This is a genomic window from Williamsia sp. SKLECPSW1, assembly GCF_054332755.1.
Genome location: NZ_JBTGLI010000001.1, coordinates 2,939,546 through 2,997,216, shown reverse-complemented (window position 1 = coordinate 2,997,216; position 57,671 = coordinate 2,939,546). Strand labels below are relative to the sequence as shown.

The window sequence follows — 57,671 nt, the reverse complement described above, 5'->3', positions numbered from 1 at the left end:
ATGATCCGCTTGGCGAGCGGGGCGACCGTCGCCATGCCGTCACGCACCGCGGCGCGCGAGCTGGCGAGGTTGACGACGAGCGTCTGACCGGACATCCCGGCGACCCCGCGCGAGAGACCGGCGTCGGACGCGCCGGCGGCGAGCCCCGAACTGCGCACGGCCTCTTCGATTCCCGGCAGCGACCGGTCGAGCAGACCGCTCGTCGCCTCCGGGGTGACGTCACGAGGGCGGACACCCACACCGCCGACGGAGATGACGAGGTCGACACCACCGATCACCGCCGTGTTCAACGCGTTCCGGATCTCGACCTCGTCGGCGGCGACCGCGATGGTCGCGTCGACGTGGAACCCGGCCTCGGTGAGCAACTCACCGACGAGCGGCCCGATGAGGGTCTGGTCCTCCCCGTGCGCGGCACGATCGTCGACGACGACCACGAGGGCCCGGCCGAGGTCGCTGGACTCCAGGCTCACCGATGTCATGGGGTCATCCTCCCGTGAGCCCGACGAGAGCTGCTCGGCGGCCCGGTCGGCGGCCGCCACGTCCTGCGCGGAGACGCCGAGACCGAGCGTGGCGAGGTCGTCGAGCGTGTCGGCGGCGGGCGGCTCGGGCAGGATCCGCAGGATCGATCGGTTGTCGACGGTCATCAGCGTCCTCCGGTGTCGAGGGTGTCCAGGGTGACCTGCACGGTTCGGGATGAACCGTTGGCCGTGTACGTGATGGAGACGGTGTCCCCGGGTGCGTGCGATCGGATCGCGGCGACCAGGGCGTCGCCGGACGAGATGACGCGGTCGTTGACCTTCGTGATCAGCGCGCCGGACGGGATACCCGCCTTCGACGCCGCGCCGCCGGCCTGGACCGCGGAGACGAGGGCGCCCGGGGTCGCGGCGTTCTCCCCCGACGACTGCACCGACACCCCGAGGCCCGCCTGGGTCGCCCGGCCGGTGCGCTGCAGTTCCTGCGCCACGCGCATCGCCTGGTCGATCGGGATGGCGAAGCCGAGGCCGATGCTGCCGCCCTGCTGGCTGGAGCTGTCGGACAGACTCGCGATCGCCGTGTTGATGCCGATGAGCGCGCCGTTGCCGTTGACCAGCGCGCCACCGGAGTTGCCGGGGTTGATCGCGGCGTCGGTCTGGATGGCGTCGATCACCGAGGCGGTGCTGTTGTCCTCGCCCTGCGTCGACACCGGGCGGTTCAGCGAGCTGATGATGCCGGTGGTGACCGTACCGGCCAACCCGAGGGGGGAGCCGACCGCGATGACGTTCTGGCCGACGGCCAGGTTCGCCGAGGTGCCGACGGTGATCGGGGTCAGGCCCGTCTTGTCGGCCTTGATGACGGCGATGTCGGAGATGGGGTCGGCCCCGACGACCGACGCGCCGGACGTCGAACCGTCGTTGTAGCTGACGGTCAGTTGACCCGCCCGACCGGACTCCGCGGTGACGACGTGGTTGTTGGTGAGGATGTATCCGTCCTGGCTCAGCACGACGCCCGAACCCTCGCCCTCACGGTTGCCGACCCGCACGTCGATCGAGACCACGGACGGCAGGACCTTGGCCGCGACGGCCTGCACCGAACCGGCCTCACCCTGGACCGGCTGCGAGGTGTCCCGGTCGCCGCCGAGCGGCGCGGACAGCGATCGCGACGAGGTGTCGTCCAGACCTGCGCCGACCACGCCGCCGATGCCACCGGCGAGGACGGCCAGCACGATCGCCCCGACGACGAGACCCGCACGACCCCCACCGCCACGCTTGGGCGCGGTGGCCGTCGCGGGGTAGTAGGACGGTGACGCCTGCCCGCCGTGCTCCGACGAGCTGTAGCCGTAGGGCGACGCCCCGAACGGCTGGGTCTGGCCGTACTGGCCGCTGCCGTACTGCGTCCCCCCGTACTGGCCCGACCCGTACTGGCCCGACCCGTACTGAGCCGAGCCGTACTGACCCGATCCATACTGACCGGGATCGTTCTGTCCGGTGCCGTACTGCCCGCCGCCGTAGTACGGCGTAGACCCGTGCTGTCCCCCGCCGTACTGGCCCGACCCGTACTGACCCGGCCCGTACTGGCCGGTCCCGTGGGAGCCGGAGTCCTGCCCCGACGAACCCGGCTGCTCCGTCGGGTCCTGACCGGACGGACCCTGCGAGCCGTCTTCATGTCGTCCCTGGCCGGACCAGCTGGTGGTGCGCTCGTCGTCGCCGTCGGATCCGGGGTGGGACCCGTGCTGGTTGTCGGTCATGCGTGGCAGTCCTCCATCGCTGCTCCGGCGCGGTCGGGCCGGCCTGCGTCGGGCGACGCGGGGCCCATCCGCGGGCAGTGACGCACTCGGCGTCGTCGTACCCGTCGACCCTAATCCTGTACGGGTGCCCTGAGAGGGGTCTGAGACCCACCGGTGAGTACCGATAGGAACTCGGTCGGACGGGCCATGGTCACGGTCCGGTCACCGCGGGGGGGTCGCCCGCCGGTCACCCACCGCCGGGTGGCGATTCGAACCCCGGCGTCGGTCGTCCCGGGAGTTCGATGCGGATCTGCGCTCCCCCGGCCGCCGATTCGAGGGCCGTGACGGACCCGCCGTGGCGCACCACCACCTGACGGACGATCGCCAGACCCAGCCCCGAGCCCGGCATCGCCCGCGCCGCGTCGGACCGGTAGAAGCGTTCGAACACCAGAGCGCGGTCCTCTTCGGGGATGCCGGGTCCCGCGTCGGACACGGTGAGCTCCGCGCGGTCGGGACCGATCTGGCGGAGCACGATCCGTACCGGTCGGTCCGGTGGACTCCACTTGGCCGCGTTGTCGAGCACGTTGAGCACCGCGCGCGACAGCCCGTTCGGTTCGCCGAACACGAACCACGGTGCCGTCGACACCGTGAAGTCGACGTCGCTGCGGCGTCTGCGGACACGTTCGAGCGAGCGGTCGACGACCTCGGTCAGGTCGATCTCCTCGGCGACCGCCTGCGGCGCGTCGTCGCGGGCGAGGTCGACGAGATCGCCGACGAGCGTGGACAACTCCTCGATCTGGGCCATCACGTCCTGCTGCAACTCGGCCATGTCGGCGGCGGGGATGGCCCGCGCACCCGGTGCGTTGCTGGCGATGAGCAACTCCAGGTTCGTGCGCAGTGACGTCAGTGGGGTCCGCAGCTCGTGTCCGGCGTCGGCGACGAGCCGCGACTGTCTCTCCCGCGACTCGGCGAGGGCGCGCAACATCGCGTTGAAACTGTCCGTCAGTCGCGCGAGCTCGTCGTTGCCGGTGACCGGGATCGGTTCGAGATCGTCTGTGCGCGCGACGCGTTCCGCCGCCTGGGTCAGGCGGGCCACGGGTCTCAGCCCGGCGCGGGCGACCGTCGTGCCCGCCACCGCCGCGAGTATCACGCCGCACCCGCCGACGATCGCCAACACCCAGGCGAGTCGTCCTAGCACATGATCGGTGGCTTCCAGGCTCTTCGCCATGATGAGGGTGTTGCCGTCGACGAGTTTGCGTGCGATCACCCGCTTGTCGCCGACGGTGCGCAGGCTGGAGGCATCCGGCGCGGACGGGTCGGCCGAGGCGACGACCGATCGTTCGACCGACCCGATCGGCACCTCGCCGATCTGGAACACCTGGCCCGTCGACCGCACGAGCGCCACCGAGATGTCGGAGGAGAAGATGGTGCCCGCGACGAGACCCTCGGGTGAGGAGTCGAGCAGACCGAGCCGTGCGAGCTGCGTCATCCCGTCGGCGCGGTTCACCAGCTGCGCGTCGACGTCGGCGTACATGGCGCGATAGACGACGGCGTAGGCGCTGGCCGCCATCACGGCGACGGCGATCCCGACGACGGTCGCGGCGAGCAGCGTCACCCGCATCCGCAGCGAGATCGACCGCGTCAGTGCCGTCGGCTCGCGCATCGCCGTCGGCGGCGGGTGGTGGACGGGGGCTGGCTGCCATCCCGGCGGTGGGCCCTGCGACCCCGGCGGGATCTGGCTCGTCGGGTGGTGGACCGGCGGGGCGGCGACGTCGTGTCCGCCGCCGTCGCGCCCGGCGCCCGACGGCATCACGGCGGCGTCTCGCGCAGCACGTACCCGATGCCCCGGACGGTGTGGATCAGACGCGGTTCGCCGTCGGCCTCGGTCTTGCGCCGCAGGTAGCCGATGTAGACCTCGAGGGCGTTGCCCGACGTCGGGAAGTCGTACCCCCACACCTCCTCGAGGATCCGCCCCCGCGTCAGCACCCGGCGCGGGTTGGCCATCAGCATCTCGAGCAGTGCGAACTCGGTGCGGGTGAGGCTGATCGATCGCTCCCCGCGGGAGACGTCGCGGGTCACCGGGTCCAGGGTGAGGTCGGAGAAGGTCATCGACTCCGAGTCGGCCTCCACGTCCGCCCCCGCCCGGCGCAGCAGCGCACGCAGCCGTGCCAGGAGTTCCTCCAGCGCGAACGGCTTGGGCAGGTAGTCGTCGGCGCCGGCATCGAGGCCGGAGACACGCTCGGACACGCTGTCGCGGGCGGTGAGCACCAGGATCGGCAGGTCGTCACCGGTGCTGCGGAGCCGGCGACAGACCTCGAGGCCGTCGAGCCGCGGCATCATCACGTCGAGGACGACGGCGTCGGGCCGCTCGGACTTGATGGCGTCGAGTGCCTCCATGCCGTCGCTCGCGGTCTCCACGGTGTAGCCGTTGAACGACAGCGACCGTCGCAACGACTCCCGGACCGCGCGATCGTCGTCGACCACCAGGATGCGCATACGCACCAGTGTGGACGGAACGACTGAGATCGTGCTGAGACGACACACGTACACCCCGGTCACACCCACCGCCCGCCGGACCAACAGGTGTTGGGTTCAACGCCTGTATCTCCTCACAAAATCGTGCGACGGAGGTCACAGTTGGACATAGCCGTCGTTACGGTCACCTTCGCTCGACAGGTGGATCGACGAAAGGGTCAGGGGAATATGAGTTCAGGGGTCGGACCGACAGGTGAATCGCTGCGACCGGTGTGGCCGCACGCCGACGCCCTCATCACCCGGGACTGCCGGAGCCTGCGCTTCGGCGGGAAGTACGCCGACGTCGTCGCGCTGAGCACCGGCGACCCGACGGCTCTGCGCCCCACGATCGACGTCGCCACCCGCCGGCGGGTCGCGACCATGCCCGAACCGCGTCGGGACACCGCGCTGGTGCTCGGCGGCAACGGGTTCCTCGGCGCCCATCTCATCGGCCGCCTCTCCCACGACCCGCAGATCACCGAGGTGGTCGCGATGATCCGACCCACCGAGACCGAGACCGCGCGTCGTCGGCTGCAGGCCACCGTCGACCAGTACGAGATCGACGTCGACATGTCCAAGGTGCGGATCGTCGAGGGCAACCCCACCGCCCGCTTCTTCGGTCTCGACCGCGAGGGGTACACCGCACTCGCCGACACGATCGGCCTGATCTACAACTGCGCGAGCTCCACCGACTACATGTCGAGCTACGTGGAGTTGCGCGACGACTGGTTCATCAGCCTGCTGCGGGTGCTGGAGTTCTCGGTCACCCGCACCCGCAAGCACGTGACCTACGTCGGCAGCATCGGTGCGCACCTCTACCAACGTGCCGAGGACTTCCGCCGTCCCGACTCGTGGTGGTACTCGGGATACGCCCAGATGAAGTGGGTCAATGCGGTCCTGCTCGGCTGGCTCGCCGACGACGACACCTTCTCGGTGACGCTGTGCGAGGCGCCCTACATCCTCGGCAGCACCCGGCGGGGTCTCGATCCCGGTCGCGCCTACAGCTTCTGGCGGATCATCGAGGTCGCGATCGCGGTCGGCGCGATCTGGGACGGCCCCGGGATGAACTACGTCCCCGTCGACGTCATCTGCGAGGTGATGGTCGCCAACGCGCTGACCGACGTGCCGATGGCGCGGATGCTGCCGTCGAACCCCACCGGCTACGACCACAGCCTGTACGCGGACCTGCTCGGTCTGGACCTCGTCAGCTGGGACGACTTCTACCGCCGCGTGGCCGATCTCGCGGGGGAGGAGTTCGCCGCGACGATGCTCGGCGACAACATCGACATCCTCATGCGCAAGGTCCACAAGCCCGAGGCCATCTTCCCGGCCGATCACGACGCGTCGTGGTGCGACCACCGTCGACTGTTCGAGCTCTACTTCGGCACGGTCACGCTGAAGGATCTGCTCTCGGGACGTCGCGCCCCCGCCATCGCCGGCGCGTGATCGACGGATCGTCCCCCCGCGGGGCGGTCGGACGACGGGCCGAACCCTCCCGGGTGTCCCGCGCCGACACACCCCTCGGGCGAGAGTTGGGCAACGCCGTCCTGAGCCTCGGCTTCTACGCGGCCTGCACCGGTATCGGTCTGTTGCCCGGCGGGTTGGCACGGCCGGCACTCGAGCGCTATGTGGGCTGGGCGTCGGCGATGGACGAGAGGCGTGGGCAGTGACCCGGGTGCATCCCGGCGTGTGGTGGTCGGCGGCGGGCGCACTCGCCACGTCGGCCGGCGCGGGTGTCATCGCGTGGTGGCGGTTGCGCTTCTTCTTCCGTGACCCCGTCCGGACGCCACCGGGCGACCCGCACGCCGTGGTGGCCCCCGCCGACGGCGTCGTCACCTACGTCAAACGGGTCGAACGCGGCCAGGTGCCGTTCGCGGTGAAGAAGGGCCGCACCATCCCGCTCGAGGAGTTCACCGACATCGCCACCGACGCGAGCGGTCACCTCGTCGGTGTGTACATGACCGAGTACTCGGTGCACCGCAACCGATCTCCGGTGGCGGGCACCGTCGTCGCCCGTCGGCACCGGGCCGCCGCACCGTTCAACCGGTCCATGGCGCGCATCGGTGCGAACCTCCTCGCCCGGCAGACCCCCTACGACGAGGGGTGCGACTACCTCATGACCAACGAGCGCCTCACCATCGGAGTCCGGCATGCGAGCGGTGCCGTCGCCACGGTCACCCAGATCGCGGATCTGTGGGTGAACCGCATCGTCGCCCACGTCGACGTCGGCGAGACCGTCGGCCGCGGTGAGCAATACGGCATGATCCGCTTCGGCTCCCAATGCGACGTGTTTCTGCCCGACGAGCTCGTCGCACGCATCACCGTGCGGCCCGGGCAGTACGTCTTCGCGGGCACCACCGTCATCGCCGAGTCACCGCTCGACGTCGCCGCCGACCTCGACTCCCCCGCCGTGCTCGAGGAGGCAGCCCTGTGATCACCGTCGTGCCGGTGCGATCCGCCGCCGACTGGAAGGACTTCGCCGCCGTCTACTCGACGGTCTACGCCGACGACCCGAACGGCCTGCCCGACGAGCCGATCGACATCGGTGCGACGCTGCGGTCACCGGCGAAGGAACTGCGCGCCATCCGGATCACGCAGGCGTTCGTCGCTCTCGACGACCTCCGGCCGGTCGGTCGCATCGCCGCCATCCACGACACCGCCTTCACCGCGTACACCGGTGAGTCCCTCGGGTTCTTCGGCTTCTACGAGTGCGTCGAGGACTACGCCGTCGCCGAGGCACTCCTGTCCACCGCGTCGCAGTGGTTGGCCGAACGCGGGCTCGCGACGATGGCCGGCCCGTTCAGCCCGTCGATGTTCTACAGCGCCGGCGTCCTCGTCGACGAGGACGCGAAGCTGCCACTGATCGGGATGCCCCACAACCCGACGTACTACGCCACGCAGCTCGAGAAGTGGGGCATGGCAGCGATCAAGGACTTCTACAGCTACCGGTTCGACAATCCGTACGAGATGTTCTGCGGCCCGGACTTCGCCCGCCACAAGCAGCTCTACGAGAGGGTCAGCGCCCGCTCGGAGATCACCTTCCGCACGATGAGCTACCGGACGCTGCGGCGTGACGCCGAGATCGTCCGCGAGCTCTACAACCTGACGTTCCGGGACTTCTGGGGATTCTCGCCGCTGTCGAAGGCGGAGAACTGGGACCTGCTCAAGATGATGCTGCCCGTCCTCGACCCCGAACTCACCCTGCTCGCCGAGTACCGGGGCAAGCCCGTCGCGTTCTTCATGGGCATCCCCGACGCGAACCAGGCGCTCGCGCGCGCGGCGAGGCACCGCAACCGCCTGATGCGTGACCTATCGACGCTGAGATCGGTCAAGGGCCGCAGACGCACCGAGGTGATGGACGGCGTACGCGTCGACATGATGTTGGTGGACAAGACCTGCCCCGACAGGTCGGTCGCGTCGCAGATCGTGGTCGAGATGTGGCGGCGCGTCGCCGAACGCGGCTACACGCGCATGGAGGGGGCGCCCGTCCTCGACGACAGCGAATGGATGAAGGGATCGGTGCTGTCGCGGGTACCGATGAGCCCCTACCGGACCTATCGGATCTACTCACGCGCCATCCCCCGGAGCTGAACCATGGTCGACACCGCTCCGCGTCCCGCGCCACCGACGGCGCGCCGATCACCGGGTGTGGTGTGGGGTGAGTTCATCGCCCGCCATCGGCGGGTCGTCCTGGGCATCGGGTTGCTGGTGGTGGTCATCTCCGCCGCGATGTACCCGATGTTGCAGTCACGGCTCGTCGGCGTCGACTTCTCCGTACCGGGCAACGACTCGGCGACGTCGGACTCCCTGATCGCCCGGCACTTCACCGATTTCGGGTCCGAGCAACTCGCGGTCACCTTCTCCTCCGACGACCACACCGTGGCCGACCCCGCGTTCCGCGACCGCGTGACCGCGGTCGTCGACGAGTTGCGTGGCGAGCGCGACGTGGTGGCCGTCGTCGATCCCTATCAGGCACAGGGCTTCTCGCCGCAGATCTCCACCGACAGACGCGCGGCGGTGGCGGTGGTGGGCATCTCCGGCGACGCGAGCGAGCGGGTCGGGATCGCCGAGCGTCTGCAGTCCGCACTCTCCGACGCCACTCGCGACGGCATCAGGGTGGCGATGACGGGCTACTCCCCGATGACCGTCGACCTGACCCGCGTCGAGTCCGCCGACGCAACCCGCGCCGAGAGTGTCGGCATCCCGATCGCACTCATCGTGCTGGTGCTCGCACTCGGCGGGATCGTCGCGGGAGCGATCCCGTTGATCTCCACCGGCGTCGGACTGCTCCTGAGCTTCGGCGTGCTGTCGGGCCTCGCCCACGTCATGACCTTCGACATCCTGGTGACCACCGTCGCGTCGATGATCGGGCTCGGGATCGGCATCGACTACTCGCTGTTCGTCGTCAGTCGCTTCCGCGAGGAGTTGGCGCGATCCGGGGTGACGTCACGACGCGACACCGACGGGGTTATCCGGGCGACCGGTGTCGCCGTGGGGACGGCGGGCCACACGATCGCCATCTCCGGCCTGGTGGTGATGATCGCGCTCGCCTCGCTGACGATCGTCGAGGTGCCCGCCATCCGCACCATCTCACTGGTGGTGGCGGTGACGATCGTGTGCGTGGTGATCGCGGCCTGGACGATCCTGCCGGCGGGCCTGGCCGAACTCGGCCCCGCGGTCGACAAGCTGGGCCTGCCGCCGCGGTTCCGACCGCCCGACGCCCGGGCCGACGGCGCGGGACGGAGCCGGTGGGCGCTCTGGGCCCGTCACGTCATGCGCCACCCGTGGGTCTACGCCGCGCTCGGGGTGGTGCTGCTCGTGGTGTGCATGCTGCCCATCGGGTCCATCCGATACGGCGTCGACATCGGAGCCGCGGCCCTGCGGGACCAGCCGAGCGGGCCGGCGAACACGGTGCTGGCCGAGAAGTTCGCCTCCGGAACCATCTCGCCGATCACGACGGTGTTCACCGGCCCGCGGCAGGGCCCGATGAGTGATGCGCAGGCCGAGAAGGCGATCGAACTCGAGTACTCCCTGCGCAAGGACCCGCGGGTGTCGTTCACGTACTCGCAGTCGGCCGACGGCCGATCGCTGATGGTGGTGATCCCGTCGGTCCCCATCGACTCCACCGAGGCGATCGACCTGGTGCGGTCGATCCGCGACCGCGCGGACGCGGTGACCGACGAGGGCGGGCCGCGGGCCTACGTCGGTGGGACGACGGCACTCGTCGTCGACGCCTCCACGGAGATCTCCGCGAAGCTGCCGTGGGTGATCGCGGCGATCCTCGGCTTCTCGTTCCTGTACCTCGCGGTGGTGTTCCGCAGCATCGTCATCCCGGTGAAGGCCGTCGTGATGAACCTGTTGGTGACGGGCGCGGCGCTGGGTCTGACCGTCGCGGTCTTCCAATGGGGTTGGCTGCAGTCGGTTCTGGGCTTCACGAGCGTCGGCTACATCCAGGTCTATCTGCCGATCACGGTGTTCGCCGTCGTGTTCGGGCTGTCGATGGACTACGAGGTGTTCCTCATCGGCCGGATGCGCGAGGTGTTCACCCGCACCGGGGACAACCTCGAATCGGTGGTCGACGGCATCGAACACACCGCCCGACCCATCACCGCCGCCGCGGCGATCATGATCGCGGTGTTCGCCAGCTTCCTCACCGCGAACGTGTTGGAGCTCAAACAGTTCGGATTCGCGTTGTCGGTGGCGGTGCTCTTCGACGCCGTCCTCGTCCGGATGATCCTGGTCCCGGCGATGATGCGACTCTTCGGAACCCGCAACTGGTGGCCGGGGAGTCGGGTGATGTCACCGCCCCGCCCCGCGGCCTGACCCCGCGATCCGCTCCGCTTCCAGGGTTGCCGCTCCGTCTTTTCGAGGACGCTCCGCCTGCAGGCGGAGCGTCCTCGAACAAGCGGAGCGTTTGCAGAGAGGCTGACTTTCCACAGCACCCAGAGTGCCCACAGGTCCGGCCCCCGACGCGTCACCGGCCCCGGTAGTTGTCCGCTCGCTCGGATTCCGTCGAGACATGACAGAGAATCCGCGAGCCGTCACCCCACAAACCGACCCGCCGGCCATCATCCGCGCCGCCGCTCTCGACGCAGGCATGACCGACTGGATGCTGAGAACCGGTGTTCGCACCGGCAACCTCGATCGCCTCTACCGCGGCACATATGTGCCCAGGCGGGAGTCGTTCATCACCGACGACGGTCGACTGCTCGGCGCCGACTCGATGGAAGCTCGGCGAGACCACTACCGCCGCCGGGTGACCGCAGCGGCGCGGGTCGGTGAGGAACGCAAGACCGCCAGCCACCACTCGGCCGCCGCGCTGCATCGCATTCCCGTTCTCGGACTACCCGACGACATCCATTTCACGACAGACCGGCATTCCGGCGGACGCCGCAAGGGTCGGGCGTTCTTCCTCCACGCCTCGCCACTCCCACCGGACGAGGTGACCGTCGTCGACGGCGTGCCGGTCACCACCCTCGCCCGAACCGCGATGGATGTGGCGCGAACGGGCTCGTTCGCCGAGGCGCTCGTCGTACTCGACGGGGCACTGCGCGCGGGGGCGACGGGTGTGGAACTCACAATGGTGACCAGCCGGGGCCGACGCCGTCGTGGCATCGCGCTCGTCCGTCAGGCGATGACATGGGCCGACGGCCGATCGGAGAGCGCGGACGAATCGCTCAGCCGGGCATTGATGATCCGCGCCGGGATCCCGATGCCGGACTTGCAGGTCGAGTATCGCGAGGACGATGGAGAGGTCTTCGCGAGGGTCGACTTCGATTGGGGCGGTCGCGTCGTCGGCGAGTTCGACGGCCTCGTCAAGTATGGCGACGCGGCCGACGTCATCGCCGAGAAGCGACGGGAGGACAAGCTCCGCGCACTGGGGATCATCGTCGTCCGATGGACCTGGGATGACCTCCGGAACCCAGAACGGTTCATCGCGCAGCTCCGGCGGGCATTCGCCACTGCGGATCTGTACGCGGCGTGAGGCTGTCGCGGGTGGCGCCAAGCATCGCCTCCCGCAAGACGCTCCACTTGTCGAAGGACGCTCCGCCTGCAGGCGGAGCGTCCTCGCATATGTGGAGCGGGAACCCTGGAAGCGGAGCGGCAACCCTGCAACCGGAGCGCGAAACCTGGAAGCGGAGCGTCCTCGCATATGTGGAGCGGGAACCCTGGAACCGGAGCGGCAACCGGGAACCGACGCGGGCGTGCGCTCCTAGAGTGGTCGGGGTGCGGGCGCAGGCGCGTCACCCACCGACTGACCACCGAGAGGCTGAGATGAGTGTCACCACCATCTGCGACGACACCGCAGAGGCGGTCGCCGGGATCTCCGACGGCGCGACCGTCCTCGTCGGAGGGTTCGGCATGGCCGGGATGCCCGTCGCCCTGATCGACGCGCTGATCGACCAGGGCGCAACCGATCTCACCGTCGTCTCCAACAACGCGGGCAACGGGGACACCGGGCTCGCGGCGCTGCTGGCACAGCGACGGGTCCGGAAGGTCGTCTGTTCCTTTCCGCGTCAATCGGATTCATGGGTCTTCGACGGTCTGTACCGCGACGGCGCAATCGAGCTCGAGGTGGTGCCACAGGGGACGTTGGCCGAACGCATGCGGGCCGCCGGCGCCGGGATCGGCGCGTTCTACTGCCCCACCGCGGTAGGCACCCGGTTGGCGGAAGGCAAGGAGACCCGCGAGATCGACGGCCGCACCCATGTCCTCGAGTACCCCATCCGCGGCGACGTCGCGCTCATCCGCGCCCACGTCGCCGATCGGATGGGCAACCTGGTGTACCGCAAGACCGCCCGCAACTTCGGACCGGTGATGGCCACCGCGGCGACCCAAACCGTCGTCGAGGTCACCGACGTCGTCGAGACAGGCTGCCTCGACCCCGAATCCGTCGTCACACCGTCGATCTACGTCGACCGCATCGTGGAGGTGCCCCGATGACCGACCGCCCCCGCACGAAGGACGAGATCGCGGCGGCGATCGCAGCGGACATCCCCCGCGGCTCGTTCGTCAATCTCGGCATCGGGCAGCCGACCCTCGTCGCGGATCACCTCGCCGCCGACTCGGGTGTCGTGCTGCACACCGAGAACGGGATGCTGAACATGGGCCCGGCCGCCGTCGGCGACGCGGTCGACCCGGACCTCACCAACGCAGGCAAGATCCCCGTGACCGAGCTCCCGGGGGCGTCGTACTTCCACCACGCCGACTCGTTCGCCATGATGCGCGGCGGCCACCTCGACGTCTGCGTCCTCGGGGCCTTCCAGGTGTCCACGCGCGGGGATCTCGCGAACTGGCACACCGGCGCGCCCGGTGCCATCCCCGCGGTGGGCGGTGCCATGGATCTCGCGATCGGGGCCAAGCAGGTGTTCGTCATGATGACGCTGCTCGCCAAGGACGGCACCGCCAAGCTGGTCCGCGAGTGCACCTGTCCGCTCACCGGCGTCGGCTGCGTGACCCGCGTGTACACCGACCTGGCGACCTTCGACGTCGGCCCGGACGGCGCGTTCGTCCGCGACCTGCACGGCACGACCCTGGCCGACCTGCGCACGGCCGTAGGACTCGACCTCGAAGGCTGATCACACCCTGCTGACAGCAGAAGATCGGGGCCCCGAGGAGATGTCCTCGGGGCCCCGATCTGGAGAGACTGTGGTGCGACCGCGCCGTCAGCGACGGTCGAGGTCAATGATGCCCATCTGCACGGCCTTCACCAGGCGGCGCGGGACACGCTGGCTGACGCCACCGGCCTTGACCTCCTGCAGCGCCGGGTTCTCGGCCTTCCACTGCGCGCGACGACTCCGCGAGTTCGCCCGAGACATCCGCCGCTTCGGTACCGCCATGATCAAGCCCTTCCGTTCAGTTCACGATTCGTCCGTGTCGACATCGTCCTGCGACCTCGCGCCGGACGACGGTCGTTCACGGCGCCCGTATCGGCGCTCGAACTTCTGCACTCGTCCTGCGGTGTCCATCACGCGGTGCGCACCAGTCCAGAACGGATGCGAGTCGGACGTGACATCGACAACCACAAGAGGGTACCGGTTCCCGTCCTCCCATTCCAAAGTGACGTCCGACGTCACCGTCGACCGGGTCAGGAACTGCTTCCCGGTGGACGAGTCGCGGAACACGACGGGGTGGTAGTCGGGGTGGATTCCGGGCTTCATGACTTCTCCTCGTTCTCGTGGATCGGATGCGGGACGGAGGTCTCGCACGGGTCGGCGTGGAACGCGCCGAACGGGTCGTCCCACGTCGACCACACGTCCTGACCTGCGGACATCTCCGCGTCGGTGAGGCACGCGTCGTGCAGGGCCGCACGGATGACGTCGGGGTCGGCGCGGTGCACCAGCACGACGAGGCTGGTGTTCCGATCCCCGAAGTCGGGGTCCCACCGTGCCGCGGCCAGGGCGACCCGCTCGTCGTCGACCTGCATCACCTCGTCGTCGGCCATGGCAGCCAGCCACGGCCCGCCGGTCGCGACGCGCAGGCCACCACCGGCGCTCTCCATCCACAGTGCCTCGTCGGGTTGCGTGGCCAGCCACAGTCGGCCGCGGGAGCAGACGACGCCCTCCAGCAGGTGATCGAGGGCATCGTGGAGGCGTCCGGGGTGGAACGGGCGGGCGACGGTGAACTCGACGAGGTGGACCCCGCAGTCGGGTTCGAGGGGCGGCGCACCGGCGAGCAACGGGTCGAACGCCCCGACCGAGCGGTCCCGTCGCGCACCCAGCGGCATCGCCGCGACGAGCAGCGCGACGAGTCGGTCGTCGAGTGGACGGCCCGGCGCCTCCATCACGATCGGAACGTCGGGTGCGAGGCGACGGATCACCGCACCGAACACCGCGGCGTCCCAGTTCGCGACCGCGGCACCGTGCACGACGAGCGCGTCGGCGAACGCCGCGTGACCCACCGCGACCTGCGCGAGGGTGCGCTCGTCGAACGGGTCACCGGAGTCGAATCCGGCCTCCGGCAGGGTCAGGTCGCCGGTCGCCTCGTCGAGCCAGGTCCCCGCGGCGATGCAGCCGATGACCGCCTCCACCCGGACGTCCCGCGACGCCGGCCCGTCGACCTGGCCGGGGATGCCGACGACGTCGACGGTGTCGATCGCGAAGCAGAGCGGTTCGGGTTCGATGAGCGGGTCGAGGGCGACCACGATGCGGTCGACGCAGGACCGTCTGTGCAGGGCGCGCAGCGTCGGCAGCAGGTCATGACGCAGCGCGCACGACACGCAGCCGTGGTCGAGATCGATGCGTGTGACCCACGTCTGCGTCACCCCCTCGGCATCGACCTGCCGCACCGTGCGGGTGATGACGCCCAGCGAGACCTCGACGAGGTCGTGGTGGACCACCGCCGTCCCCGGTACCGCCAGTCCGGTCGCGACCGTGTCGACGGCGACGGGGTCCAGCCCTGCCACCACGAACACCGGCGTCCTGTCCACGAGACCTCCTTTGTTGGCAATCGTTGTCGATAGAGTGCTAGCGTAGCCACTAACGAGAACGATTTCCATTTGCAAGGAGGGCACGTGTCCGCACGGTGCCAGGTGACCGGGCGTGTGCCCGGCTTCGGCAAGCAGGTCTCGCACTCCCATGTCCGCACGTCGCGGCGCTGGGACCCGAACCTGCAGCGCAAGCGCTATTTCCTGCCCAGCGAGGGCCGCACGGTGACGCTGCGGGTCTCGGCGAAGGGCATCAAGACGATCGATCGTGACGGGATCGAGGCGGTCGTCGCCCGCATCCGCGCGCGAGGGGAGAAGGTCTGATGGCCGGCAAGAGCACCGACATCCGTCCGGTGGTGAAGCTCAAGTCCACGGCGGGCACGGGATACACGTACGTGACGCGCAAGAACCGACGCAACGACCCCGACCGCATGGTCATCAAGAAGTACGACCCCGTCGTACGACGGCACGTCGACTTCCGCGAGGAGCGCTGAGATGGCGAAGAAGTCGAAGATCAACCGCAACCTGCACCGTCGCGAGGTGGTCGCCCGCTACGCCGAGCGTCGGGCCGCCCTCAAGGCGATCATCCGCGACCCGAAGGCCGACGACGACGCCCGCGCCGACGCGCAGCTCGCCCTGCAGCGACTCCCCCGCGACGCCAGCCCGACGCGGTTGCGCAACCGCGACGTCGTCGACGGACGTCCGCGCGGCTACATCGGCAAGGCCGGCGTCTCCCGCGTCCGGTTCCGCGCGATGGCGCACAACGGCGAACTGCCCGGCATCACGAAATCGAGTTGGTGACACCCATGGCGAAGAAGCCCCCACGACGCAGGCCCGAGTCGGGCAAGCCGGTCGCAGCGAAGCGGAACCTGTTGCACGACCGCGGGATCACCGAGGTCGACTACAAGGACGTCGCCACGTTGCGACTGTTCCTGTCCGACCGCGGCAAGATCCGCGGACGTCGTGTCACCGGTCTGACGCCCCAGCAGCAACGACAGGTCGCGACGGCGATCCGCAACGCCCGTGAGATGGCGCTGCTGCCGTTCGTCTCGAGTCGCTGACAGCTCAGGTCGAGGCCAGCGCCACCCGCGCGACGTCGTCGTAGGCGGTCGCCTCGTCGCCGAGGAGGAAACGGTCGACCTTCGCCCGGCGCCAGTAGAGGTGGGCGTCGTGGTCCCACGTGAAGCCGATGCCGCCGTGCACCTGGATCAGGGTCTCGGTGGCCTGTTGCGCGGCCGTCGCGGCGAACGCCTTGGCCGCGGCCGAGGCGAGCGGCAGCTCGTCGGGTGAGGCGTCGGCGGCCCAGGCCGCCCACCACACCAGCGAACGCAGTTGCTCGACAGCGACGTAGGCGTCGACCAGCGCGTGCTTGACCGCCTGATACGAGCCGATCGCCCGACCGAACGCGACCCGCTCCTTGGCGTATTCGACACCCATCTCGACTGCGCGCGAGGCGGTTCCGAGGCCCTCTGCGGCCAGGATCACCCGTCCGACGGCGGCCGCCCGATCCCACCGGTCGCGCGCGCCGGCGGCGATCACCTCGGTGTCACCGAGGGTCACGCGGCCGAGCCCGCGGGTCGGATCGATCGGCTCGGGGGTATCCACGGACCCTGACGCCACGACGATGTCGTCGCCGTCGAGGGCGAGGAACGCGGTGGACCCCACGGCATCGAGCGTCAGCTCCCCCGCGTCCACGACGGCGAACGCGGTGGATCCGTCGCAGAGTGCGGACAACCGCGCCTCGTCGCCCTCGAGGAGGATCGCCGCGCGGGCGACCGTCACCAGCGACGGCGCGGCGAGCACGCGGCCGGCCTGTTCGGCGACGACGGCGAGGTCGAGCACCGATCCGCCACCGCCACCGGCACTCTCGGGCGCCGTGATCGACGCGAATCCGCTCTGGGCCCATCGTTGCCGTCCGGGCGCGAGTCCGGTCGGGTCCCCGTCGAGTGCGGCACGGATCTGCTCGGTCGAGGTCACCGACCGCACGAAGTCGCCCGCTGCGGACGCGAGGTCACGCTGCTGGTCGTCGAGATCGAAGTTCATGCGCTCCGTGCCCCCGTCGTGGTCGCGGTCGCCTCGGAGCCACCCGCCGTGACGGCGATGCTCTCGCGGAAGGTGACGTTCTTGTCGGCGCGCGGTTCGGGCGGCAGGCCGAGCACCCGCTCACCGATCACGTTGCGCAGCACCTCGTTCGTGCCGCCCGCGATGGCCAGTCCGGGCAGGCTCGCCTGGATCGCCTGCCACTGGCCGTCGCCGTCGGCGTCACCGGCGACAGCGCCGTCACCGCCGAGCAGGCCGACCGCGATGTCGGCGAGTTCGCGTGCGGTCGCAGTACCCGACAGCTTGCCCGCCGAGGACTCCGGTCCCGGCATGTCGCCCCGACTGATGGCCGACAACTGGCGATAACCGGTGTACCGGGTGGCCAGGGCCTCCGCGAACGCACGGCCGAACCGCTGACGCACCACGCCCTGTCGGGCCTCCGACAGCTCCGGCAGGCGCCGGGCGACGTGGGCGGCGACCGCGTCGGCGGAGATGCCGAGGTCACCACCACCGCCGCCGAGGGAGAACCGTTCGGCCATCAGGGTCGTGATGGCGACCGACCAGCCGGCGCCGACGTCGCCGAGGCGTTCGGAGTCGGGGATGACGACGTCGTCGAAGAAGACCTCGTTGAACTCGGCGCCTCCGCTCATCTGACGCAGCGGACGCGCGGTCACGCCGGGTGCCTTCATGTCGACGACGAACATCGTCAGCCCCTTGTGCTTGGCGACGTCGGGATCGGTGCGGGTGAGGAGGATGCCGTGATCCGCGAGATGGGCCAGCGTCGTCCACACCTTCTGCCCGTTCACCACCCAGTCACCGTCGTCGTTGCGGACGGCGCGGGTGCGCAGGGCGGCGAGGTCACTGCCCGACGCCGGTTCGCTGAACAGCTGGCACCAGATGTCGTCGGCGCGCAGCAGTCGCTTGAGGTAGCGGTCCTTCTGGTCCTGGGTGCCGTGCGCGATCACCGTCGGCCCGCACATGCCGATCCCGATGAAGTTCACCAGCCCCGGCGCCCCCGCACGGGTGAGCTCCTGGTCGACGATGGCCTGCTGCATCGGGGTGCCGCCCTGGCCACCGGCCTCCCGCGGCCAGGTCACACCGACGAGCCCGCCGTCGTACAGCAGCGCCTCACGCTCGCGGGAGCGGACGTCGTCGTGGCCGCGGTCGGTGGTCCGGTCACCGAGTTCGGCGCGGTGGTCGGTGATGAACGTCCGCACCTTCTCGCGCCAGGCCGCCTCGTCGGGGGTGTCCTCGAAATCCATCTCGCCCTTCCGCGGCCGCCGGCACGGCCTCCCCGTCACTGTACGAGGCGGGAAGTGAACGGGGTCACAGCGCGATCCTCGGGTCGGCGGACCGAGGAGCGCACGCACGTAGGATCCCCCGGTGTCCGGAGTGGTCCAGGGGTTCACCGTCATCTTCATCCTCATCGGGGTGGGATGGGTGCTCGGTCGGACCGGGACGCTCGGCCCCGACGCGCATCAGGTGCTCTCGCGGCTGGTGTTCTTCGTGTTCACCCCGGCGCTGCTGCTGAACTCGCTGTCGACGACCGACGTCACGCAGATCTTCTCCACCACACTCGTCATCGCGGGCGGCAGCGCGCTCGCGGTCGGGGCCGTCTACTTCGTGGTGGCGAGAACCGTGCTGCGACGGCAGATCCCCGAGGCGGTGATCGGGGCGTTGTCGTCGAGCTACGTCAACAGCGCGAACCTCGGCATCCCGATCGCGATCTTCGTCCTCAAGGACGCCACCTTCGTGGCGCCCCTGCTGCTGTTCCAGATCATGATCTACTCCCCGATCGCCCTGACGATGCTCGATCTGACGGCGCTGCGCTCGGGGACCGGTCGGATCACCCTGCGTGACACGGTCATCGCCCCGCTGACGAACCCGATCGTCATCGGCGGCCTCATCGGCCTGGCCATCTCGCTGGCGGGGGTGACGCTCCCCCATGCTGTCGAGGAACCGATCGGGATGCTGGGCGCCGCATCGGTTCCCGGCGCCCTGCTCGCCTTCGGGCTGTCGCTCACCGGCGTCTCGGTGCTGCGCAAGGGGCAGAGCCCGCGACGCGACGTGGCGCTGGCGTCGGTGATGAAGATGGTGGTGCAGCCGATCCTGGTGTTCGTCCTGGCCTACTACGTCTTCGACGAACGCGGGCACAGCCTGTTCGCCCAGGTCGTCATCGCAGCGCTACCGACCGCGCAGAACGTCCTCGTCTACGCCACCCGGTATCAGCGCGGGGTGGTGCTCGCCCGGGACAGTGCGCTGGTCACCACCATCGTGTCCATCCCCGTGATCGCCGTCATCGCCGCGCTTCTCGCCTGACTTCACGGCCACGACGCCCACGAGGATCAGGACACCGCCGACGAACTGGACGGGCCGCGGCACCTCTGCCAGCAGCGCCCAACTCCACACCACACCCGCGAGCACCTCGCTGAGACCGACGAACGACGCGACCCGCGGGCCGAGCCGTCGCGCGCCGGCGACACCGGTGACGTAGGCGGTCGCCGCGGTGACCACGCCTAGCACCGGGACGACGACCCACGGCGACATCGTCACCCCCGCGTACTCGACCGGGCCGTGGCCCACCCGCATCGGCATGGCGCCGACGAGACCGAGCACGGTGAGAACGATGGCGCCCACCACCAGCCCGGCGGTCGCCAGCGCGAGGGGCGGGAGGCCGGAGTCGTCGTCGGCGGAGATCAGGAAGTACGCCGCCGCGCCGATCATCGCCCCGAACGCCCACGCCACACCGACACCGGAGACGCCGGCCGACGAGGTCAGATCCAGCACGGCCACCAGCCCGACGGCGCAGACGCCGACACCCACGGCGGTCATCGCCGACGGACGCTGACCGCGACGAACCCACAGCCACAGCACGATCGCGGCGGGGGCCGTGTACTCGATCAGCAGTGCGGGTCCCACCTGCATCGTCTGCACCGCGGAGAAGTAGCAGAACTGGGCGCCGGCGACCGCCAGCAGTCCGTAGGCCGCGACCGTCGTCGCGGTGCGGCGCAGCAGATGCCATCGCCCCCGCAGTGCCCGTACACCGAAGGGCGCCGCGGCCACGGCACCGATCGCGATGCGCAGGGTGACCACCGCGCCCGGTGACCAACCGGTCTCGAGCATCGGGCGGGCGATCGCCCCGGACAGCCCGAAGGAGAACGCCGAGACGATGGCGAACGTCAGCCCCGCCCGCAATCGTCCGTCATCACCCATCGTCCTCATGGGTCATGACGCTAAAGTCCGCCGAGGTAATGTGTCAACATGGTTTTCACCGATGACACCGAGATGTCGCTGCAGTCGGCGGTGGCACTGGCGAACACCGCGGAGGACCCCGACACGCTGACCACCGTCGACGAGCTCGCCGGGTTCGTGCGGCGACACGGCTTCACCGGGCGTCTCGACGGCGACCGCGCCGAATTGGACGCGGTGCGGGCCGCCCGCCCCCGTCTGCGCACACTGTTCACCGCGACACCCGGCGACGCGGTCGATCTGGTCAACGAGTTGCTCGCGGAACACCACGCCACCCCCCGTCTCGTCCGCCACGATCAGCAGGACTGGCACATCCACGCCGTCTCCGACGATGCGCCGCTCGCCACGCGGATGCTGGTCGAGGCGGCGATGGCGATGATCGACGTGATCCGCGCCGACGAGATGTCCCGCTTCTCCATCTGCGATGACGCCGACTGCCGGGCACTGGTGATCGATTTGTCCCGCAACCGGTCTCGCCGCTACTGCTCGACGACGTGCGGCAACCGCAACGCGGTGGCGGCCTACCGGTCGCGGCGCCGCGGCCGGTAGCCGCGGCCGGACCACGCTCAGCTGAGGCGGTCGAGCAGGCCGCGCGCGTCGAACGGCGCGTGCACTTTCACGTCGTTGTCGAAGTAGGCGTGGATGTCGCCGTGACGCCGCCGCAACCGTGCCGCCCACGCATCGAGCGAGTCGTCGGAATACCCACTCTCGTAGAGCTTCTCGTCACCGTGGAGTCGGCAGTACGAGAAGTCCGCCGTCTTCTCGTCGATCACCGGGTAGCGACCGGCGGCGTCGGCCAGGACCACGGCGACGCCGGCGTCTTTGAACACCCGGATCGCAGCCGCCGCCTCGAAACTGGGGTGCCGTACCTCCACGGCATGCCGCACCGGACGATCCGCATCGGTCTCGGTCCAGTCCCGACCGTCGAGCCGTTCGTCATGGTGTCGCGCGAGTTCGGCTGCCGCGGCGGTGGTCCGGGGCAGCCCGCCGAGAAACGATGCGAGGACGTCGGCATCGAACTGCAGCGTCGGAGGCAACTGCCACAGCACCGGCCCCAGCTTCGCACCGAGCGCGAGCACCCCGGACGCGAAGAAGTTCGCCACCGGTGCGTCGACGTCGCGGATCTTCTTCATGTGGGTGATGAACCGCGGGCCCTTCACCGCGAAGGTGAAGTCGTCGGGGGTCTGCTCGGCCCAGCGCCGGAAACTGTCCGGCTTCTGCAGCGAGTAGAAGGTCCCGTTGATCTCGACCGAGTTCAGCGTCGACGACAGGTACTCGAGTTCCCGTCGCTGGACGAGGCCCTCGGGATAGAAGGTGCCCCGCCACGGCGGGTAGACCCATCCCGAGGTTCCGACGCGAACGGTCCGTGTCACCGACTATCCGCGCCGACCCCGCCGTGAGCCCAGGTAGTCGCCCACCACCGCCGCACCGAGCCCGTCGATGTCCGGCGCCACGACGCGTCCCCCGATCCGGCGGGCGATCTGATCGATGAACCGTTCCAGGCTCGGGTCGTCGCCGAGACGGAAGATCGTGACCTGGGCGCCCAGCCGTGAGATCGCGTCGAGCTCGCGCACCGTCATCGCCAACGTCGCCGGATGCGGCGGGTAGTAGAAGAACGGCTCACCGTCGGGTTCGAGATGTGCTGTCGGCTCACCGTCGGTGACGATGAGGACCACCGGCTGTGCGTTCGGGTGCCGGCGCAGGTGTCGCCCGGCCAGCATCAGCGCGTGGTGCAGGTTCGTGCCCTGCTCCATGCGCGGTTGCAGCCCGGTGAGTTCGGCGATGTCGATGGTCCGCGCATGCCGCCCGAACGCGATCAGCGACAGTTCGTCGTTGCGGAACCGCGTGCTGATGAGGTGGTTCAGCGCCACCGCGGTCCGCTTCATCGGCAGCCAGCGACCCTCCATCTCCATCGAGAAGGATGTGTCGACGAGAAGGACCACCGCCGCCTTCGACCTGGCCTCGGTCTCGGCCACCTCGACGTCACGGACGTCGATCCGCACACCCTCACGGGCGAGATCACCCCCGCCGCCCGGCTGTTCGGTGATGGTCCGGCGCACGGCGTTGCCGACGGTGGCGGTGACGTCCCAGGGCTCGGTGTCACCGAACTCCCACTCGCGGGTGGCCCCGGTCGGCTCACCGGACGCACCTGTCCGACGGGTCGCGCGATCGCCCTTGCGACCGGAGAGCTGTTCGGCGACGTCACGGAAGATCGACTGGCCCAACTGCCGCATGGCTTTCGGCGACAACTGGAGGTTGCCGTCGGCATCACGGTGGAAGATGTTCTGCTCGCGCAGCGCCTTCTCCAGCTCGGCCAGGGTCCGCGCATCCGCCGACGCCTCGGGGCCCAGCTGCCGGGCCAGGGCGTCGAGGTCGATGTCGTCCATCTGCGCACCGGCGTACTGCTGAGACAGCTGCTCGGACAGGGCTTCCAGCTCCGCGAGGTCGGACAGGGCTCCTGCACCCTGCCCCATCCCCATGCCCTGCTCTCCGCTGAACTCGGCCGAATCACCCCACCCGAGGTCGGGACGAGCCTGGCGCAGTTGGGAATCCATCTGCGAGAGCTGCGACATCAGCTCCGGCGACCCGAATGCCTGCTGCGCCAACTGGTCGAGTTCGGCACGCTGCTCGGGCGAGAGCGAGTTGTAGAACGCCTGCGCGGCCGCAGCCCGCTTGGCCAGCGCCTCGACGAGTTCCTCCGTCGACTGCGGGTTGTCGGGGAAGTACTCCCCGTGCTTCTGCATGAACTCGTCGAACTGCTCGGTGGTGTCCTCACCACGGTTGTGCGCGGCGAGCAGCTCGTTGAGATCCGACAGCATGTCCGAGATCGCCTGCCGGTCCGCGTCGGTGGCGTTCTCGAGTGCGTCCTTCATGCCCTGGAACCGCTGGTCGAGCATCTCGCGACCGAGCAGGTCGGAGATCTTGTCGTAGTCGGCCTTGGCCTCCGGGGAGCGCCACTGGTAGTCCGAGAGTTCCTGCACCGCCTGCGCCGTCGACGGCGGCAGGTTCCCGATCTGCATCTCCGCGAACCGCGCCTCGTCGTCGAGATCGCGCGCGAGCTGCTTGCGCTCGTTGAGCACCGCGGAGTCGAGCAGCTCCCGGATCTCGGCGAACGTCCCGTCGAGGTTGTTCTTCTCCAGCAGCTCCTTGCGGCGCTTGTTGATCTGCTCACGCAGCTTGTCCAGGCCACGCATGTCCTGGGTGCCGCGTCGCAGGTACTCGCGCATGGCGCGCTGCGGCGACGACCCGGCCATGATGTCCTCGCCGATCTCATCGAGGGCGGCGCGCAGGTCGACCGGAGGCGCCAGCGGATCGGGTCCGCCGCGGTATCGCTGATAGGACGAGCGGTGGAATGTCTTGCGTGCCATCAGGCGGTGCCCTCCCGGGTCTGCGGGGACGGTCGGCGGTCAGCCGTACATGGTGACGCCGTGGTCGTCCGCCTCCTTGCTGATGCGCCGGGCGAGGAACAACCCCTCCAGCGCGAGTTCCAGTGCGCTGGCACGTTCCCCGCCGTCGGCGGCGTCGAGCCGTTCGGCGACGGCGTCGATCACGGGTGTCGTCGTGTCCGGCGACGGGATGCTCTTGAGCAGCTCCGATGCGGTGACACGGTCGCCGGTGACGACAGGCTCACCGGACTCGAGGGCGGTGACCAGCGGCGCCATGTCGATCCCACCGAGGTGGGCGCGCACGGTGTCGGCGGTGGCCTTGCGCAGCAGGTGCTCGAGGATCTCGCCCTCGCGCCCCTCCTCACCCGACTCGAACTCCACCTTGCCGCGCAGCACCTCGATGATCGACGTGAGGTCGACGACGCGGGCGACGGCCGACTCCTCGCCCGTCACCGTCGCGCGGTGCAGAGCAGCGGCACCGACGGTCTCGGCGCCGGCGATCGCGAACCGCGCCGAGACGCCGGAGCGCTGGTCGATCGACGGGTGGTCTCGGACGTAGCGGGTGAACCGCGCGAGAATCTCGACGACGAACGTGGGGACCGTGGCGACGAGATCGGCCTCCTGCTCGATGACGGCGATCTCGTCGTCGAGCTCGAGCGGGTAGTGGGTCCGGATCTCTGCGCCGAAGCGGTCCTTCAGCGGGGTGATGATGCGCCCGCGGTTGGTGTAGTCCTCGGGGTTCGCGCTCGCCACCAGCAGCACGTCGAGCGGGAGCCGCAGCGAGTAGCCGCGGATCTGGATGTCGCGCTCCTCCATCACGTTGAGCATCGACACCTGGATGCGCTCGGCCAGGTCCGGGAGCTCGTTGATCGCGACGATGCCGCGGTGTGCACGCGGGATGAGACCGAAGTGGATGGTCTCGGGGTCTCCCAGGTTCCGGCCGGCCGCGACCTTCATGGGGTCGACGTCGCCGACGAGGTCGCCGACGGACGTGTCGGGCGTCGCGAGCTTCTCGGAATACCGCTCGGTGCGGTGCCGCCACTCGATGGGCAGGTCGTCGCCGAGATTCGCGGCCTTGCGGATGGCGGCGGGGGTGATCGGTTCGTACGGGTGTTCGTCGAGTTCGGAGCCCTCGATGACGGGCGTCCACTCGTCGAGCAGACCGGCGAGCGTGCGCAGCAGGCGGGTCTTGCCCTGCCCGCGTTCGCCCAGCATGACCACGTCGTGGCCGGCGAGCAGTGCGCGTTCGAGCTGCGGGACGACCGTCGACTCGAAGCCGACGATCCCGGGCCAGGGGTCGTCGCCGGCGCGGAGCTTGGTGAGGAGGTTGTTGCGGATCTCGTCCTTGACCGACCTCTGGACATGGCCGGAGGCGCGGAGTTCGCCGAGAGTACGAGCAGAAGGATGACCGGTTGAGGCTGACGTCACCTCTCCACGCTACGAGTGTTTCGCCGGTCCCGCACTGACCCCGACCGGCCCGATCCGCGTTCTCGCTCTCAGCGAACAGCCAGCCAGACGGCCAGGCCGAGGCCGGCGAGTCCGATGGTGACGCGGAGGGGGCCAGCGGGGAGTCGAGCGACGATGGGCGGGCCCGCCCAGCCGCCGGCCAGACACCCGATGCCCATCGCGACCGCGGCGACCCAATGCACCGGGCCGGTGGCGGCGAAGACGACCGCGGCGGACAGGTTCGACAGACCCAGGAGCGCCGACTTCAGCAGGGCCGCGCGCCACAGCGGCTGGGCCGAGGTGACCAGCGCCAACGCCAGGAAGATGACCCCGGCGCCCGCGCCGAAGTAGCCGCCGTAGACGGACACCGCGAACAGGCTCACCGCGAACACCGTCGGCATCTCGCGGTGACCGGCCGCACGCCGCAGCGCCGGTTGGGTGAGCACCGCTATCGACGCGAGGGCGACGAGGAAGGGCACCACCGTCTCGAACGACCCCTCGGGCGACGCGAGCAGCACGACCGAGCCCACCAGCCCACCGACGATCGAGATCGCCCCGAGCACTGCGAGCCGGCGACGTCGGTCCAGCAGCGCGGAACCCGCCTGCGCGGTGCTCCCCACCCCCACCGAGACCAGCGCGACGGTGTTGGTGACGTTCGCCGCCAGCGGTGACAGTCCGGCGAGAAGCAGCGCGGGATAACTGACGAGTGAGGCGAGGCCGGTGATGTAGCCGACGAGTCCGGCACCGAACCCGGCGACGGCCAGCAACGCCAGAGTGGTGACAGTCATCGCCGACCATCGTCGCAGCCCTCGAGCGCACCCGTCGGGTGCGGTGACCGCTCGCGGTTCCGCGGGGTGCTCACGCGGCGTCGTCGGTCCGTCTCGCCGGCGCGCGGGATCTGTGTTCGTGTCCGGTGGGTGTGCGGACGAGGGCTTCGTGTCGGCCGTGGTCGTCGAGGCCGGTGGTGACCTGCCAGCCGGGGTTCTCTTTCTGCCGGTTGTGAGTCCGACACTCACCCAGCCCGTTGTCGGCGGTGGTCGGCCCGCCGGTGTGATGGGGGTGGGCGTGGTCGATCTCGGCGATCGGGGCGTCGCAGTACGGGACCCGACACGACACGTCGCGGCGGGTCAGGAATCGGCGTAGGCCTGTCGGGAACAGGCGTGCCCGGGATTCCATCGCGACCAGCGCCCCAGTCTCCGGCGCGGCGAACAGTCTGCGCAGAGTGACTGTCGTGTCGTGGTCGAGTGCGTCGGCGATGAGATCGCGTGCGGTGGCGGCGGGGATCGGGCCGTAGCCGGGAACATCCGCCGCGGCGTCCCCGCCCCCGTCCCCGACCAGGACGTCGGCGGGTACGACCACATCGACGGCGAGGGGGATCGCCCCGGGCACGGCCACCCCGGTGAGCCGTCGGAGCAGGGTGTCGGCCATGACCTGGGCGTGGGTGCGGTCGTCGGACTGACAGATCAGATCGGCCTGCTTCTTCAATGCGGCGTAGGCGGCGATGCCCGCGGTCATCGGCAACAACGCAGACAGCTGCACCATGGCATCGGGTTTCGGGCGCAGGCTCACCCGCCGATCCTTCGGGGCGCTGGCGTTGCGATCGACCACGGCGTGCGGGTCACGGGAGTAGGCGATCCGCTTCGCCAGCGCCTCCACCGCTCGGTCCCCGACACCGTCGAGCGTCTTGGGATCCGCGCACAGGGCGTCGTCGATCGCTCGACGGTCCTCCACCTGGAGATACCCGGTTTCGCGGACGAGGATGGTGGCCCGCCACTCCGACAGGGATCCGTCTCGGAGACGCGTGAAGGTGTTGGGCATCTCGCCCATCGCGCGGGCGAACCCCAGATACCGGCCACCGGCGTTGCCCGACACCCGCCGCGCCAATGCGACCTCTGCGGACAGTCCGCGGCAGAGTCGTTCGACCGGTACCCCGCGCTCGGCTTCGGCTGCGGACCGCAATTCCTGCAGGCGCAGGGTCTGCTCGGCCTGTGTCGCCGCGCACGCAGCTTTGACCGACTCGGCCAGAGAGATCAGATCGATCGCCTCGGCCTCATCACCGGCCGTCCCCAGCGCACCGAGCGCAGCGATCATCGCGCGCAGGGTGTCCCGCGCGTCGAGGGTGCCGGCGTCGTCCATACGCACATGTGTACACGAGGGGTCCGACAATCCCGGAGGCCCAAACCAGCGTGTGCACAACCACATTCACGACCCCGCACCCCCGTCTGTTGGGCGGCAGGAACCGTCGAGTGGGCGCTTCCCGACGTCGACTGGGCAGTTCCAGACGTCGACTGGGCGGTACCCGACAACACCGAGCACCCCACCGCCCAACGAACGTCCGGAACCGCCCACTCGACGCTTCCAACCGCCCAACCAACGGCTCCGGCCGCCCAACAGACGGGAGTGGCGGGGGCGCAGACGATTCACACCGCACGCGTGCGGCTCCAATTCAGTTGGGCGGCACGTTCCCCGCCAGCGGCGCGACGCCGCCGCTGATGTCGGTGATGGTCCAGTTCTTGTTCTTGTCGACCGTGATCGGGTAGAGCGCAGTCGTTTTCACGCCACCGGGTGACTGCACGTTGGTGACCTGGACGTCGACGAACACCTGCACCACGTACACCCCGTCGTTCTGGCTCTTGATGTCGCTGCCGACCAGATCGCCCTTCGAGACCCACTGCAGCTGACCGAGCAACTGGCGCAGGACGGACTCGCTGCTCGCGAACTGCCGGCGCATCGCGTCATCGACATTCGTGCGCAACGCGGCGAACCAGGGATCGAAATCGCGATAGTTGATGAGCGCGGCCTTCACGGCGTAGTCGCTCGCCACGTCCTCAGCGCGCTGCGCGTCGGCGTTCGCGTCGCGCAGCGAGGTGTAGTCGTCGTGGTAGTCGGTGGCGTAGTACACGGCGACGCCGGTGACGACGGCGAGGATCACCACCAGCGCGGCGAGCGCCCCCACGAGCAACCGGGGACGACGTGAGGCGGGCACCGCGGAATCCGACGACGGCGTCGCCGTGTCCGAGGACGAGGCCGCCGTGTCCGTCTCGGTGCCCGACCCCGATCCCGCATCCGACTTCTCGGCAGAACCCGACTGCTCGGCAGAGTCCGATGTCTCGGTCGATCCCGACGTCTCGGTGGATGCCGCCTCCTCGGGATCGTCGGGCCGGTCGTTCACGTCGTCCTTCGCCACTGCTTCTTCTCTCATGTCGATCTCGCGCCCGCGACACCGCGGGCCTCACACCGCGCGTCGCACTATCTCGTGGACACGCGGAAGCGCACAACACCGTTCTCGTCGACGATGCGCAGACCCCGTTCGACGAGTGACCCCACGTCGACCTGTGTCGCGGGGGCGACGGTCGACAGCAACGGCAGGAGAACACCGATCGGCGGGGTGACCTTCGGGAGGATCCGTGTCAGGTAGTCGTCGAGCTTCTCCAGGAACGGGCTGACCACCTGGGTCCAGGCGACCGCGCCGTTGCTGGCGCGGGCGAGCCCCGGGAACAGCCCCCACAGTTGGGTGAAGGACGGCTGGTTCAGCAGCAGTTGCCGCGACCCCTCCGACAACGTGGGTCCGATGCCCTCCGCCGTGCGGGCGAGATCCTGTGCGGCGTCGAAGAGTCCGGAGAACTCGGTGCGGTCCGTGGTGATAGTGCGCGACAGGTATCGGGAGAACTCGCCGATCCGCGTGATGTCGTCGTCGCGGCCGATCCATCCCGCGTTGATCGTCCGGGCGATGCTCTCGAGCCGGCCCGGGGCGATCTGGCCGACGAGGCGCTGCAGGTTCGTCAGCGTCTCCCCGACCGTCGCCCGGGTGTCGATGTCCCGATCGAGCACCGCACCGTTCGCGATGTACGGCCCGGCACCGGTCGTCGACGAGAAGTTCAGGTACTGCTCGCCCACGAACGACAGGTTCTCGACGGTCACCGTCGACGACGCCGGGATCCGGTAGTCCGATTCCAGTGAGAGGGTCGCCCGCAACCCCTGCGCACCGACGTCGATGGAGGTGACCGAGCCGACCTCGATGCCGTTCCACAGCACGCGGGACCGGGGCAGGAGACCACCGGACGTGGCCATCTCGACGGTGACGGTGTTCGTCGACTGGAAGGGGCGCACCTTCAGGATGCCGACCGCGAGGTACGCGGCGAGTCCCACCGACACGACCACCAGCAGCGCGAGCGACGTCTTCACCCCGAGCTTCATGCCTGCCCCCGTGTCATCGCATCGCCCCGATCATCCGCAGCGTCGCGGCGATGGTGCGGATCTCCTCCGGCGAGGCCGACGGCGTCGACAACCCGTTCGGCGACCTCATGTCGACGATGTCCACCGACGGGGCGGCGAGGAACGGCAGGATCTGATCGTCGACCAGATCGCCGAGCGCCTGCAGGTCCCTCGGGAGGGTCGAGTCGAGTTCGACGGAGAGGTCGACCAGCGGGTCGACGGTCCGGATGAGGGAGGCGAGCGGCTGTGCGCGCGTGGCGAACAGCTCGCGCACGGGCAGCAGTTCGTCGCCGAGGTCGTTCAACACCCCGGTGAACCCCGCGAAGGAGACGAGGGCTCCGCCGATGCGTTCGGGTCCCACGTCGAGCGCGAGTCCGAGGCCGTCGGCGCGGACCTCGTCCGAGCGGGCGATGATCGCGAGGGAGTCGAGCAGAGACCCCACCGGCCCCTCGTTCTCCGCGAGCCGGGCGATTAGGGCGCGGGAGACCGCGATCGCACTGTCCCGCTCGGCGGTGTTGTCGGGGAACGCGGTGTTGGCCTTGTCGATGGTGCGCTGCAGCTTCTCCAGCGTCCCGCCGTTGGCGAGCGAGGCGATGCCGCCCAGCAGCTGCTCCACCGCCGGGGTGACGCTGGTCCGGGACACCGGGATGGTGGCGCCGTCGCCGAGCACCGCGTCGGAGGTGTCCTGCGACGGCGGTGTCAGGGAGATGTAGATGTCGCCCAGCAGGGTCGACTGCTCGAGCGCGGCCCGGGTGCCCTGCGGTACCCGCACCGACTTCTCGATGTCGACGGTCGCCACGGCCACCGGCGCACCCGGCGTGCCACCGAGACCGACGCTGCGGAGCACGCCCACCTTCGTGCCGTTGAACAGCACCTTGCTCCGCGCGGGGAGGTTGAGGACGTTCGAGAACTCCACGCGCAGCTCGCGGCTCTCGCCGGACACCCGTGTCCCCGGCAGGGGGAGGTCGGTCACCTGCATCCCACACCCGCCGAGCAGGGCGGCCATCACCATCACCAGCGCGGACACCCGCACGCGCGTTCGTCTCATCGCACACCCGCCGATCCGAGGACCAGTTGCAGCAGCTTCGTGTCGAGTCGATCCGCCGCGCCCGGGACGGCCCGACACGAGCCCGGCATCGCCCGGTTCAGCGCCGCACAGGTCGGCGCCGACGAGGCGACGGGCGCGCGCACCCGGACGGTCGGCGCACGCACCGCGACCGCCAGCCCGGGCCGGGTGTCCTGCGCCTGGGCACGCAGTGCGGACATCACCGGCGGCAGCAGCTTGAGCAGCGCGACGATCTGGTCGGTCGGGAGCTGCTGCACCAGGGGCGTGATGAGGTCGAGCAGCTTGAGCAGGACCGGTCCGTACCGCTGCAGTACCGTCGTCAGCTCCGGGATGACCCGGGTGACCCGCTCCAACGCGGGGTTGAGCTCGCGGGTGAGGGCGCCGAGCGCGATGGAGAACTTCCCGACGTTGTCGACGGCCGACTGCACGTCCGACCAGTGCTCGACGAAGAAGTCCGTCAGCTGCCGCCCGTTCACGACGAGCGATCGCAGCTGGCTGTCACGCAGCGCGGGGTCGCCGATGACCCGTGCGAGCCCCTGGACCGCCTTGTTGAAGTCCTCGGCGCTGCCCTTCAGCGCATCGTCGACCGACGCCAGGGCGTTGCCGACCGCCTGCTGCTGCGCGGGTCCGCGACCTGCCACGTCGGTCAGCTGCGCGGCCAGCTTGTCGAACGCCTCGAACGACGCGCTGATGCTCTTCGGGGTCCGGGTGCGGTCGAGCGGTATGCAGCGGGCCAGATCCCACGTGGCCCCGCCGACGTAGGGAGTCGGGATCTCCAGGCGACGGTCGGTGACGATCGAGTCCGACGTCGTCACCGCGGCGACGTCCACCGGGAACCGGACACCGGAGTCCACATCGAAATCGACACGGACGGAACCGTTGTCGGGACTGACCTTCGTGACGTGTCCGATGGTCACACCGAGCAGCGTCAGGTTGCTCCCGGGGTAGAGGCCGATCGAGTCGGACATGATCGCGCAGCCCGATCCGGCCGACGACGTGGTCGTGGTCGTCCGCACCGCCGCGACCACCATGGAGATCACCCCCACGATCGCCGCCACGACGACGAGTCGTGTCGCCACCGAACGCCATCGCGACGGGGTCGGCGGTTTCGAGACGTCCTGCGGTGTCGGCCCCTCGGTCATCTCAGCACCCCCGATCCGCGGTCGGGATGCACAGGGCCGGTGCGTCGACGGTCTTCGCAGAGAGGTCGACGTCGACGGTCGACCCGTCGGTGCCGAGGATCCCGCCGATCTGGTTCGCGATCGTCGTGAGCTGCTCGATGATCGGGTTGGTCCGGCCGATCTTGTCGCGCACCGACAGGACGATCTCCTTGAGCTTGTCGACCTCGGGGTCGATGGTCCCGCGGACGGCGGACACGGGCGGTTCGAGGAACGCGAACAGCGCGTCGATACCCCGCACGGTGTCGAGGGCGTCGAACCGGAACTGGTAGTAGCGGTATCCGATGAGTCCGACGAGACGCAACAGGTTGACCAGCTTCACGCGACCGTTGTTCAACGCCCCGAGGTACTCCTCGGTGATGGAGATCGCGCGGTCGAGGTCGTCGCCGTTGTCGCTCAGCGTCGACGTCACCCGCTGGACCTGCGCGATGATCTCGCGGGCCGCGTCGTCGCGTCCGGCGAGCGCCTGCGTGACCTGGGCGAAGGTCTGACGGGTCGTCACGGCGTCGACCTTGTCGACGACGTCCGCGGAGTCGTGGATGACGTCGGTCAGCTCGTACGGGGTCGACGTCCGCGTGCGCGGGATGTCGCCACGCAACGGACCCGACCCCTGCGGCGTGACGGCGAGGTAGTGCCCACCGATGGCCGTCGTCAACCGGATGTCGGCGCTGGTCTGGTCGCCGGGGCGGACCGAATCCCGCATCCCGAAACGGATCTCGACGTGATCGCCCACGACGGACACGTCGCGCACCTCCCCCACGCGGATGCCGGCCACGCGGACCTCGTCGCCCGGACGGATCTGGCCGCTGGAGGTGAAGTCCGCGGTGTACTCCTTCTCCCCCATCGGCATCACGTACAGCAGGCCGCAGACGAGTCCGACGACGGCGATGACCGCGACGCCGGCGAGGCCGTAGACCACCTCGCGGCGACGGCGACGATCCTGCGATCGTGGTCCTGCCCCGTCGGCACGGGACCCGAGAACCCTCATCGGCAGATCACCACCGGGGCGCCGGCGAGCAGCACCGACGTCAACGGACCCGGGACCGACTGTCCCGCACGGCACGTCAGCGACGCCGACCGGGCAGAGTTCGTCGACGCGACGAGCGAGTCCAACACCCCGGGCACCCCGGCGAGGATGTCGGAGGCGGTGTTCGTCAGCGGGATGTACTTGCGCAACAGGCGATCGACGTCGCCGTAGTTGCCGAAGTAGACCCCGTTGAGGCTGTCGAGGACGATCGTGAGCGGCTTCAGGGCCTGGGCGGACTTCCTCATCGAGGCCGCGGTGGCGTCGAGATCCGACCCGAGGGCACCCAGCGCGTCGCCGGTCCGGCTGATGAGTTCGTTGAGACGCGGTGACTTGTACTGGATCTGTTTGGCCACCGTGCCGAGCCCGGTCACGAACGCCGCGACGGTCTCCGACCGGTCGGCGACGAACCGGGTGATCTCGTTGAGCTTGTCGAGGATCGACCCCAGATCGGGTCCGCGGCCCTGGACCACGGCGAGGACGTTCTCGACGAACTCGTTGACCTGGCCCGGGTCGAGGACACGGAACACCGGCCGCAACCCGTTGAAGAGGGCCGTGATGTCGAACGACGGGATGGTCCTCGACTGCGGGATGATCGTCGCCCCCGACACACGCTGACCCGCCGGTCCGTCGGTGGAGACGTCGAGGTACCGCTCGCCGACGAGGTTGAGGTACCGGATCGCCACGGTCGTGTTGTCGAACACCGGGATCGACCGGTCGAGTGTGAACGTCACCCGGGCGATGTCGTCGTGCAGGGCGACCTTCTCGACCTTGCCGACGCGGACGCCGATCTCGCGGACGTCGTTGCCGGCCGACAGGCCGGACGCGTCGGCGAAGTCCGCGGTGACCGTGCGCTGGGGGCCGTCGACCGGCGGTGCCAGAGCACCGACCACCACCCATCCCGCCGCGACCATCGCCACCACGAACAGTGCGAGCGCCACCATCGATCTCGCGCGCAGTCTCATCGGCCGCCCCCGGATCCGGCGGGCAGGGCGAGCCCCGGCAGCAACACCGAGGTGAGCTGCGGCATGTTCTGCAGGGTGGCCCCCACCTGCAGCGTCACCGCGCCGTCGCGGGTCGGCAGTGCCTTCGACAGCCGACGGACCAGCTCGCGGGTGTCGTCGTAGGCGGGTGGTATCGACCGCAGCGTCCGACCGAGCGGCGTGCCGACGGTGAGCACGAAGTCCAGCAGGGTCCCCAGGGAGGTCTGGTTGTCGCCCACGACGCCGCCGATCGACCCGACGGTCTGCACGAGGCCGGACAGCGAGTCCTGCACCGAACGGACCACCGCGGGATCGGTGTACGGGGCGGTCGTCTTGGTGAGGTTGATGAGCACGGTGCTGAACGGGCCCTCCAGGTCGGCGATCCCGCGGATGGAGGGGGCGAGGATCTGCAGGAAGGTGGCCAGCGGCATCTGTTGACGCGCGGCGGCGAGGTTGAGCAGATCGGCTCCCGATCGAAGCAACGGTTGCACGGCGTCGACGACGCGTGACGTCACGTCGATGGCGCGGGCGAACTCGGATCCGGTGACGGTCGAGGAGATCTCACCGACCTGTCGGAGGAGGTCGGCCACGGACACGTTGGTGGAGTCGGAGCCGATCTGCAGGCGTTCGCCGTCGTGGAGGTGACCGACCGTCGACGCCGCGGAGTTCGCGGTCAGCTCGATCCCGGTGACGCCGAACAGGTTCGACGGCGCGTAGGCAGCCCCGACGCGATCGGGGATCGCCCGCGCCTGGTCGGCGTCGATGGAGAGGGTGATCTCCTGGCGCGACCCGTCGACGACGCGGACCGAGTCGACCCGGCCCACGATGAGGCCGCGGAACTTCACGTCGCCGCCCGCGGCGAGCCCGTCACCGACGGCGTCGGTCTCGGCGAGGACGCGGACGCGGCTGTCGAAACCGCCCCGCGCGTAGACGGTCAGCGGGATCGCGGCGACCACGAGCACCACCAGGGTCACGACCCCGACGGTCAGCAGCGTGCGGCGCGACGGCCCGCGCCCGGAGACGTCCTCGTACATCATCCCGAGAACCGGAATCCCACGTCGGACCCCCAGAAGACGAGGGTGAGGATCATGTCGAGGACGACGACCATCACGAAGCTGTTCTTGATCGCACGACCCGACGCGACGCCGACGCCCTCGGGCCCGCCGGAGGCGTAGAAGCCCTGATAGCAGTGGATCAGGATGACGGCGACGATGAACACGACCGCCTTGATCATCGCCAGCCCCATGTCCACGGGCGACAGGAACGCGTTGAAGTAGTGGTAGTACGTCCCCGACGACTGACCGTGCACCGTGTTGATGACGAACGCGCACGTGAGGTAGCCGAGGATCAGCGTGATCAGGAAGAGCGGGATGATCGTCACGACACCGGCGATGACGCGTGTGCTGACCACGAACGGGATGGGCTTGATGGCCTGCGCCTCGAGCGCGTCGATCTCCTCGGAGATCCGCATGGCCCCGATCTCCGCCGTCATCCGACACCCCGCCTGCGCGGCGAAGCCGATCGCGACGACGATCGGGCCGACCTCACGGGTGTTGACGTAGGCGGACAGGAAGCCGGTGAGCGGCGCGATGCCGAACAGCCGGAGCGTCGAGAACGCCTCGATGCCGATGGACCCGCCGACGGAGAGCCCCAGGACGACGAGCACCGCGACGGAACCGCCGCCGACGATGATGCCCGAGGACCCCCACATGAGGTCGGAGAGCACTGCGCCGGTCTGCGACCGGTAGACGCGCAGGGCGTGCGGGATCGAGCGCAGCACGTCGTAGGCGAAGTGCACCTGGTGTCCCACGCGCTCCACCGCGTGCACGGGGACCGCCGCCGCGCGCGACGTCCTCGTCGTCCATCGGCGCGAGCGCGCGTAGGTGGCGAAACCGGTCATCGCGTCACCCGACCTTCTGCTGGATGAACATCGACAGCACCTGGGTGATCGCGAGGTTCAGCATGAACGAGGCGACGACCCCGAGGACGACGGCCGCGTTCACGGCGTCGGCCACACCGCGCGGACCACCGCGCGCCTCGAGTCCGCGCTGGCAGGCGATGGCGACGACGACGACGCCGAACACGACGGCCTTGACCAACGCGATCACCAGGTCGGTGATGTCGGCGAACTGCCCGAATCCGCCCAGGTAGCTGCCGGGGGCCCCGCCCTGGAACGAGACGTTGATGACGTAGCCGGCCGCGACGCCGACGAAGACGATCTCCATACAGATCAGCGGGGCGACCACCATCACCGCGAGGATCCGCGGGGCGACCACCCGCCGTGCGGGGTCGATGCCCATGGTGCGCATGGCGTCGATCTCGTCGCGCACGGTGCGCGCGCCGAGATCGGCGGCGATGGCGGAGCCGACGGCTCCGCCGATGAGCAGGGCGGCACCGATCGGAGCGCCCTGCTGCAGGATCGCGAGTGCGCCCGCCGCACCCGAGAGCGACGACGCCCCGAGCTGCTGGGTGAGGCCACCGACCTGCACCGACAGGATCACACCGAATGGGATGGCGACCAGCACCGCGGGCACCCCGGCGACACCGGCGAAGAAACTCGTCTGGGAGAGCGTCTCGCGGACGGGGAGACGTCCTCGCACGATGTCGCGGCCGAGGTGCCCGAACGCGCTGAGCGTGAGCTCCACCAACCGGCCGAGGGTGGCGATGGCCGAGATGACGCCGTCGACGAACCGCGTCACCGCGAGCGCACCGCTGTGGCGGGTTCCGACGTTCGCCATCCACTCCCCCGGGTCGTCCTACCTGGCGTTCACGACGCAGGGGGCGACGACCGCACCCGGGCTCCGTGACCGGGCACACTTTAGTGGGACGGATGTGTCCTGTGTCTCGCTTGCCCGACGACGTTGGGACGACCGACAAACGGACTCCCGAATCCTTGGGGACGAGCCGCGCGTGCCGCACCGGACGAGACGACCCCGGCGCGCCGGTTGGCGCCCGGGGCGACCCGGTGGTCACCCTGGACCCATGCAGAACGACGACCGGCCCGGTGCGCTCGACGGCATCCGGGTGATCGAACTCGGATCCCTGATCGCCGGCCCGTTCGGCGCGCGCCTGCTCGGCGACATGGGCGCCGACGTGGTGAAGGTCGAGGCACCGGGTTCACCCGACCCCCTGCGCGGCTGGGGGCAGGCCGAGGTGGACGGCCACCGGTTCCTCTGGACCGTGTACGCGCGCAACAAGCGGGCCGTGACCCTCGACCTGCGATCCGACGACGGCCGCGCACTGTTCCTCGACCTGGTCGCCACCGCCGACGTCGTCGTCGAGAACTTCCGTCCCGGGACCCTCGAACGGCTCGGCATCGGGTGGGACGTCCTCCACGAGCGCAATCCCGGCCTCGTGCTGGTCCGGGTGTCCGGCTACGGCCAGACCGGTCCCTCCTCCGCCCGACCCGGGTACGCGTCCGTCGCCGAGGCGGTCAGCGGGCTGCGCCACCTCAACGGCTATCCCGATCAGCCGCCGCCGCGCCTGGCGTTGTCGTTGGGCGACACGCTCGCGGGGATGTTCGCCGCGCAGGGCGCACTCGCAGCGCTCTACCGTCGCACGGTGACCGGACAGGGGCAGGTCGTCGACGTCGCTCTCACCGAGGCATGCCTCGCGATCCAGGAATCGGTGATCCCCGACTACGCGATGGGCGGTGTCGTCCGCGGACCGTCCGGGACCCGACTCGACGGCATCGCACCGTCGAACGTCTACCCCACCGCCGACGGATCGCTGGTCGTGATCGGGGCCAACCAGGACACCGTGTTCCGACGACTGTGCGGCGCGATGGACCGCCCCGAACTGGCCACCGACGAACGGTTCGCCACCCACGGTGCGCGCGGGACCAACCAGGACGAGATCGACGCGATCATCGCCGAGTGGACCGCGACCCTCGACCGCGAGGACCTGCTCGCCCGCCTCGACGACGCCGGCGTGGTCGCCGGCCCGATCAACACCGTCGCCGACATCGTCGACGATCCGCAGCTGCGCGCTCGCGGGATGCTCGTCGAGCACCCGGACGACCGCGTGGGCCGCACGGTGCTGGGCCCCGGTGTGGTGCCGGTCCTGCACGGCACACCCGGATCGGTGCGGTCGTCGGCGCCGCCGGTCCCCGGTCATCACAACGACGAGGTGTTCGGGGCGCTGCGTGATCCCGAGACGATGGCGCGGCTGCGAGAGTCGGGTGTGGTGTGAGCGAGACGCCGATCGCGACCGAGAAGGGCCGCCGGACCGAGCAGGCCTTCGTCCGTGCGGCGCGCACGGTCTTCGCCGAGAAGGGCTATCTCGCGACGAAGATCTCCGACATCGCCGCCGCGGCGGGGCGTTCGCCGGGCTCGTTCTACAACTATCACGAGAGCAAACGTCAACTGCTGGAACATCTCCTGGAGGAGTTCCAGACCCGGGTGCTCGAGGACACCCGGGCCAACCTGACCGCGGACCCGGCGCAGAACATCGACTCGACGGTGCGCGCGTACTGGTCGTCCTACCGGGACTACCTGCCCGAGATGATCGGCGCCTTCCAGCTGTCCATGACCGATCCCACGTTTGCCGCGTGGTGGCGATCGCGCCGCGCGCAGGGCATCGAGGGCGTCCTCGACGTGTTCCGGTCGGCCGACGGCCGCCGGACCGACATCGGGCTCGACAAACACCTCTTCGCCTCGGCCATCGTCTCGATGCTCGAGTCGTTCTGCTGGACGTGGTTCGTCACCGGCGGCGACGAGACGGTCAGCGGACGGTCGGAGGAGGAGGCGATCGCCACCCTCGTCGAGATCTGGCGCCGCGGACTCGTCCCCCCGGCCGACGACACCGCCCGATCGTGAGCTGACCTCACGGATTCGGCCAGGTCAGAGGGCCTTGCCCCGTCCGGCGCGCGGTGGACAAAGCGTGTCCGTCTCCCGCACAATCGCGGGCGGGGAAGGCGACGTGCGTGGGGACGTGCGTCGCGTCATCGAGAGTGAGACACCCGCGGGCACGGTCCGCGGGGTGGCCAGGGGGGCCTCGTGTACGCAGACACGCGTGCCCGACCGCGTGTCGACGCGGCCGGGGGATCACAGCAACCGTCCGTGACGGACCACGGTCCGGGAACCGACGTCGCGACGCCCGGACCCGACACCGCGACAGCTCCGGCCACGAGCCCGTACCGGCCGCTCACCTCCTTCGACGAGACCGACGCGGCGGTCTTCGCCGGACGAACCGACCTCCGGCGCCGACTGCATCTGCGCGTCACCACCGGCGAGGGACCGGTGGTGCTCCTCGGACCCGCCGGGTCGGGCAAGACGTCGCTGCTGCGGGCCGGGTTGATCCCGGAGGTCCGCGCCACCGGTCTCCGCACCCGGGACGGCCGGGTCGACGCGAGCACCGTCGTCCTGCACCCCGGATCGGACGCGGTGGGCGCTCTCGCCGAGGCGCTCGGGGTCGGACGGACCGACCTCGACGACGTCGGCGCGACCCCCGACGTGATCGCGGCGTCGCCGACGGTGTCGGTGGGCACCGACGCCCGTCACCGCGGGTGTCTCGTGGTCGTCGACGGTCTCGAGGAGGTGTTCCGCTGGTGCGGACACGCCGATCGCAGCCATTTCCTGCAGGTGCTCGACACCCTCGGCGGCGACGACCGGTTCGCGGTGGTCCTCGGCCTCAGCGCCGAGTGGTCCGCGGAGGCGTTCGCCGAGCCCGTGCTGGTCACCGCACTCGACACGCGGTCGGTGGTGGTCGCACCCATGTCGACCGCCGAGGTGATCGAGGCGGTCGAGCTGCCGGCGCGCGTGGCCGGCGCACGGACCCAGCCCGGACTCGGCGAGGCGATCGCCGCCGACCTCGCGACCGCCGGGGCCGGGACGCCGCCGCTGATCGCGCTCGGTGTGATGCTGGATCACCTGTGGCACACCAGGATCGTCGACGCCCCCGAGCCACTCACACTCGAGGCGTACCGGGCGTCGGACCCGATCGGCGAGATCACCGCCGTCGCCGCCGACCGTGCGTGGTCGCAACTGACGCCGACCGACCGTGACACCGCGCGCGTCGTCCTGCTCGCCGCCGCCGACGGGAGCCCGACCGCGCGGGACACCACCGTCCTGCTGCGCCGCCTCGCCCGGCCGCGTCTCGAACGGGTGATCGCCCGCCTCGGCGAGGCGCACCTGATCCGCGTCGTCGACGGCCGGGTGGAACTCACCCACCGCAGCCTCACCACCGCGTGGCCACGACTCGACGCCTGGCTCGCCGACCGGGCCGTCGCCGCCCCGATCCGGGACCGCACCGCGACGGACGCGACACGGTGGGCACAGGGCCACCGGCCGTCCGACGAGCTGTACGACGACGACCGCCTGCGTCGGGCCGAGTCGGCCCTCGAGCCGTTCGACGATCTCGGCCCGGACTCCGCACCGTTCCTCGAGAGATCTCGAGAGCGGCTGCGGCTGCGGCGTTCTCGCCGCCGGATCCTCCTGACCGCGGCGGCCCTGGTGGCGATCGGCGCCCTGGTGTCGAGTGTCGTCCTCGGGGTCGGGCTGAGCCGCTCCGACGCGGCGCGCGACGACGCCCGCCTCGACGCAGCCGTGGCGCGAGCCGCGGCGACCGCACAGTCGGACCCGACCACGTCGGCCCTCACCGCCCGCACCGCCTACGCGAGTCATCCCGACGACACCCGCGCCGAGTCGGCCGTCCTCGCGACGCAGACCTCGGCGCTCGGCCGGCCCCTCGGCATCGGCGCCACCCGGGCGGTCGCCACACCGGCGTCCGGGACCGCCGCACCCTCGGTGGTGGTCGGGAGCGACGGTTCCCTCGGTGTCGTCGACCCGGCGAGCCCGAGCGCGGCGGCCGCCGACGCGGATGTCGCCGAGGGCCCGCAGACCGTCGCGGTGACCGGATCCACCGCCGTCAGCATCGACACCTCCGGGCGAGTTCGGCTGTGGCGCATCGCCTCCGGAGTCACGCCGGTCGCGGTCGGTGAACTCGGCGCGGAACGGCGTGCCGTCGCCGTCGTCGCGCTGCCGGACCAGAACAGGGTCGCGGTCGCCGACACCGGACGTCTGCGGATCGTGGCCGTCGACGACCCCGCACGGCCGGCCGTCGTCGCCACCCTTGCGCTCCCCGCGACACCGACGGCGCTCGCAGCGACGGGCCCGACCATCCTCGTCGGCGACGTGGACGGGGACGTGACCGTCGTCGACGCGCGCGGCGGTCGAATGGTGGGTGCACTGCCACGACGAGATTCCGCCGTGACCGCGCTGGCGGCGACGACCGGCTCGACCGCCGTCGCGGACGCGAGCGGCCGCGTCGGTGTGTTCCGCACGGGCCCCGACGGTCTGGCCTCCGGGCCCGCCACCGATCTCGCCGGTGACCGCGGGCGGGTCGACGCGCTGTCCTACTCCCCCGGCGGCGGTCCGGGACGTCCCGCCGCGGTGCTGGCGGTCACCGCAGGCGGGAGTACCGAGATCGTCGACCCCGGCCGTCCCGGCGCGACGCGTCCCGTCACCGACCCGCTCCGAGCCCCGGGAGGGCTCGCCGCGGCCCGCTTCACCACCGACGGTTCCGTGGTGAGCGCAGGTTCCGGTGACGCACGCTGGTGGTCGCTGCCCGCGGGGATCATCCCCGCGACGTCCGGGTTCGCGGCGACGCCGTCCTGTTCGGCCGCTCGCGCGATCTGCGCGATCCCCCACACCGACGGTCCCGTGCAGGTCGTCGACGTCCGCGATCCCCGTGCGCCCGTCGTCGCGGGCGTGGTCGACGCACCCGACCACTTCGACGGCGCGGCCGTGGCGCCGAGCGGGATGTGGATGATGACCGTCGACGCCGCACACCGCGCACAGCTCTGGGACACACGGTCGTTCGCGAGACCGATCGCCGTCGGCCCACCGGTGTCGCTCGGTCCGGGGCCCGTCGGCACGGTCTCCTTCTCACCGACCTCGTCGGCCCTGGCGATGACCCGCGACGGAGGGGCGTCGCTCGGCGTGTGGTCGGTGACCCCGGGCGGACTCGTCGACATCGCGGACCTCGACATCGGGACCCCGGTCACCGCCGCCGCGTGGTCCGGTGACGGCGGCCAGATCGCCGTCGGCGGACGATCCGGTGTCCTGCGGTGGACCGTGAGCTCCACCGTGGTCGGCGCGATCTCGGGACGCATCGCGTCGACGACGGCGGTGACCTCGCTCGCCTACGGGCAGGCGGAGGGACGCGGCGACCCCGGGTCCGGCGACGCGACGTCGCTGCGTCCGGTGCTCCTCGTCGGCGACGGCACCGGCGGGGTCAGTCGATTCGACGTCGACGGCGGTGGCGCGCTCGGTCCGCGGATCCCGGTCGGGTCCGCCGCCATCACCTCGATCACCTCGATCGGCGCGACGAGCGCCACCGGCTCCGCCGACGGGACCGTCCACCGCATCGCGGGCGACGGCACGGCGGTGCGCGTCGCCGACGTGTACCCGGACCAGGGGTCCGGCGATGTGCGGGTCGGCGCCCTCGACGACTCGGTCGTGGCCGTCGGGGACGAGATCGCCGGTCGGGTCATCGGTCTGCGGACATCGACCGTCGCCGAACGGATCTGCACACGCGTCGGCTGCTGACCACTCAGCGCGGTGTCACGCCCAACAGATACGACAGCTGGGTGGCGATGGGGTTCAGGTCCAGCTTGTCGGGGTCCTTCTTGGGCGTGTCGTCCCAGGGCTCCGGGACCTGTGGGTCGGCGTACACCGCGCTCTGCGCCCCGCGAACACTGGTCGGGCTGCCCTGCGGGAGCAGGCACCGGGCGTCGGTGTTGAAGGGGAAGTCGTCGTAGTTCACGTCGAAGTCCGGGTTCTTGCGCTTCTCCTCGGCGATGATCTGCTGTGTCTTCTCGTACCCGAAGGTGCACGCGGGCGGGTTGTTCGTCTCGAGGGTCACACCGAAGTGCGCGGTCCCGTCACCGGGTGACGGGGTGTAGCTGCCGCTCGAGACGGCCGAGATGAGGGCGAGGCTCGGTGAGACCGCGAGGAACGTCCCCTTGACCGTCCGGATGTCCTTCGCGAGGTCCCGCAGTGCCATGGTCACGTCGCCGCCGCTGCGTTCGAGCAGCGCCGACAGCTGTGAGGCCGAGGTCTGCCCCGTCGTCAGGAGCCGACGGATGTCCGGATCACTCGACGCGAGCTGCGCGGTGACCAGGGTGAGACTCCTCGACCAGTTCAGGATCTCGTCGGACTGGGCGGCCTGCGTGCTCAGCACGGTGTCGGAGTTGCGGATCAGCGAGATCGTCTGCGGCAGATTGTCGTTGCCCGACTTCGACAGATTCGCCAGCGAGTCGATCAACGACCGCAGGTTCTCCCCGTTGCCGTCGAACGCCTTGCCCAGCTCGGTGACCACCGTGTGCAGATCGTCCAGCGGCACCGACTCGCTGAGATCGACCGCAGACGACACGACGTCCTGCACCGGCACCGGGATCGAGGTGTCGGTGATGACCGAACCGTCCTTCAGGTACGGCCCACCGACCGTCGACGGACGCAGGTCCACGTACTGCTCACCGATCGCCGAGCGGCTCGCCACCACCGCCTGCGCCGACGCCGGGATGTCCGGGCCGCCGGAGTTCAGAGCGAGGTCGACGCGCACTCCGTCGGGCCGGAGACGCAATGCACCGACGCGCCCGACCGGCGACCCGAGGTAGGTGACCTCGGCGTTGGTGAAGATCCCGCCGGAATCGGTGAAGTCGGCGTGCACCGTGTACGTGCCGAGTCCGAACAGCTTGTCGAGGCGCGCGTACGTCGCCCCGACATAGGCCGTCGCGATCACACCGACCACGACGAGCACGGTCAGCTGCCAGCGCACCCGCCTCACCGCACCACCTGCCCGGTCACCGTCGCGGACCGTTCGTCTGTCCGCGTCGCATTCCTCAGCACCGTAGAACGTCACAGTCCGCAACAGGGTGAATTGGACATCTTTGCCATCGAATCGACGACCCGGTCGGGTGGATCGCCCCACCGACGGCGGGATCGTCCGGAAAGTCCGAGAGGCCCGGTGTGCTCGCAGCGACCTCACAGCAACCCCTGACGGGACCGTCAGCGACGACCATGAGAGTGGCGATCGTGACCATCGACGCCCCTGCGCCCCCGTCCCCTGCCACGGCCGCGCACTCGCCGACCGCCCAGGACGGACTTCCCCCCGCCCGACCGGTCGACCGGATCGCCCTCGCCGTGCTGCTCCTGGGCACCGCGATCCTCTACCTCTGGAACATCACGATCAACGGGTCGGCGAACACCTTCTACGCCGGCGCCGCGTGGGCGGGTTCCCGCAACTGGGAGGCCCTGTTCTTCGGCTCCATCGACCCGTCGAACTTCATCACCGTCGACAAGCCGCCGGTGTCGCAGTGGGTGATGGGGCTCTCGGGCCGCATCTTCGGCTACTCCAGTGCGTCGCTGCTGATCCCCGAGGCGCTGATGGGGATCGCGACGGTCGCCCTCGTCTACGCCGCGGTCACGCGACTCGCGGGCCGCGGCGCCGGTCTCGTCGCCGGCACCGCGATGGCACTGACACCGGTCGCGGTGATGATGTTCCGCTTCGACAACCCCGACGCGGTGATGGTCCTGTTGATGACCGCGGCCGCCTACTGCACCGTGCGTGCCACGGCAACCGCCTCGATGCGCTGGCTCGCCCTCGCCGGTGTGGCGGTCGGGTTCGCGTTCCTGGCCAAGATGCTCGAGGGCCTCATGGTCCTCCCGGCCCTCGGACTGGTGTACCTCATCGCCGCGCCGACGACCGTCCGCCGCCGTATCGGTCACCTCCTGCTCGCCGCGGTCGCGATGATCGTCGCCGCGGGGTGGTACGTCCTCGTCACCATCGCGTGGCCGGCGTCGTCGCGGCCCTACATCGCCGGCTCCACCGACAACTCGTTCATGAACCTGGTCCTCGGGTACAACGGCCTCGAGCGGATCGAGGGCAAGCAGCACATCGGCAACGCCGCCCAGCGCTCGGTGATGAACTCACCGCTCACCCACGAGCTGATGCAGCACCTCGGCCGCGCCGGAGGCCACCACGGCGGCGGGATGTTCTCCGAGAACCCCGGCATCACGCGACTGTTCCAGGGCGAGTTCGGTGTCGAGATCTCGTGGCTGCTGCCCGCGGCGCTCGTCGCGCTCGTCGTCGGACTCGTGCTGCGCGGTCGCGCACCGCGCACCGATCTCGCCCGCGCCGGGTTCGTGCTGTTCGGTGCCTGGCTCCTCGTCGACGGGATCGTGCTCTCGTACATGAAGAGCAACCCCCACCCCTACTACTCGATGGCCATCGCACCGCCCATCGCCGCCCTCGTCGGACTCGCTGCGGCGCAGTGTGTTCGGGACCGGCACCGCGTCACGGCGGTCCTCGGCGGTGCGGCGATCACCGCGGCCGCCGGCGGGTGGTCGTTCGTGCTCATGCGACGCGACCCGACATGGCAGTCGTGGTTGGCCTGGACGGTGGCCGTGCTCACGGTGGTGGCCGTCGTCGCGATCGTCGTCCTCGGGTTGAGCGGGACCGGCACGGGAACTCGTCCGGGGCGTCGCACCGGTGTCGTCGTGGCGGGGCTCGCGACGGTGATCGGTCTCGCCGGCATCGCCGCACCCGCGGCGTACTCGGCGGAGGTCGTGGCGACCGCGCACACCGGGGGCAGCCCGTCGGCCGATCCCGCCTCGGAGAACCGGGCACACGACAGCAAGCACACCAGCGGGTTCGCGTCGTTCTTCGGCGGGAGCACCACCGCCCCGGCCGAGTTGACCCGGATGCTGCAGTCGTCGCATGCGCGGTGGGCCGGGGCGATCAGCCGGTCGTCGGCGGCGGCCGGACTCGAGTTGTCCACGCGGACGCCGATCATGGCGATCGGCGGGTTCACCGGGAGCGATCCGGCGCCCACGCTGGCGCAGTTCCAGAAGTACGTCGCGGACGGTGACATCGGCTACTACATCTCGACCGGGTCCGGCGGCGGCCGATCGGGACGGGGCGGGGCCACCTCCGCGATCCCGGGACTGGACCCGACGCAGGCGGCGCAGGCGGCGCAGCTGTTGCGACGCTTCAGCTCCGGCGGCGTGACCGGGCAGATCCAGGAGTGGGTGCAGGACCACTACACCGCCCACCGGATCGGCAGCTACGAGGTGTACGACCTGCGCACGCAGTCACACTGACCGGAGCCACTCGTCGAGTGGGCGGTTGCGGACGTCGAGTGGGCGGGTAGCCGCCCACTCGAGTCCGTAACCGCCCAGTCGACGTCTGGATTCAGTGGGCGAAGTGCCGAGAACCCGTGAGGTACAGCGTGATCCCGGCGTCGACGGCGGCCTCGATCACCTCGGCGTCGCGGATCGACCCGCCCGGCTGGACGATCGCCCGCACACCGCCGGCGGTGAGGACCTGCAGCCCGTCCGGGAACGGGAAGAACGCATCCGACGCCGCCACGCTGCCCGCGGCCCGGTCGCCGGCGCGACGGACCGCGAGGTCGGCGGAGTCGACGCGGTTGACCTGGCCCATACCGACACCGACCGAGGCACCGTCGTGCGCGAGGAGGATCGCGTTCGACTTCACCGACCGGCACGCGATCCACGCGAACCGCAGGTCGGCGAGGGTGGCGTCGTCGGCGGGATCACCCGCCGCGAGCGTCCAGTTCGCGGGGTCGTCGCCGTCGGCGTCGAGGATGTCGCGCTGCTGCACCAGGATCCCGCCGGAGATCGGACGGAGCTCGTCACCTGCCCGCGTCGGCGGCTGCGCCTGCAGGATGCGGATGTTCTTCTTGCGGGTGAGCACGCCGAGCGCGCCGTCGTCGAACCCGGGTGCGACGAGGACCTCGGTGAAGATCTCGGCGACCTGCTCGGCCATCGCCACGCTCACCGTGGTGTTGGTCGCGATGACACCGCCGTAGGCGCTCACGGGATCGCACTCGTGGGCCTTGCGATGCGCGGTGGCGACATCACCGGCGACGGCGATCCCACAGGGATTGGCGTGCTTGATGATCGCGACCGCCGGGCCGTCGAAGTCGTGCGCGGCACGCCATGCCGCGTCGGCGTCGGTGTAGTTGTTGTAGCTCATCTCCTTGCCGTGCAGCTGCTCGGCGCGCGCGAGGCCACCGCCGTGGGTGTCGACGGGGTCGCGGTAGACGGCTGCGCGCTGGTGCGGGTTCTCCCCGTACCGCAACGACGAGCCGAGTTCCCAGGTGCGGCCGAGGAACGCCGGCGCCTCCTCGCCGGACAGCTGGTCGGAGAGCCACCCCGCGACGGCGACGTCGTAGGCGGCGGTGTGCGCGAAGGCCTTCGCCGCCAACGCGGTACGCGCGGCGAGGTCGAAACCGCCCTCGGACACGGCCGAGGTGATCCGGTCGTAGTCGTCGGGGCTGACGACGACCGCCACCGACGGGTGGTTCTTCGCCGCCGCCCGCACCATCGACGGTCCGCCGATGTCGATCTGCTCGACGCACTCGTCGAACCCGGCGCCGGACGCGACGGTCGCGGTGAAGGGGTACAGGTTGACCACCACGAGGTCGAACGGGGCGACGTCGAGTTCCTCGAGTTGGGCCCGGTGGTCGGCCTTGCGCCGGTCGGCGAGGATCCCCGCGTGCACCCGCGGGTGCAGCGTCTTCACCCGGCCGTCGAGGCACTCGGGGAAGCCGGTCACCTCGGACACCTCGGTGACGGGGATGTCCTGTGCGGCAATCGTCTTGGCCGTCGATCCCGTCGACACGAGTTCGACGCCGGCGGCGTGCAGGGCGGCGGCGAGCTCGGCCAGCCCGGACTTGTCGTACACGCTCACCAGTGCGCGGCGCAGGGGGATACGGGTGTCGTCGGTCACGAGAAACGGGCCTTTCGTCCGTGGGAGGTGACGCCTCTGGTCAGGAACGCGGCGACGGCCTGGACGAGCAGGACGTGTTCGACGCTCTTGATGCGGTCGTGCAGGGAGGTCTCGTCGTCGTCGGTGTCGATCATGACCGGTGCCTGCATGAGGATCGGGCCCGTGTCGACGCCGTCGTCGACGAGATGGATGGTGGCACCGGTGACGACGACGCCGTGTGCGAGCGCGTCGGCCACGGCGTGCGCACCGGGGAAGGCCGGCAGCAGCGCGGGATGCGAGTTCAGGATCGCTCCGCCGAACCGCTCGAGGAACGCAGGCCCGAGGATCTTCATGAACCCCGCCGTCACGACCAGGGCGGGCGAGTGGCGGGCGACGGCCTCGGTGATGGCGACGTCCCATGCGCCGCGATCGGCGTGGTCGGCGACGGCACACCGGATGACGGGAACGTCGAATGCGGCGGCCACAGACTCGGCGCGACACTCCCTGTCGACCACGACGGCCACCACACGGGCCGGGTACTCCTCGTCACGTGTCGCGGTGAGAAGCGCGGTGAGCAGGGTCCCCGTCCCCGAGGCCAGCACCACGACCGGCGACCGGTCGTGCGGGGACGTGGCGTTCAGGACGGACTCCTCGCGGCGGTCGGCTGTCGGACACGACGAGCCTAAACCGGGCGCCCCCGCGCCTACTGCGCCGGGTGAGCCGACTGTCGACTACCGGCGATACGGGTCGTCGTCGGGGTCCCTCTCGCCGTCGGTGTCGTCGTCGTGCCCGAACACCAGCGCCGCAGGAGCCCTCTGCGGGACGTCGTCGGGCTCGATGTCGACGGTCGGACTGTCGTCGGCGGGGATCTGTGGGCTGTCGGCAGGCATCTCGGGGAGAGCGGCCTCCTCGTCGTCTCTGACCGGCGCGTCGTCCCACCCGTCGGTCTGCTCCCCCACGTCGGTGACAGGCAGCGCACGGCGCGTGGACGGCATGGCGGCACGGACGAGGGCGACCAGGACGCCGACGACGAACCACCACCCGAAGGTGAAGAGACCGGCAGCGGGGATGGTCGCGCCGGCCGTTCCGAGCTGGCCGAGCGCGCCACCGCCGATCCAGCTGAGCACGACCATCGCGACGGCCATGAGCCCGCCGGTCGCCGCGGAGAGTCGGACCGCGTGCAGCAGTCCGAGGTAGGGCGACCGGACGGCGGTGACGAGGGCGGCGACGGCGGTGAGGAGCAGGAGCACCGGGGCGAAGGTCGGTGCTGCGGTCGGGACGGCGGCCAGGATCGGCAGCGGTGGCACGGATCCGGACGTGGCCCCGAACAGGTCACCTCCGACCGGCCCGACGTGCACCGCGGCCCCGACGAGCAGGGCGGCGCCACCGATGACGATGTTCGGCAGGTAGAGGATCGACAGCAGCGTCAGACCGATGCCCCCGACGAACCCGTGCCCGGTGGCGACGATGTCCCCGACGACGTCCCATCGCCACAGCATCCTGCCCGCCAGCAGCGCGGCACCGGCGGTGAGCAGTGCGACGAGCCCGACAGCCGCGCCGCGCAGCGCGGCGGGAGCCCACGGCGCGGCGCCGATGGCCTCTCGGAGTCGTGGTGCGGCGGGGTCGAGCCGGCGGGCCCACAACACGCCGATCCCGGCGCCGACCCCGTGGACCGCGACCGTGGCGGCGAGCGCCACCGCGATGTTCGGGACGCCGACCGTCACGACTGTCGAGCCGTCCATGACCAGCGCGAGGGCGATGACGGTGATGACCAGGGGCCCTGCCACCGCAGCGAGCACGACTGCGGTGGTGTCCGATCGCGACCGGCGTGCGGCGGCGCGGGCGGTGACGCGGGCGACAGCCGCGACGATCCCGATCGTCGGGAGCAGCGGCAGCACACCGATCGTCATCTCGCTGACCGACACCGGCACCTGGTGCGCGGCGAGCCAGACGGCACCGATGGCCGCGGTGAAACCGGTCATCCCGCCGTCGGCGGTGAGGAGTGTGAGGGCGACGAGCACGGCGACGCCGATGAGCACGCTCGCGCCGACGCCGAACGCGACCACGACGAGCTCACGCGTCGACCCCGCGGTACGCGCCGCGGAGAGTCGTTGCGCGCGTCGGAGTTCCCGCAGTCGGGTGGACAGACCGGCGCCGGTGGAAGTGACCATCACCCCTGAGGGTCGCATCACTCCACCGGCGCCGGTGTCAGGCGCGCCGAGCCGAGGCCGGACGCCCGAGGTGGTCGATCAGGACCCGGAGGTCTGCTCCGGGAACGACTGGGTGCGATCGCCGTACGGAGACGCCGGGGGCGTGGTGCCCTGCGGCCCCGCGGTGGGCGCGCCCGGGACGCCGCTCGACGGCGCGGACGACGACCCCGACTGGTGCTCGCCGGACGACTTGCCCAGCCCGACGGTCGACTGGGATGTCGGCGACGTGGCGGACGACCCGGTGTCGGGCGACGACCCCGTCGAGGTGGAGCCGGTCGGCTGCGAACCGGTCGCACCCGACTGCGCGCTGCCCTCGCCGGATCCCGTGCCGCTCGCGGTACCGGTGGCACCGCCGTAGCTGTAGGCCTGCGTCGGCGCCGCCGACGGGGTCTGTGCGGTGCCCTGCGTGGTCGGCGTGCCGGTCGACTGACCCGAGTCGCCCGAGCCGGTGTTCGCCGGGGCGGTCTTCAGGACGCCACCCTCGACGAGGAGCCACACGACGGCCGCGATGGCCTCGATGATGCCGAACACCAGGAGGAGGATGAGCCCGATCGACGCGTCGACGACCTCGGGCAGTGTCACCAGCTGGAACAGGACCACCAGCGCACCCACCACGGCGAGCGCCGACACTGTCGGGCTGACCTTGCCGATCGGCTTCGGCAGCAGCGTGGTCAGCGCGAGGACGCCCGCGGCGGCGAGCGCGATGAGCGGGAACCCGACGACCGACTGGAACAGCGTGCTCGAGGCGTCGCTGCCGTCGGCGAACTTCACCGCGGTGGTGAAGCCGAGGAAGAGGTTGACGATGCCGAGGACGCCGATGACGGCGACGAGGTACTTCCCGATCTCGGCGGGGAGCCCCGGCTCACGCTTGGGCTTCGGCGGCTGCTGCCCGTACCCCTGGCCGTAGCCGGGCTGCTGTCCGTAGCCCTGGCCGTAGCCGGGTTGCTGGCCGTACCCGCCCTGCTGGCCGTAGCCCTGGCCGTATCCACCCGGCTGTCCGTAGGGCGACCCCGATGCGCCGCCGTACCCCGGCTGCGCACCGTATCCCTGCTGACCGGTCTGACCCTGCTGACCGGTGTAGCCGCCCTGCTGACCGGGCTGGCCGTAGCCCGACGGCGCCCCGTACCCGGTCGGCTGACCGGTGGTGGCCTGGCCGCCGTAGCCACCGGACCCGTATCCGCCCGTCGCCGAGCCACCCGACTGCGCACCCGACTGACCGTAGGGCGACCCGCCGTAGGCCTGGCCGCCGTAGCTCTGCTGGCCGTATCCCTGTCCGCCGCCGTAGCCCTGGCCGCCGTAGCTCTGGCCGCCGGTCGGCTGACCCGCACCGTAGGACTGGCCGTAGGGCGACCCGCCGTAGGACTGGCCGTAGGGCGACTGGCCCTGCCCGGCACCCGGCTGGGACTGGCCCCACGCCGTCTGTCCGGCCTGTTCCTCGGGCCGCGACGGCGGCTGGCCCGGCTGCGACGGCGTCGCCCCGGAGTTCTCGTCGGTGCCCCCACCGGATGGATACGTCACTGCACTCTCCTCACCGAGATCGGATGGTCGGGCCGCCGACTCGCACCGGCGCCCGGACGTACTGCCACGCTAACGTACCGGGCGGGGGCCACATCCCCTGTTCACAGCCGTACATCCGTGCATCATCCCAGGTCACCAGCGGTGCGCGGCGCCGGCCTGTCGATAGAACCCGAGCAGTTCGGGATCGTCGACGGACCGCGGGTCCAGCGCGACGTCGTCGCGACCGGCGAGGATCCCGGTGACCGGCACCTCGAGCTTCTTCCCGGTCCGCGTGTGCGGGATCCCCGGGGCCTCGACGATCTCGTCGGGGACGTGCCGCGGGGACAGTCGGGTGCGGATGGCGTCACGGATCCGGTCGGCGAGGGCGTCGTCGAGTCCGCCGTCGGTCCCGGGGACCAGCGTCACGAACAGCGGCATCCAGTAGGCGCCGTCGGGTCCGTCGACGCCGAGGACGAACGCCTCGGCGACCTCGGGCACCGCCTCGACCACCTCGTAGATGTCGGCGGATCCCATGCGGATGCCGTGGCGGTTGAGCGTCGCGTCACTGCGGCCGTGGATCACCAGGGACCCGCGGGCGGTGACGGTGACCCAGTCCCCGTGCCGCCAGACCGGCGTGTCGTCGCTGTCGCCGCCCTCCCAGGTGTGCTCGAAATACGCCGAGCGGTACCGCGAACCGTCCTCGTCGTCCCAGAACGCGACCGGCATCGACGGCATCGGCGCGGTGATCACCATCTCGCCGACCTCGTCGACGAGTGGCCGGCGGTCCGGCGACCAGCTGTGCAGCGCCGCCCCGAGGTACCGCACCGACAGTTCGCCCGGCACCACCGGTATGCCGACGGAGCCGCCGGCGAAGGCGGTGACGACGTCGGTGCCGCCGCTCACCGAGGAGACGGTGACGTCGGGGCCGACGGCGTCGGGGATCCACTCGAACAGGTCGGCGGCCAGCGTGGAGCCGGTGCTGCCGACGGTCCGCAGCGTCGACAGGTCGTGCGTCTCGCCCGGGCGCAGGTCCGCCTTGCGGGAGGCCTGGATCTGTCCGGGACTGGTGCCGAAGTAGGCGACGCGCTCGGATTCGACGACCTCCCACAGGCGATCGGCGTCGGGGTACAGCGGCGATCCGCTGAAACAGACGACGCCGATCCCCGCGAGCAGCCCGCCGACGCGGTAGTTCCACATCATCCAGCTCAGCGCGGTGTGCCAGAACAGGACGTCGCCCGGGACGAGGTCGGCGTGCAACACCAGCACCTTGAGGTGTTCGAGGACCACGCCACCGTGGCCGTGGACGATGCCCTTCGGCCGGCCGGTGGTCCCCGAACTGAAGAGCACCCACAGCGGGTGGTCGAACGGCACGGCCTCGACGAGCGGATCCGCCGGTGTGGCCATCACGGCGCGCATCTCGGCGGTCGTGACACCGCCGAGCGTCCAGGGGGTCGCGTCGGCCGCGGTGGTGATGGTGCCGACGGCGGTGAGTGTGGCGATCGCGTCGACGAGTTCCTGTGCGTCGGCGCGCTTGTCCCGCCACCGGCCGCCGAAGCGGTAGCCGTCGGCGACGAAGAGGACCTTCGGACGCAGCTGCCCGAGGCGGGCCGCGGCACCCTCGGGGGCGTAGTCGGCACCACATCCCGACCACACCGCACCGATGGATGCCGTGGCGAGGAACGCGACCATGGCCTCGGCGATGTCGGGGAGGTAGGCGGCGACGACGTCGCCTCGGCGCACGCCGGACTCGCGGAGCCACTGCGCGACCGCCCCGACCTGGCCGGGCAGATCCGCCCAGGTGTGCACGGTACGGGTCCCGTCCTCCGCGACCCCGACGATCGCGGCGGCCTCACCGTCGGCGGTCGCGCACGCGGCGAGCACGCGGTCCACGTAGTTGAGTTCGACGCCGGGAAACCACACCGCACCCGGCATCTCCGCGGAGGCCAGCACCTTCTCGAGCGGGGTGGACGCGGTGATCTGCTCGTCGGACCGGCTGTGCATCCCGGTGAAGACCCACAGTGCGCGCCAGAACTCGGCGGGACGCTCGACGCTCCACTCCCAGACGCGGGCGTAGTCAGCGACCGGGTCGTCGGCGAGCAGGGCACCGTCGGCCGGCGGGGTCTGCTCGGCCACGAAGCGGTCGAAGGCGGTTCGTGTGGCGGCGTCGTCCTCGGTCACCGCGACATCATCCCCCGCGGCCGTCAGTGACATCGGTCACCTCGCGACATACGGTGTGGACACCGACACACAACACTCCGTCTCGTCGCCCACCACCCCCGGGCGTGGACGGACACATATGAGCAGGCCAGGAGACCCCATGACCCTCACCACACACCGTCCCGACGGTGGCGACACCCCCGAGAGCGGCGCGACGCCGCGTTCCTCCCTCGAGGAGCGGTACACCCGCTCGTCGGGCACCGTCTACCTGACGGGCATCCAGGCGCTGGTCCGCATGATCGGTGACCGCGCCCGCATCGACCGCCGCGACGGTCTGCACACCGCCTCGTTCGTCTCCGGTTACGAGGGATCGCCCCTCGCCGGGTTCGACCTCGAACTCGCCCGGCGCCGAGCACTGCTGGCACCGCTCGACGTCACCCATCGGCCCGCCCTCAACGAGGAACTCGGCGCCACCTCGGTGATGGGCTCGCAGGTCGCCGCGCGGGTCGCCACCCTCGCACCCACCGCCGACGGGACGGCACGCGACGGCGTCGTCGGCTACTGGTACGGCAAGGCTCCCGGCCTCGACCGCGCGTCCGACGCGCTGCGGCACGCCAACCTGATCGGCACCCACCATCGCGGCGGTGCCGTCGCACTCGTCGGCGACGACCCCGGCGCCAAGAGCTCGACCGTGCCCTGCGCGTCGGAGATGGCGCTCGCCGACCTCTACATGCCGGTGCTCTACCCCGCCGACTCCCAGGACATCCTCGACCTCGGCGTCCACGCCGCACTGATGTCACGGGTCTCGGGACTGTGGACGTCGCTGAAGATCTCCGCCCACGTCGCCGACGGCGCCTCCACCGCCGAGATCTCCCCCGATCGCATCGTCCCGGACCTCGGCGCACTCGGCGACAGCCCGCACATCCCGAGCGGCCGACTGCTCGGAGCGGAGTTGATGGAGCTCGAGCAGAACCAGCTCACCATCCGCAAGCCGCGCGCCGAGGAGTACGCGCGCCTCAACCGGCTCAACCGGATCGTGCAGCGCACCGCCGACGACCGCATCGGCATCGTCGCGGCCGGCAAGACCTACCTCGACGTCCGGGAGGCGTTGCGACTCATCGGTGTCGGCGACGACGAGCTCGGCCGTCTCGGCATCCGGATCCTCAAACTCGGGATGGTCTACCCGTTCGAGCGGACGATCCTCGACGAGTTCGTGAGCGGTCTCGACGAGATCATCGTCGTGGAGGAGAAGCGCGACTTCATCGAGACGATGATGCGCGACATCCTCTTCGACCGCGCCCGGGCAGGCGGTCTGGCGTCCATCGTGGGCAAGACCGACGAGCAGGGCGCGACCCTGTTCTCGCGGTTCGGCGAGCTCGACGTCGACGCGGTCACGCGGGGTCTGGCGAACCGTCTGGCACGGGTGCACCACGTGCCGGCCGCGGTCGACTGGCTGGATCGGCAGAGCCGACGGCGCACCCGAATCGAGTTGCCGCTCGCGGTGCGCACCCCCTACTTCTGCTCCGGCTGTCCGCACAACAGCTCGACGAAGGTCACGCCCGACACACTCGTGGGTGCCGGGATCGGTTGCCACGCCATGGTTCTGCTGATGGACCCCGCACAGGTCGGCGACATCACCGGCGTCACCCAGATGGGTGGCGAGGGCGCGCAGTGGCTGGGTATCGCGCCGTTCGTCGGCGAGCAGCACTTCGTACAGAACGTCGGCGACGGCACCTTCATGCACTCGGGGTCGCTGGCGCTGCGCGCGGCGGTCGCATCCGGTGAACGCATCACCTACAAGCTGCTCTACAACGGGACCGTCGCGATGACCGGCGGGCAGGACGCCGTCGGCGCACAGGGCCTCGCCCCGCTGACACGACTCCTGCTGGCGGAGGGCGTGTCCCGTGTCGTCGTCACCTCCGACGACCCCGACCGCACCCGCGCACTCGACCTCGCATCCGGCGTCTCGGTCCGCCACCGCGACGACATGCTCGCAGTGCAGACCGAACTCGCCGGCGTCGACGGCGTGACCGTCCTGGTGCACGATCAGCACTGCGCCGCCGAGAAGCGCCGAGGCCGCAAGCGCGGGACCACGCCGACCCCGTCGACGCGCGTGATGATCAACGAGCGCATCTGCGAGGGGTGCGGCGACTGCGGCCAGAAGAGCAACTGCCTCTCGGTGCATCCGGTGCAGACCGAGTTCGGCCGCAAGACGCGGATCGACCAGAGCTCCTGCAACCTCGACATGTCCTGCCTCGACGGCGACTGCCCGTCGTTCGTGACGGTGACCCCGGGCGCGGGGGTGACCCGACCGCGCGTGGCCGACATCGGCGCCGACGTCGTCCCCTCGCCGCCCGACGTTCCGTCGCGACTGTCCGACCACGGATTCCGCATGCGCACCACGGGAATCGGCGGCACCGGCGTCGTCACCGTCAGCCAGGTGCTCGCCACCGCGGCGTCACTGGACGGCCTGCACGCCCGGACTGTCGACATGACCGGCCTGGCCCAGAAGGGCGGCGCCGTCGTCGGCGACCTCAAGCTGGCGACGCGGCCGCATCTCGACCAGGCCGCGAAGGTCGCGTCCGGGGACTGCGATCTGTACCTCGCCTGCGATCCGCTCGTCGGTGTCGACCCGGTGAACATCCGCGTCGCCGACCCCGACCTCACCGTCGCGGTGGTGTCCACGAGCGAGATCCCCACCGGCGCCATGGTCATCGACACCGCGGTCGGGTTCCCCGCGCGGTCGAGCATCGTCGACCGCGTCACCGAACAAGTCGCGCGCGCCGTCTTCGTCGACCCGGCGGCGACGGCGACCGCCCTGTTCGGCGACGAGCAGTTCGCGAACATGCTGATGGTCGGCGTCGCGTATCAGACCGGTGCACTGCCCATCTCGGCCGACGCCATCGAGTCCGCCATCGGCGTGAACGGGGTCGCGGTCGACGCGAACGTGCAGGCGTTCCGTCGCGGGCGGCAACTCGTCGCCGACCCGGGCGCGGTCACGGCTGCCGTCGACGCGGTGCGACCGGCCGCACCCGTCGACGAGCCGTCCCCGTTCGCCCTCGACCTGGTCGCACGCTTCGGCGACGTCGACGACGAGCTGCGCAACGCGCTGCTGCTGCGCATCGACGACCTCGTCGGCTACCAGAGCGAGAGGTACGCGCGACGGTTCGTCGACGACATCCGTCAGGTGTTCACCGCCGAACGTCCGTATGCGTCCACCGCGCTGACCGCCGCGGCGGCCCGCGGATTGCACAAACTGATGGCGTACAAGGACGAATACGAGGTCGCCCGCCTCTCCGCCGACGACGCGTTCGCCCGCGAGGTGGCCGACACCTTCGGTGCCGACGCCCGCGTGGACGTCCGGCTGCACCCGCCGGTCCTGCGCGCACTGGGGATGCGACGCAAGATCGCGCTCGGCCCGACGACACAGTCGGCGCTGCACGGGTTGGCCCACCTGAAGCGACTGCGCGGCACCGCCCTGGACCCGTTCGGCCGCACCGAGATCCGCCGCACCGAGCGCGCGCTCGTCGAGGAGTACCGGGACGTGGTGTGCGCGGTCGCCGCGGCGCTGCGGGACGACGGCCTGTCGCGCGACGAGCTGCCGGCAGCCGCTGCCCTGCTCGACCTGCCCGACATGGTCCGCGGCTACGAGCACATCAAGATGGCGAACGTCGCGCGCTACCGCGAGGAGATGGCCACACAGCGGGAGCGCCTCGGCGTCTGATCCGAGGCGAGGTCCGTTTTCTGACACCCCTGGCAAATTTTTGTCGGGGGTGTCAGGATCGTCGTCGTGAGTGCCTCCGTCATCGCCACGGCCCGCCGTCGACAACTCGTCGAGGCAACGGTCGAGGTGATCGACGAGGTCGGGGTGGGGTCGGCGTCGCTCGTCCGCATCGCGCGGCACGCCGGGGTCAGTCGCGGGGTCATCAACTACCACGTCGACGGCCGCGCGCCGCTCTTCGACGCCGTCGTCGAACACGTCTACGCCCTGGGGCGTGAGGTCGTCGCGCCGGGAACGCAGACCGCCGGCACCGCGATGGGTGCGATCGCCGCGATGATCCACGGCAGCCTCGCGTTCTACACCCAGCATCCTCGCGAGATGCGGGTGCTCTCCGCCCTGTTCGCGTCCGACGACCCCGACGCGCCGGGCCGCGCCGGGCATCGCGAGCACGCCGACGAGATCGACCGGCTCGCGACCATCGTCGACCGCGGCCACCGCGACGGCGAGTTCCGCGCGGTCGACGGCCGACTCGCCGCGGCGATGCTGCGCGCCGCGCTCGACGAGGCACTGGCCCGCATCACCGCCGGCGTCGACACCACCGACCTGGGACCCGAGATCGAGG

At 70.4% G+C, this 57,671-nt stretch carries 49 protein-coding genes and 1 pseudogene (2 of these 50 running past the window's edge); 20 read left to right on the top strand and 30 right to left on the bottom strand.

Features of this window, described 5'->3' with window-relative positions:
• From ACXVUM_RS14050 to ACXVUM_RS14035, 4 genes are all read right to left on the bottom strand, one after another.
• Nucleotides 1-644 carry the 5' portion of a MogA/MoaB family molybdenum cofactor biosynthesis protein gene (locus ACXVUM_RS14050; protein WP_458522392.1) on the bottom strand. The gene continues 22 nt to the left of window position 1, outside the view, so only the first 644 of its 666 coding nucleotides appear in the window; its start codon is at nucleotides 642-644; the stop codon falls past the left edge of the window.
• A complete protein-coding gene (locus ACXVUM_RS14045; RefSeq protein ID WP_458522391.1) occupies nucleotides 644-2,224 on the bottom strand; it encodes a S1C family serine protease in 1,581 nt (526 codons plus the stop codon). The genes ACXVUM_RS14050 and ACXVUM_RS14045 overlap by 1 nt, the downstream gene beginning before the upstream one ends.
• A 226-nt stretch (nucleotides 2,225-2,450) precedes the next feature.
• Entirely contained in the window at nucleotides 2,451-4,013 is a 1,563-nt protein-coding gene (locus tag ACXVUM_RS14040; protein WP_458522390.1) for an ATP-binding protein, read from the bottom strand.
• A complete protein-coding gene (locus ACXVUM_RS14035; RefSeq protein ID WP_458522389.1) occupies nucleotides 4,013-4,699 on the bottom strand; it encodes a response regulator transcription factor in 687 nt (228 codons plus the stop codon). The genes ACXVUM_RS14040 and ACXVUM_RS14035 overlap by 1 nt, the downstream gene beginning before the upstream one ends.
• A 207-nt stretch (nucleotides 4,700-4,906) precedes the next feature.
• Here ACXVUM_RS14035 and ACXVUM_RS14030 point away from each other — a divergent pair, with 207 nt between their 5' ends.
• From ACXVUM_RS14030 to ACXVUM_RS13995, 8 genes are all read left to right on the top strand, one after another.
• Nucleotides 4,907-6,163, top strand: a complete 1,257-nt coding sequence (locus tag ACXVUM_RS14030) for an SDR family oxidoreductase (protein ID WP_458522388.1) — start codon at nucleotides 4,907-4,909, stop codon at nucleotides 6,161-6,163.
• Nucleotides 6,160-6,387 (top strand): serine/threonine protein phosphatase, encoded by a 228-nt coding sequence (locus ACXVUM_RS14025; protein WP_458522387.1) that lies wholly within the window; start codon nucleotides 6,160-6,162, stop codon nucleotides 6,385-6,387. Before ACXVUM_RS14030 ends, ACXVUM_RS14025 begins: the two co-directional genes overlap by 4 nt.
• Nucleotides 6,384-7,151, top strand: coding sequence for a phosphatidylserine decarboxylase (locus ACXVUM_RS14020; protein ID WP_458522386.1), 768 nt, complete (start codon nucleotides 6,384-6,386; stop codon nucleotides 7,149-7,151). The genes ACXVUM_RS14025 and ACXVUM_RS14020 overlap by 4 nt, the downstream gene beginning before the upstream one ends.
• Nucleotides 7,148-8,308, top strand: coding sequence for a hypothetical protein (locus ACXVUM_RS14015; protein WP_458522385.1), 1,161 nt, complete (start codon nucleotides 7,148-7,150; stop codon nucleotides 8,306-8,308). The genes ACXVUM_RS14020 and ACXVUM_RS14015 overlap by 4 nt, the downstream gene beginning before the upstream one ends.
• Before the next feature lie 3 nt (nucleotides 8,309-8,311).
• On the top strand, nucleotides 8,312-10,540 hold the full coding sequence (locus ACXVUM_RS14010) for an MMPL family transporter (protein WP_458522384.1): 2,229 nt from the start codon (nucleotides 8,312-8,314) through the stop codon (nucleotides 10,538-10,540).
• A gap of 196 nt (nucleotides 10,541-10,736) precedes the next feature.
• Nucleotides 10,737-11,702, top strand: coding sequence for a hypothetical protein (locus ACXVUM_RS14005; protein ID WP_458522383.1), 966 nt, complete (start codon nucleotides 10,737-10,739; stop codon nucleotides 11,700-11,702).
• A 290-nt stretch (nucleotides 11,703-11,992) separates the two neighbouring features.
• A complete protein-coding gene (locus ACXVUM_RS14000) occupies nucleotides 11,993-12,661 on the top strand; it encodes a 3-oxoacid CoA-transferase subunit A (RefSeq protein ID WP_458522382.1) in 669 nt (222 codons plus the stop codon).
• Nucleotides 12,658-13,296: a 3-oxoacid CoA-transferase subunit B gene (locus tag ACXVUM_RS13995; protein ID WP_458522381.1), complete on the top strand. Its 639-nt coding sequence runs from the start codon at nucleotides 12,658-12,660 to the stop codon at nucleotides 13,294-13,296. The genes ACXVUM_RS14000 and ACXVUM_RS13995 overlap by 4 nt, the downstream gene beginning before the upstream one ends.
• A gap of 87 nt (nucleotides 13,297-13,383) precedes the next feature.
• Here the strand turns inward: ACXVUM_RS13995 and rpmF are convergent, their stop codons facing one another.
• The 3 genes from rpmF to mrf are packed head-to-tail and all read right to left on the bottom strand — an operon-like array spanning nucleotide 13,384 to nucleotide 15,146.
• Entirely contained in the window at nucleotides 13,384-13,557 is a 174-nt protein-coding gene (rpmF, locus tag ACXVUM_RS13990; RefSeq protein ID WP_253654225.1) for a 50S ribosomal protein L32, read from the bottom strand.
• A 21-nt stretch (nucleotides 13,558-13,578) separates the two neighbouring features.
• Complete coding sequence (locus ACXVUM_RS13985; RefSeq protein ID WP_458522380.1) at nucleotides 13,579-13,878, bottom strand: type B 50S ribosomal protein L31; 300 nt, start codon at nucleotides 13,876-13,878, stop codon at nucleotides 13,579-13,581.
• Nucleotides 13,875-15,146, bottom strand: coding sequence for a ribosome hibernation factor-recruiting GTPase MRF (gene mrf / locus ACXVUM_RS13980; RefSeq protein ID WP_458522379.1), 1,272 nt, complete (start codon nucleotides 15,144-15,146; stop codon nucleotides 13,875-13,877). The genes ACXVUM_RS13985 and mrf overlap by 4 nt, the downstream gene beginning before the upstream one ends.
• Before the next feature lie 84 nt (nucleotides 15,147-15,230).
• Between mrf and rpmB the strand changes: the two genes are divergently transcribed.
• The 4 genes from rpmB to rpsR are packed head-to-tail and all read left to right on the top strand — an operon-like array spanning nucleotide 15,231 to nucleotide 16,204.
• Entirely contained in the window at nucleotides 15,231-15,467 is a 237-nt protein-coding gene (rpmB, locus tag ACXVUM_RS13975; protein WP_299575839.1) for a 50S ribosomal protein L28, read from the top strand.
• The gene (gene rpmG, locus ACXVUM_RS13970; RefSeq protein WP_458522378.1) at nucleotides 15,467-15,637 is read left to right on the top strand and encodes a 50S ribosomal protein L33; all 171 of its coding nucleotides are present in this window, start codon (nucleotides 15,467-15,469) and stop codon (nucleotides 15,635-15,637) included. Before rpmB ends, rpmG begins: the two co-directional genes overlap by 1 nt.
• Nucleotide 15,638: 1 nt before the next feature.
• On the top strand, nucleotides 15,639-15,944 hold the full coding sequence (rpsN, locus tag ACXVUM_RS13965) for a 30S ribosomal protein S14 (RefSeq protein ID WP_458522377.1): 306 nt from the start codon (nucleotides 15,639-15,641) through the stop codon (nucleotides 15,942-15,944).
• A 5-nt stretch (nucleotides 15,945-15,949) separates the two neighbouring features.
• Entirely contained in the window at nucleotides 15,950-16,204 is a 255-nt protein-coding gene (gene rpsR, locus ACXVUM_RS13960) for a 30S ribosomal protein S18 (protein ID WP_458522376.1), read from the top strand.
• A 4-nt stretch (nucleotides 16,205-16,208) separates the two neighbouring features.
• Here the strand turns inward: rpsR and ACXVUM_RS13955 are convergent, their stop codons facing one another.
• Complete coding sequence (locus tag ACXVUM_RS13955; RefSeq protein WP_458522375.1) at nucleotides 16,209-17,186, bottom strand: acyl-CoA dehydrogenase family protein; 978 nt, start codon at nucleotides 17,184-17,186, stop codon at nucleotides 16,209-16,211.
• Nucleotides 17,183-18,445 (bottom strand): acyl-CoA dehydrogenase family protein, encoded by a 1,263-nt coding sequence (locus ACXVUM_RS13950; protein WP_458522374.1) that lies wholly within the window; start codon nucleotides 18,443-18,445, stop codon nucleotides 17,183-17,185. The genes ACXVUM_RS13955 and ACXVUM_RS13950 overlap by 4 nt, the downstream gene beginning before the upstream one ends.
• Before the next feature lie 121 nt (nucleotides 18,446-18,566).
• On the opposite strand from ACXVUM_RS13950, the gene ACXVUM_RS13945 reads away from it, so the two are divergent.
• Nucleotides 18,567-19,502 carry an AEC family transporter gene (locus tag ACXVUM_RS13945; protein ID WP_458522373.1) on the top strand — a complete coding sequence of 312 codons (936 nt, stop codon included), beginning with the start codon at nucleotides 18,567-18,569 and terminating at the stop codon, nucleotides 19,500-19,502.
• Nucleotides 19,503-19,520: 18 nt separating this feature from the next.
• Here ACXVUM_RS13945 and ACXVUM_RS13940 read toward each other — a convergent pair.
• Nucleotides 19,521-20,396 (bottom strand): annotated as a pseudogene (locus tag ACXVUM_RS13940) (EamA family transporter); the annotation flags it as partial.
• A gap of 48 nt (nucleotides 20,397-20,444) precedes the next feature.
• On the opposite strand from ACXVUM_RS13940, the gene ACXVUM_RS13935 reads away from it, so the two are divergent.
• Entirely contained in the window at nucleotides 20,445-20,981 is a 537-nt protein-coding gene (locus tag ACXVUM_RS13935) for a CGNR zinc finger domain-containing protein (protein ID WP_458522372.1), read from the top strand.
• Nucleotides 20,982-20,998: 17 nt separating this feature from the next.
• On the opposite strand, the gene ACXVUM_RS13930 is transcribed toward ACXVUM_RS13935, so the two are convergent.
• From ACXVUM_RS13930 to ACXVUM_RS13865, 14 genes are all read right to left on the bottom strand, one after another.
• The gene (locus tag ACXVUM_RS13930) at nucleotides 20,999-21,805 is read right to left on the bottom strand and encodes a DUF72 domain-containing protein (RefSeq protein ID WP_458522371.1); all 807 of its coding nucleotides are present in this window, start codon (nucleotides 21,803-21,805) and stop codon (nucleotides 20,999-21,001) included.
• Between the two features lie 3 nt (nucleotides 21,806-21,808).
• A complete protein-coding gene (locus ACXVUM_RS13925; protein WP_458522370.1) occupies nucleotides 21,809-23,800 on the bottom strand; it encodes a VWA domain-containing protein in 1,992 nt (663 codons plus the stop codon).
• A gap of 39 nt (nucleotides 23,801-23,839) precedes the next feature.
• A complete protein-coding gene (locus ACXVUM_RS13920) occupies nucleotides 23,840-25,246 on the bottom strand; it encodes an ATP-binding protein (protein WP_458522369.1) in 1,407 nt (468 codons plus the stop codon).
• Nucleotides 25,247-25,314: 68 nt separating this feature from the next.
• Nucleotides 25,315-26,052, bottom strand: a complete 738-nt coding sequence (locus tag ACXVUM_RS13915) for a sulfite exporter TauE/SafE family protein (RefSeq protein WP_458522368.1) — start codon at nucleotides 26,050-26,052, stop codon at nucleotides 25,315-25,317.
• A gap of 70 nt (nucleotides 26,053-26,122) precedes the next feature.
• The gene (locus ACXVUM_RS13910; protein ID WP_458522367.1) at nucleotides 26,123-27,400 is read right to left on the bottom strand and encodes an HNH endonuclease; all 1,278 of its coding nucleotides are present in this window, start codon (nucleotides 27,398-27,400) and stop codon (nucleotides 26,123-26,125) included.
• Between the two features lie 310 nt (nucleotides 27,401-27,710).
• Complete coding sequence (locus ACXVUM_RS13905; RefSeq protein WP_458522366.1) at nucleotides 27,711-28,466, bottom strand: hypothetical protein; 756 nt, start codon at nucleotides 28,464-28,466, stop codon at nucleotides 27,711-27,713.
• Nucleotides 28,467-28,513: 47 nt separating this feature from the next.
• Complete coding sequence (locus tag ACXVUM_RS13900) at nucleotides 28,514-29,461, bottom strand: MlaD family protein (protein ID WP_458522365.1); 948 nt, start codon at nucleotides 29,459-29,461, stop codon at nucleotides 28,514-28,516.
• A gap of 13 nt (nucleotides 29,462-29,474) precedes the next feature.
• Nucleotides 29,475-30,527, bottom strand: a complete 1,053-nt coding sequence (locus tag ACXVUM_RS13895; protein ID WP_458522364.1) for an MlaD family protein — start codon at nucleotides 30,525-30,527, stop codon at nucleotides 29,475-29,477.
• On the bottom strand, nucleotides 30,524-31,687 hold the full coding sequence (locus ACXVUM_RS13890) for an MlaD family protein (protein ID WP_458522363.1): 1,164 nt from the start codon (nucleotides 31,685-31,687) through the stop codon (nucleotides 30,524-30,526). The genes ACXVUM_RS13895 and ACXVUM_RS13890 overlap by 4 nt, the downstream gene beginning before the upstream one ends.
• A 1-nt stretch (nucleotide 31,688) precedes the next feature.
• The gene (locus ACXVUM_RS13885) at nucleotides 31,689-32,711 is read right to left on the bottom strand and encodes an MlaD family protein (protein WP_458522362.1); all 1,023 of its coding nucleotides are present in this window, start codon (nucleotides 32,709-32,711) and stop codon (nucleotides 31,689-31,691) included.
• Entirely contained in the window at nucleotides 32,708-33,712 is a 1,005-nt protein-coding gene (locus ACXVUM_RS13880) for an MlaD family protein (RefSeq protein ID WP_458522361.1), read from the bottom strand. The genes ACXVUM_RS13885 and ACXVUM_RS13880 overlap by 4 nt, the downstream gene beginning before the upstream one ends.
• Entirely contained in the window at nucleotides 33,709-34,767 is a 1,059-nt protein-coding gene (locus tag ACXVUM_RS13875) for an MlaD family protein (RefSeq protein WP_458522360.1), read from the bottom strand. The genes ACXVUM_RS13880 and ACXVUM_RS13875 overlap by 4 nt, the downstream gene beginning before the upstream one ends.
• Complete coding sequence (locus tag ACXVUM_RS13870; protein WP_458522359.1) at nucleotides 34,764-35,630, bottom strand: ABC transporter permease; 867 nt, start codon at nucleotides 35,628-35,630, stop codon at nucleotides 34,764-34,766. The genes ACXVUM_RS13875 and ACXVUM_RS13870 overlap by 4 nt, the downstream gene beginning before the upstream one ends.
• A gap of 4 nt (nucleotides 35,631-35,634) precedes the next feature.
• The gene (locus ACXVUM_RS13865; protein ID WP_458522358.1) at nucleotides 35,635-36,468 is read right to left on the bottom strand and encodes an MlaE family ABC transporter permease; all 834 of its coding nucleotides are present in this window, start codon (nucleotides 36,466-36,468) and stop codon (nucleotides 35,635-35,637) included.
• Between the two features lie 244 nt (nucleotides 36,469-36,712).
• On the opposite strand from ACXVUM_RS13865, the gene ACXVUM_RS13860 reads away from it, so the two are divergent.
• From ACXVUM_RS13860 to ACXVUM_RS13850, 3 genes are all read left to right on the top strand, one after another.
• Nucleotides 36,713-37,921, top strand: coding sequence for a CaiB/BaiF CoA transferase family protein (locus ACXVUM_RS13860; RefSeq protein ID WP_458522357.1), 1,209 nt, complete (start codon nucleotides 36,713-36,715; stop codon nucleotides 37,919-37,921).
• Entirely contained in the window at nucleotides 37,918-38,547 is a 630-nt protein-coding gene (locus ACXVUM_RS13855; protein WP_458522356.1) for a TetR/AcrR family transcriptional regulator, read from the top strand. Before ACXVUM_RS13860 ends, ACXVUM_RS13855 begins: the two co-directional genes overlap by 4 nt.
• A gap of 243 nt (nucleotides 38,548-38,790) precedes the next feature.
• Nucleotides 38,791-42,279, top strand: a complete 3,489-nt coding sequence (locus tag ACXVUM_RS13850; protein WP_458522355.1) for an nSTAND1 domain-containing NTPase — start codon at nucleotides 38,791-38,793, stop codon at nucleotides 42,277-42,279.
• A gap of 4 nt (nucleotides 42,280-42,283) precedes the next feature.
• Here the strand turns inward: ACXVUM_RS13850 and ACXVUM_RS13845 are convergent, their stop codons facing one another.
• Entirely contained in the window at nucleotides 42,284-43,519 is a 1,236-nt protein-coding gene (locus ACXVUM_RS13845; RefSeq protein WP_458522354.1) for an MCE family protein, read from the bottom strand.
• 248 nt (nucleotides 43,520-43,767) lie between these two features.
• Here ACXVUM_RS13845 and ACXVUM_RS13840 point away from each other — a divergent pair, with 248 nt between their 5' ends.
• Nucleotides 43,768-45,834, top strand: coding sequence for an ArnT family glycosyltransferase (locus ACXVUM_RS13840; protein ID WP_458522353.1), 2,067 nt, complete (start codon nucleotides 43,768-43,770; stop codon nucleotides 45,832-45,834).
• A gap of 91 nt (nucleotides 45,835-45,925) precedes the next feature.
• On the opposite strand, the gene purH is transcribed toward ACXVUM_RS13840, so the two are convergent.
• The 5 genes from purH to ACXVUM_RS13815 form a co-directional block, all read right to left on the bottom strand.
• Nucleotides 45,926-47,485 carry a bifunctional phosphoribosylaminoimidazolecarboxamide formyltransferase/IMP cyclohydrolase gene (gene purH, locus ACXVUM_RS13835; protein ID WP_458522352.1) on the bottom strand — a complete coding sequence of 520 codons (1,560 nt, stop codon included), beginning with the start codon at nucleotides 47,483-47,485 and terminating at the stop codon, nucleotides 45,926-45,928.
• Nucleotides 47,482-48,105: a phosphoribosylglycinamide formyltransferase gene (gene purN, locus ACXVUM_RS13830; RefSeq protein ID WP_458522879.1), complete on the bottom strand. Its 624-nt coding sequence runs from the start codon at nucleotides 48,103-48,105 to the stop codon at nucleotides 47,482-47,484. Before purN ends, purH begins: the two co-directional genes overlap by 4 nt.
• A gap of 90 nt (nucleotides 48,106-48,195) precedes the next feature.
• Nucleotides 48,196-49,635, bottom strand: a complete 1,440-nt coding sequence (locus ACXVUM_RS13825; RefSeq protein WP_458522351.1) for a cell division protein PerM — start codon at nucleotides 49,633-49,635, stop codon at nucleotides 48,196-48,198.
• Between the two features lie 78 nt (nucleotides 49,636-49,713).
• Entirely contained in the window at nucleotides 49,714-51,192 is a 1,479-nt protein-coding gene (locus ACXVUM_RS13820; protein WP_458522350.1) for a DUF5336 domain-containing protein, read from the bottom strand.
• A 132-nt stretch (nucleotides 51,193-51,324) separates the two neighbouring features.
• The gene (locus tag ACXVUM_RS13815) at nucleotides 51,325-53,382 is read right to left on the bottom strand and encodes an acetoacetate--CoA ligase (protein WP_458522349.1); all 2,058 of its coding nucleotides are present in this window, start codon (nucleotides 53,380-53,382) and stop codon (nucleotides 51,325-51,327) included.
• Nucleotides 53,383-53,488: 106 nt separating this feature from the next.
• Between ACXVUM_RS13815 and ACXVUM_RS13810 the strand changes: the two genes are divergently transcribed.
• Together ACXVUM_RS13810 and ACXVUM_RS13805 are read left to right on the top strand one after the other, a co-directional pair.
• Nucleotides 53,489-57,052: an indolepyruvate ferredoxin oxidoreductase family protein gene (locus ACXVUM_RS13810; RefSeq protein WP_458522348.1), complete on the top strand. Its 3,564-nt coding sequence runs from the start codon at nucleotides 53,489-53,491 to the stop codon at nucleotides 57,050-57,052.
• Between the two features lie 66 nt (nucleotides 57,053-57,118).
• Nucleotides 57,119-57,671 carry the 5' portion of a TetR family transcriptional regulator gene (locus ACXVUM_RS13805; protein ID WP_458522347.1) on the top strand. Its footprint extends 38 nt past the window's final position, so 553 of the gene's 591 nt are visible here — the first part of the coding sequence; it begins with the start codon at nucleotides 57,119-57,121; its stop codon lies beyond the right edge, outside the window.

Excerpts from the sequence above, each read along its gene's own strand:
- ACXVUM_RS14045 (WP_458522391.1), bottom strand. The coding sequence starts at position 2,224 with ATGACCGACAACCAGCACGGGTCCCACCCCGGATCCGACGGCGACGAC.
- ACXVUM_RS14040 (WP_458522390.1), bottom strand. The coding sequence starts at position 4,013 with ATGCCGTCGGGCGCCGGGCGCGACGGCGGCGGACACGACGTCGCCGCC.
- ACXVUM_RS14035 (WP_458522389.1), bottom strand. The coding sequence starts at position 4,699 with ATGCGCATCCTGGTGGTCGACGACGATCGCGCGGTCCGGGAGTCGTTG.
- ACXVUM_RS14030 (WP_458522388.1), top strand. The coding sequence starts at position 4,907 with ATGAGTTCAGGGGTCGGACCGACAGGTGAATCGCTGCGACCGGTGTGG.
- ACXVUM_RS14010 (WP_458522384.1), top strand. The coding sequence starts at position 8,312 with ATGGTCGACACCGCTCCGCGTCCCGCGCCACCGACGGCGCGCCGATCA.
- ACXVUM_RS14005 (WP_458522383.1), top strand. The coding sequence starts at position 10,737 with ATGACAGAGAATCCGCGAGCCGTCACCCCACAAACCGACCCGCCGGCC.
- ACXVUM_RS14000 (WP_458522382.1), top strand. The coding sequence starts at position 11,993 with ATGAGTGTCACCACCATCTGCGACGACACCGCAGAGGCGGTCGCCGGG.
- ACXVUM_RS13995 (WP_458522381.1), top strand. The coding sequence starts at position 12,658 with ATGACCGACCGCCCCCGCACGAAGGACGAGATCGCGGCGGCGATCGCA.
- rpmF (WP_253654225.1), bottom strand. The coding sequence starts at position 13,557 with ATGGCGGTACCGAAGCGGCGGATGTCTCGGGCGAACTCGCGGAGTCGT.
- ACXVUM_RS13985 (WP_458522380.1), bottom strand. The coding sequence starts at position 13,878 with ATGAAGCCCGGAATCCACCCCGACTACCACCCCGTCGTGTTCCGCGAC.
- rpmG (WP_458522378.1), top strand. The coding sequence starts at position 15,467 with ATGGCCGGCAAGAGCACCGACATCCGTCCGGTGGTGAAGCTCAAGTCC.
- rpsN (WP_458522377.1), top strand. The coding sequence starts at position 15,639 with ATGGCGAAGAAGTCGAAGATCAACCGCAACCTGCACCGTCGCGAGGTG.
- rpsR (WP_458522376.1), top strand. The coding sequence starts at position 15,950 with ATGGCGAAGAAGCCCCCACGACGCAGGCCCGAGTCGGGCAAGCCGGTC.
- ACXVUM_RS13955 (WP_458522375.1), bottom strand. The coding sequence starts at position 17,186 with ATGAACTTCGATCTCGACGACCAGCAGCGTGACCTCGCGTCCGCAGCG.
- ACXVUM_RS13950 (WP_458522374.1), bottom strand. The coding sequence starts at position 18,445 with ATGGATTTCGAGGACACCCCCGACGAGGCGGCCTGGCGCGAGAAGGTG.
- ACXVUM_RS13935 (WP_458522372.1), top strand. The coding sequence starts at position 20,445 with ATGGTTTTCACCGATGACACCGAGATGTCGCTGCAGTCGGCGGTGGCA.
- ACXVUM_RS13925 (WP_458522370.1), bottom strand. The coding sequence starts at position 23,800 with ATGGCACGCAAGACATTCCACCGCTCGTCCTATCAGCGATACCGCGGC.
- ACXVUM_RS13915 (WP_458522368.1), bottom strand. The coding sequence starts at position 26,052 with ATGACTGTCACCACTCTGGCGTTGCTGGCCGTCGCCGGGTTCGGTGCC.
- ACXVUM_RS13910 (WP_458522367.1), bottom strand. The coding sequence starts at position 27,400 with ATGGACGACGCCGGCACCCTCGACGCGCGGGACACCCTGCGCGCGATG.
- ACXVUM_RS13905 (WP_458522366.1), bottom strand. The coding sequence starts at position 28,466 with ATGAGAGAAGAAGCAGTGGCGAAGGACGACGTGAACGACCGGCCCGAC.
- ACXVUM_RS13900 (WP_458522365.1), bottom strand. The coding sequence starts at position 29,461 with ATGAAGCTCGGGGTGAAGACGTCGCTCGCGCTGCTGGTGGTCGTGTCG.
- ACXVUM_RS13895 (WP_458522364.1), bottom strand. The coding sequence starts at position 30,527 with ATGAGACGAACGCGCGTGCGGGTGTCCGCGCTGGTGATGGTGATGGCC.
- ACXVUM_RS13890 (WP_458522363.1), bottom strand. The coding sequence starts at position 31,687 with ATGACCGAGGGGCCGACACCGCAGGACGTCTCGAAACCGCCGACCCCG.
- ACXVUM_RS13885 (WP_458522362.1), bottom strand. The coding sequence starts at position 32,711 with ATGAGGGTTCTCGGGTCCCGTGCCGACGGGGCAGGACCACGATCGCAG.
- ACXVUM_RS13880 (WP_458522361.1), bottom strand. The coding sequence starts at position 33,712 with ATGAGACTGCGCGCGAGATCGATGGTGGCGCTCGCACTGTTCGTGGTG.
- ACXVUM_RS13875 (WP_458522360.1), bottom strand. The coding sequence starts at position 34,767 with ATGATGTACGAGGACGTCTCCGGGCGCGGGCCGTCGCGCCGCACGCTG.
- ACXVUM_RS13870 (WP_458522359.1), bottom strand. The coding sequence starts at position 35,630 with ATGACCGGTTTCGCCACCTACGCGCGCTCGCGCCGATGGACGACGAGG.
- ACXVUM_RS13865 (WP_458522358.1), bottom strand. The coding sequence starts at position 36,468 with ATGGCGAACGTCGGAACCCGCCACAGCGGTGCGCTCGCGGTGACGCGG.
- ACXVUM_RS13860 (WP_458522357.1), top strand. The coding sequence starts at position 36,713 with ATGCAGAACGACGACCGGCCCGGTGCGCTCGACGGCATCCGGGTGATC.
- ACXVUM_RS13825 (WP_458522351.1), bottom strand. The coding sequence starts at position 49,635 with ATGGTCACTTCCACCGGCGCCGGTCTGTCCACCCGACTGCGGGAACTC.
- ACXVUM_RS13815 (WP_458522349.1), bottom strand. The coding sequence starts at position 53,382 with ATGTCACTGACGGCCGCGGGGGATGATGTCGCGGTGACCGAGGACGAC.
- ACXVUM_RS13810 (WP_458522348.1), top strand. The coding sequence starts at position 53,489 with ATGACCCTCACCACACACCGTCCCGACGGTGGCGACACCCCCGAGAGC.